The organism is Streptomyces incarnatus, from assembly GCF_001027185.1.
Classification (GTDB): domain Bacteria; phylum Actinomycetota; class Actinomycetes; order Streptomycetales; family Streptomycetaceae; genus Streptomyces; species Streptomyces puniciscabiei.
In genome coordinates this window covers 3735652-3791239 of sequence record NZ_CP011497.1, presented here as the reverse complement: position 1 = coordinate 3791239, position 55588 = coordinate 3735652, and the positions used below count along the sequence as shown (strand labels likewise).

The 55588-nt window shown below is 70.7% G+C and carries 58 protein-coding genes and 1 pseudogene (2 of these 59 running past the window's edge); 24 read left to right on the top strand and 35 right to left on the bottom strand.

Features of this window, described 5'->3' with window-relative positions; genetic code table 11:
• Positions 1-155 carry the final stretch of a porphobilinogen synthase gene (hemB, locus tag ABB07_RS16945; RefSeq protein WP_208899489.1) on the top strand. The gene continues 838 nt to the left of window position 1, outside the view, so only the last 155 of its 993 coding nucleotides appear in the window; the start codon falls outside the window, past its left edge; it ends in the stop codon at positions 153-155.
• 211 nt (positions 156-366) lie between these two features.
• Positions 367-1668 carry an aminotransferase-like domain-containing protein gene (locus ABB07_RS16940; protein WP_208899488.1) on the top strand — a complete coding sequence of 434 codons (1302 nt, stop codon included), beginning with the start codon at positions 367-369 and terminating at the stop codon, positions 1666-1668.
• A 13-nt stretch (positions 1669-1681) separates the two neighbouring features.
• Here the strand turns inward: ABB07_RS16940 and ABB07_RS16935 are convergent, their stop codons facing one another.
• Positions 1682-2500, bottom strand: coding sequence for a DUF4253 domain-containing protein (locus tag ABB07_RS16935; RefSeq protein WP_208899487.1), 819 nt, complete (start codon positions 2498-2500; stop codon positions 1682-1684).
• 142 nt (positions 2501-2642) lie between these two features.
• On the opposite strand from ABB07_RS16935, the gene ABB07_RS16930 reads away from it, so the two are divergent.
• Positions 2643-3794 (top strand): hypothetical protein, encoded by a 1152-nt coding sequence (locus tag ABB07_RS16930; protein ID WP_208899486.1) that lies wholly within the window; start codon positions 2643-2645, stop codon positions 3792-3794.
• A 190-nt stretch (positions 3795-3984) separates the two neighbouring features.
• On the opposite strand, the gene ABB07_RS16925 is transcribed toward ABB07_RS16930, so the two are convergent.
• Positions 3985-4383 (bottom strand): VOC family protein, encoded by a 399-nt coding sequence (locus tag ABB07_RS16925; protein ID WP_208899485.1) that lies wholly within the window; start codon positions 4381-4383, stop codon positions 3985-3987.
• Between the two features lie 71 nt (positions 4384-4454).
• Between ABB07_RS16925 and ABB07_RS16920 the strand changes: the two genes are divergently transcribed.
• A complete protein-coding gene (locus ABB07_RS16920; protein ID WP_208899484.1) occupies positions 4455-5462 on the top strand; it encodes a helix-turn-helix transcriptional regulator in 1008 nt (335 codons plus the stop codon).
• A gap of 40 nt (positions 5463-5502) precedes the next feature.
• Here ABB07_RS16920 and ABB07_RS16915 read toward each other — a convergent pair whose 3' ends face one another.
• The 5 genes from ABB07_RS16915 to argS all read right to left on the bottom strand — a co-directional run bounded on the left by ABB07_RS16915 (position 5503) and on the right by argS (position 12237).
• Positions 5503-6060, bottom strand: a complete 558-nt coding sequence (locus tag ABB07_RS16915) for an SUKH-4 family immunity protein (RefSeq protein WP_208899483.1) — start codon at positions 6058-6060, stop codon at positions 5503-5505.
• A 20-nt stretch (positions 6061-6080) separates the two neighbouring features.
• Positions 6081-7736: a nucleic acid/nucleotide deaminase domain-containing protein gene (locus ABB07_RS41760; protein WP_208899482.1), complete on the bottom strand. Its 1656-nt coding sequence runs from the start codon at positions 7734-7736 to the stop codon at positions 6081-6083.
• Between the two features lie 125 nt (positions 7737-7861).
• Entirely contained in the window at positions 7862-9535 is a 1674-nt protein-coding gene (locus ABB07_RS16905; RefSeq protein ID WP_208899481.1) for a WD40 repeat domain-containing protein, read from the bottom strand.
• Positions 9532-10410, bottom strand: a complete 879-nt coding sequence (locus ABB07_RS16900) for a nucleic acid/nucleotide deaminase domain-containing protein (RefSeq protein ID WP_208899480.1) — start codon at positions 10408-10410, stop codon at positions 9532-9534. The genes ABB07_RS16905 and ABB07_RS16900 overlap by 4 nt, the downstream gene beginning before the upstream one ends.
• Before the next feature lie 60 nt (positions 10411-10470).
• Complete coding sequence (gene argS / locus ABB07_RS16895; RefSeq protein ID WP_208899479.1) at positions 10471-12237, bottom strand: arginine--tRNA ligase; 1767 nt, start codon at positions 12235-12237, stop codon at positions 10471-10473.
• A gap of 150 nt (positions 12238-12387) precedes the next feature.
• Between argS and lysS the strand changes: the two genes are divergently transcribed.
• A complete protein-coding gene (gene lysS / locus ABB07_RS16890) occupies positions 12388-14127 on the top strand; it encodes a lysine--tRNA ligase (protein ID WP_208899478.1) in 1740 nt (579 codons plus the stop codon).
• A gap of 69 nt (positions 14128-14196) precedes the next feature.
• Here lysS and ABB07_RS16885 read toward each other — a convergent pair whose 3' ends face one another.
• The 3 genes from ABB07_RS16885 to ABB07_RS16875 form a co-directional block, all read right to left on the bottom strand.
• Positions 14197-15429, bottom strand: coding sequence for a DUF2637 domain-containing protein (locus ABB07_RS16885; RefSeq protein WP_244189396.1), 1233 nt, complete (start codon positions 15427-15429; stop codon positions 14197-14199).
• Positions 15430-15558: 129 nt separating this feature from the next.
• Complete coding sequence (locus ABB07_RS16880) at positions 15559-16458, bottom strand: DUF3558 family protein (RefSeq protein ID WP_244189395.1); 900 nt, start codon at positions 16456-16458, stop codon at positions 15559-15561.
• 128 nt (positions 16459-16586) lie between these two features.
• Entirely contained in the window at positions 16587-17459 is an 873-nt protein-coding gene (locus ABB07_RS16875; protein ID WP_208899475.1) for a DUF3558 domain-containing protein, read from the bottom strand.
• A gap of 223 nt (positions 17460-17682) precedes the next feature.
• Between ABB07_RS16875 and ABB07_RS16870 the strand changes: the two genes are divergently transcribed.
• The gene (locus tag ABB07_RS16870) at positions 17683-18876 is read left to right on the top strand and encodes an RtcB family protein (RefSeq protein ID WP_208899474.1); all 1194 of its coding nucleotides are present in this window, start codon (positions 17683-17685) and stop codon (positions 18874-18876) included.
• 170 nt (positions 18877-19046) lie between these two features.
• Here ABB07_RS16870 and ABB07_RS16865 read toward each other — a convergent pair whose 3' ends face one another.
• The 5 genes from ABB07_RS16865 to ABB07_RS16845 form a co-directional block, all read right to left on the bottom strand.
• Entirely contained in the window at positions 19047-19706 is a 660-nt protein-coding gene (locus tag ABB07_RS16865) for an LAGLIDADG family homing endonuclease (RefSeq protein ID WP_341845886.1), read from the bottom strand.
• Between the two features lie 188 nt (positions 19707-19894).
• Complete coding sequence (locus tag ABB07_RS16860) at positions 19895-20056, bottom strand: hypothetical protein (protein ID WP_208899473.1); 162 nt, start codon at positions 20054-20056, stop codon at positions 19895-19897.
• The gene (locus ABB07_RS16855) at positions 20056-20817 is read right to left on the bottom strand and encodes an SDR family NAD(P)-dependent oxidoreductase (RefSeq protein ID WP_208899472.1); all 762 of its coding nucleotides are present in this window, start codon (positions 20815-20817) and stop codon (positions 20056-20058) included. Before ABB07_RS16855 ends, ABB07_RS16860 begins: the two co-directional genes overlap by 1 nt.
• Before the next feature lie 54 nt (positions 20818-20871).
• Positions 20872-21210, bottom strand: a complete 339-nt coding sequence (locus tag ABB07_RS16850) for a YnfA family protein (protein WP_208899471.1) — start codon at positions 21208-21210, stop codon at positions 20872-20874.
• Positions 21211-21235: 25 nt separating this feature from the next.
• Positions 21236-21640 carry a winged helix-turn-helix transcriptional regulator gene (locus ABB07_RS16845; RefSeq protein WP_208899470.1) on the bottom strand — a complete coding sequence of 135 codons (405 nt, stop codon included), beginning with the start codon at positions 21638-21640 and terminating at the stop codon, positions 21236-21238.
• Positions 21641-21774: 134 nt separating this feature from the next.
• Between ABB07_RS16845 and ABB07_RS16840 the strand changes: the two genes are divergently transcribed.
• From ABB07_RS16840 to ABB07_RS16815, 6 genes are all read left to right on the top strand, one after another.
• Positions 21775-22665, top strand: a complete 891-nt coding sequence (locus ABB07_RS16840) for an NADP-dependent oxidoreductase (protein ID WP_208899469.1) — start codon at positions 21775-21777, stop codon at positions 22663-22665.
• A 157-nt stretch (positions 22666-22822) separates the two neighbouring features.
• Entirely contained in the window at positions 22823-23908 is a 1086-nt protein-coding gene (locus ABB07_RS16835) for an LLM class flavin-dependent oxidoreductase (protein ID WP_208899468.1), read from the top strand.
• Positions 23909-23931: 23 nt separating this feature from the next.
• On the top strand, positions 23932-24528 hold the full coding sequence (locus tag ABB07_RS16830) for a CE1759 family FMN reductase (protein ID WP_208903482.1): 597 nt from the start codon (positions 23932-23934) through the stop codon (positions 24526-24528).
• A 130-nt stretch (positions 24529-24658) separates the two neighbouring features.
• Positions 24659-25378, top strand: coding sequence for a response regulator transcription factor (locus ABB07_RS16825; protein ID WP_279617427.1), 720 nt, complete (start codon positions 24659-24661; stop codon positions 25376-25378).
• A complete protein-coding gene (locus ABB07_RS16820; protein WP_208899466.1) occupies positions 25379-26788 on the top strand; it encodes a sensor histidine kinase in 1410 nt (469 codons plus the stop codon).
• Positions 26789-26958: 170 nt separating this feature from the next.
• A complete protein-coding gene (locus ABB07_RS16815; protein ID WP_208899465.1) occupies positions 26959-27666 on the top strand; it encodes a hypothetical protein in 708 nt (235 codons plus the stop codon).
• Here ABB07_RS16815 and ABB07_RS16810 read toward each other — a convergent pair.
• The 3 genes from ABB07_RS16810 to ABB07_RS16800 all read right to left on the bottom strand — a co-directional run bounded on the left by ABB07_RS16810 (position 27663) and on the right by ABB07_RS16800 (position 30679).
• Positions 27663-29489 carry a phosphatidylglycerol lysyltransferase domain-containing protein gene (locus ABB07_RS16810; protein ID WP_208899464.1) on the bottom strand — a complete coding sequence of 609 codons (1827 nt, stop codon included), beginning with the start codon at positions 29487-29489 and terminating at the stop codon, positions 27663-27665. The two genes, ABB07_RS16815 and ABB07_RS16810, sit on opposite strands and share 4 nt — an antisense overlap.
• Before the next feature lie 152 nt (positions 29490-29641).
• A complete protein-coding gene (locus tag ABB07_RS16805) occupies positions 29642-29917 on the bottom strand; it encodes a hypothetical protein (protein ID WP_208899463.1) in 276 nt (91 codons plus the stop codon).
• A 126-nt stretch (positions 29918-30043) separates the two neighbouring features.
• A complete protein-coding gene (locus ABB07_RS16800; protein ID WP_208899462.1) occupies positions 30044-30679 on the bottom strand; it encodes a CGNR zinc finger domain-containing protein in 636 nt (211 codons plus the stop codon).
• A 79-nt stretch (positions 30680-30758) separates the two neighbouring features.
• Here ABB07_RS16800 and ABB07_RS16795 point away from each other — a divergent pair, with 79 nt between their 5' ends.
• Positions 30759-31523 carry an MBL fold metallo-hydrolase gene (locus ABB07_RS16795; protein ID WP_208899461.1) on the top strand — a complete coding sequence of 255 codons (765 nt, stop codon included), beginning with the start codon at positions 30759-30761 and terminating at the stop codon, positions 31521-31523.
• A gap of 263 nt (positions 31524-31786) precedes the next feature.
• Here ABB07_RS16795 and ABB07_RS16790 read toward each other — a convergent pair whose 3' ends face one another.
• The 5 genes from ABB07_RS16790 to ABB07_RS16770 all read right to left on the bottom strand — a co-directional run bounded on the left by ABB07_RS16790 (position 31787) and on the right by ABB07_RS16770 (position 36018).
• Positions 31787-32965 (bottom strand): SPFH domain-containing protein, encoded by a 1179-nt coding sequence (locus tag ABB07_RS16790; RefSeq protein WP_208899460.1) that lies wholly within the window; start codon positions 32963-32965, stop codon positions 31787-31789.
• Between the two features lie 11 nt (positions 32966-32976).
• The gene (locus ABB07_RS16785) at positions 32977-33228 is read right to left on the bottom strand and encodes a hypothetical protein (protein ID WP_208899459.1); all 252 of its coding nucleotides are present in this window, start codon (positions 33226-33228) and stop codon (positions 32977-32979) included.
• Between the two features lie 174 nt (positions 33229-33402).
• Entirely contained in the window at positions 33403-33642 is a 240-nt protein-coding gene (locus ABB07_RS16780; RefSeq protein ID WP_208899458.1) for a multicopper oxidase domain-containing protein, read from the bottom strand.
• Between the two features lie 160 nt (positions 33643-33802).
• Positions 33803-34633: a polysaccharide deacetylase family protein gene (locus ABB07_RS16775; protein ID WP_425264728.1), complete on the bottom strand. Its 831-nt coding sequence runs from the start codon at positions 34631-34633 to the stop codon at positions 33803-33805.
• A complete protein-coding gene (locus tag ABB07_RS16770) occupies positions 34630-36018 on the bottom strand; it encodes a glycosyltransferase (protein ID WP_208899457.1) in 1389 nt (462 codons plus the stop codon). Before ABB07_RS16770 ends, ABB07_RS16775 begins: the two co-directional genes overlap by 4 nt.
• Positions 36019-36156: 138 nt before the next feature.
• Between ABB07_RS16770 and ABB07_RS16765 the strand changes: the two genes are divergently transcribed.
• Entirely contained in the window at positions 36157-36567 is a 411-nt protein-coding gene (locus tag ABB07_RS16765; RefSeq protein ID WP_208899456.1) for a BlaI/MecI/CopY family transcriptional regulator, read from the top strand.
• 4 nt (positions 36568-36571) lie between these two features.
• Positions 36572-37606: a M56 family metallopeptidase gene (locus ABB07_RS16760; RefSeq protein ID WP_208899455.1), complete on the top strand. Its 1035-nt coding sequence runs from the start codon at positions 36572-36574 to the stop codon at positions 37604-37606.
• Positions 37607-37883: 277 nt separating this feature from the next.
• On the opposite strand, the gene ABB07_RS16755 is transcribed toward ABB07_RS16760, so the two are convergent.
• A complete protein-coding gene (locus ABB07_RS16755; protein WP_208899454.1) occupies positions 37884-38480 on the bottom strand; it encodes an ImmA/IrrE family metallo-endopeptidase in 597 nt (198 codons plus the stop codon).
• 3 nt (positions 38481-38483) lie between these two features.
• Positions 38484-38870 (bottom strand): helix-turn-helix domain-containing protein, encoded by a 387-nt coding sequence (locus ABB07_RS16750; RefSeq protein WP_208899453.1) that lies wholly within the window; start codon positions 38868-38870, stop codon positions 38484-38486.
• Positions 38871-39034: 164 nt separating this feature from the next.
• Here ABB07_RS16750 and ABB07_RS16745 point away from each other — a divergent pair, with 164 nt between their 5' ends.
• The 5 genes and pseudogenes from ABB07_RS16745 to ABB07_RS16725 all read left to right on the top strand — a co-directional run bounded on the left by ABB07_RS16745 (position 39035) and on the right by ABB07_RS16725 (position 42160).
• Positions 39035-39313, top strand: a complete 279-nt coding sequence (locus tag ABB07_RS16745) for a multiubiquitin domain-containing protein (protein ID WP_208899452.1) — start codon at positions 39035-39037, stop codon at positions 39311-39313.
• The gene (locus ABB07_RS16740) at positions 39310-39696 is read left to right on the top strand and encodes a hypothetical protein (RefSeq protein ID WP_208899451.1); all 387 of its coding nucleotides are present in this window, start codon (positions 39310-39312) and stop codon (positions 39694-39696) included. Before ABB07_RS16745 ends, ABB07_RS16740 begins: the two co-directional genes overlap by 4 nt.
• Positions 39697-39833: 137 nt before the next feature.
• Positions 39834-41081 carry a ThiF family adenylyltransferase gene (locus tag ABB07_RS16735; RefSeq protein WP_244189394.1) on the top strand — a complete coding sequence of 416 codons (1248 nt, stop codon included), beginning with the start codon at positions 39834-39836 and terminating at the stop codon, positions 41079-41081.
• Between the two features lie 67 nt (positions 41082-41148).
• Positions 41149-41286 (top strand): annotated as a pseudogene (locus ABB07_RS16730) (aquaporin family protein); the annotation flags it as partial.
• A 391-nt stretch (positions 41287-41677) separates the two neighbouring features.
• Positions 41678-42160: a DUF5994 family protein gene (locus ABB07_RS16725; RefSeq protein WP_189397165.1), complete on the top strand. Its 483-nt coding sequence runs from the start codon at positions 41678-41680 to the stop codon at positions 42158-42160.
• Positions 42161-42250: 90 nt separating this feature from the next.
• Here the strand turns inward: ABB07_RS16725 and ABB07_RS40850 are convergent, their stop codons facing one another.
• From ABB07_RS40850 to ABB07_RS16680, 8 genes are all read right to left on the bottom strand, one after another.
• A complete protein-coding gene (locus ABB07_RS40850) occupies positions 42251-42895 on the bottom strand; it encodes an STAS domain-containing protein (RefSeq protein ID WP_244189393.1) in 645 nt (214 codons plus the stop codon).
• 10 nt (positions 42896-42905) lie between these two features.
• Positions 42906-43610 carry a DUF5994 family protein gene (locus ABB07_RS16710; protein WP_208899448.1) on the bottom strand — a complete coding sequence of 235 codons (705 nt, stop codon included), beginning with the start codon at positions 43608-43610 and terminating at the stop codon, positions 42906-42908.
• 94 nt (positions 43611-43704) lie between these two features.
• On the bottom strand, positions 43705-44898 hold the full coding sequence (locus ABB07_RS16705) for a PP2C family protein-serine/threonine phosphatase (protein WP_208899447.1): 1194 nt from the start codon (positions 44896-44898) through the stop codon (positions 43705-43707).
• Positions 44899-44974: 76 nt separating this feature from the next.
• Complete coding sequence (locus ABB07_RS16700) at positions 44975-45541, bottom strand: DUF5994 family protein (RefSeq protein ID WP_244189392.1); 567 nt, start codon at positions 45539-45541, stop codon at positions 44975-44977.
• Positions 45542-45700: 159 nt separating this feature from the next.
• Positions 45701-46675, bottom strand: coding sequence for an STAS domain-containing protein (locus tag ABB07_RS16695; RefSeq protein WP_208899446.1), 975 nt, complete (start codon positions 46673-46675; stop codon positions 45701-45703).
• Positions 46676-47160: 485 nt separating this feature from the next.
• On the bottom strand, positions 47161-48204 hold the full coding sequence (locus ABB07_RS16690; protein ID WP_208899445.1) for a serine hydrolase domain-containing protein: 1044 nt from the start codon (positions 48202-48204) through the stop codon (positions 47161-47163).
• A gap of 117 nt (positions 48205-48321) precedes the next feature.
• Positions 48322-48855 carry an NUDIX domain-containing protein gene (locus ABB07_RS16685; RefSeq protein WP_208899444.1) on the bottom strand — a complete coding sequence of 178 codons (534 nt, stop codon included), beginning with the start codon at positions 48853-48855 and terminating at the stop codon, positions 48322-48324.
• Between the two features lies 1 nt (position 48856).
• Positions 48857-50212 carry a helix-turn-helix domain-containing protein gene (locus tag ABB07_RS16680; protein ID WP_208899443.1) on the bottom strand — a complete coding sequence of 452 codons (1356 nt, stop codon included), beginning with the start codon at positions 50210-50212 and terminating at the stop codon, positions 48857-48859.
• Between the two features lie 222 nt (positions 50213-50434).
• Here ABB07_RS16680 and ABB07_RS16675 point away from each other — a divergent pair, with 222 nt between their 5' ends.
• From ABB07_RS16675 to ABB07_RS16660, 4 genes are all read left to right on the top strand, one after another.
• The gene (locus tag ABB07_RS16675) at positions 50435-51184 is read left to right on the top strand and encodes a hypothetical protein (RefSeq protein WP_208899442.1); all 750 of its coding nucleotides are present in this window, start codon (positions 50435-50437) and stop codon (positions 51182-51184) included.
• A 76-nt stretch (positions 51185-51260) separates the two neighbouring features.
• The gene (locus tag ABB07_RS16670; RefSeq protein WP_208899441.1) at positions 51261-52172 is read left to right on the top strand and encodes a phosphotransferase family protein; all 912 of its coding nucleotides are present in this window, start codon (positions 51261-51263) and stop codon (positions 52170-52172) included.
• Positions 52173-52865 carry a class I SAM-dependent methyltransferase gene (locus ABB07_RS16665; RefSeq protein WP_208899440.1) on the top strand — a complete coding sequence of 231 codons (693 nt, stop codon included), beginning with the start codon at positions 52173-52175 and terminating at the stop codon, positions 52863-52865.
• Positions 52866-52894: 29 nt separating this feature from the next.
• The gene (locus ABB07_RS16660) at positions 52895-53470 is read left to right on the top strand and encodes a hypothetical protein (protein ID WP_208899439.1); all 576 of its coding nucleotides are present in this window, start codon (positions 52895-52897) and stop codon (positions 53468-53470) included.
• Positions 53471-53546: 76 nt separating this feature from the next.
• On the opposite strand, the gene ABB07_RS16655 is transcribed toward ABB07_RS16660, so the two are convergent.
• Positions 53547-55217, bottom strand: a complete 1671-nt coding sequence (locus tag ABB07_RS16655) for a relaxase/mobilization nuclease domain-containing protein (RefSeq protein WP_208899438.1) — start codon at positions 55215-55217, stop codon at positions 53547-53549.
• Positions 55217-55588, bottom strand: the 3' portion of a protein-coding gene (mobC, locus tag ABB07_RS16650) for a plasmid mobilization relaxosome protein MobC (protein ID WP_208899437.1). It continues 267 nt past the right edge of the window; only the last 372 of its 639 coding nucleotides appear in the window; the start codon falls outside the window, past its right edge; its stop codon occupies positions 55217-55219. Before mobC ends, ABB07_RS16655 begins: the two co-directional genes overlap by 1 nt.

Genomic DNA, 55588 nt, shown 5'->3' with positions numbered 1-55588 from the left:
TCTCCGGCGAGTACTCGATGATCGAGGCCGCCGCCGAGAAGGGCTGGGTCGACCGCGACCGGGCCATCTTCGAGACCCTGACCGGCATCAAGCGCGCCGGGGCCCGGAACATCCTCACCTACTGGGCGACGGAGGCAGCGCGGAAGCTGCGCTGAGGGGCGCCGGGCGGTGGAGTGCCCTCCGCCGGTGGGGCGCCGGGCGGTGGAGTGCCCTCCGCCGGTGGGGCGCCGGGCGGTGGTCGGCGCGCGTGGAAACGGGCCTTCCGGCGTGTGCGCGAACTGGCCGTCCGGATCGCGGAATTAACGGGTGTAGACGGCACGTAGTTCTCTAGCCTGACGGCTCCCAGAGCCGAAGGAGAGCCGCGCCATGACCACCGCCGAGCCCGCCGCCCCGACCGCTGCCCCGAGTCGCGCCGCCACCACCGCCGCCGGGCCCGCCCCTGCCGTCGCCGAGGCCGCCCCTGCCGTCGCCGAAGAGGCGTCGGCCGCGGCCCCCGCCCCCGTCCCGCCGTTGGCCGCCCGTGCCCATGCCGTGGGCGGTTCGCCCGTGCGGGACATCCTCGCGGTCACCGCACGCCCCGAGATGATCAACTTCGCCGGCGGGCTCCCGGCGCCGGAACTCTTCGACCGGGAGGGCATAGCGGCGGCGTTCCAGGAGGTGCTGACGCGGACCCCGGCGCAGGCGCTGCAGTACTCCACCACCGAGGGCGAGCCGACGCTCCGCACGGCCCTGGCCGCGCGCATCACCGCCCGGGGACTGCCCACCACGCCCGACGACCTGCTGATCACCACCGGCTCCCAGCAGGCCCTGTCCCTCCTCGCGACGGCCCTGCTCGAACCCGGCGACACCGTCCTGGTGGAAAACCCCTGCTATCTGGCGGCACTTCAGGTCTTCGGCCTCGCGGGAGCGCGTGTGGTGGCCGTGCCGGGCGACCGGGACGGCGTGGACCCGGGCGCCCTGGAGGAGGCTGTCCGCCGCGAGCGGCCCAAGCTGCTCTACCTCGTCCCGACCTTCCAGAACCCCACCGGCCGTACGATGCCCGCGCCACGGCGCGCGGAGATCGCCGCCGTCGCCGCCCGCCAGGGCCTGTGGATCGTCGAGGACGACCCGTACGGCGAACTCCGCTACGACGGTGCACCCGTCCCCTGGATCGCCTCCCTCCCCGGCGCCGGGGACCGGACCGTCCTGCTCGGCTCCTTCTCCAAGGTGATGGCCCCCGGCCTGCGCCTCGGCTGGCTGCGCGCACCGGACGGGCTGCGCCGCGCGTGCTCGGTGGCCAAGCAGGCGGCCGACCTGCACACCCCGACGCTCAACCAGCTCGCCGCCGCCCGCTACCTGGACGTCCTGGACACCCATGTGCAGCACGTGCGCGCCGTGTACGGCGAACGCCGGGACGCCATGCTGGCGGGCCTGCCGAGCGCGCTCCCGCCCGGCTCGCGGTGGAGCCGGCCCGAGGGCGGCATGTTCCTCTGGGTGCGCCTGCCGGAGCCGTACGACACCCTCGCCCTGCTGCCCCGCGTGGTCGAGCAGAACGTGGCCTACGTCCCCGGGGCGCCCTTCTACGCCGGCACCCCCGACCCCACCACCCTCCGCCTCTGCTTCGTCACCCAGACTCCGGAGGAGATCGCGGAGGGACTGCGGAGGCTGGGGCGGGGCCTGCAGGGCTGACGGACGCGCGGGGTCAGTCCCACCAGAAGGTCCAGACGGGCCGGCCGACCAGTCCCTTCGCGTACGCGAGGAAGGTGTCCTCCTCACCCTGGAGCACGTTGTCCGGGCAGAACGCGAAGTGCTCCGCCGCCACGGCCTCGGCGTCCTCCTGGGTGGCCGGCGGGGCCGCCACGGACACGACGAGGGTGTCGAGGCCGAGGGCCACGACCCGTATGCCGAACCTGTCCTCCCAGGAGCGCAGCACCGCGCACATCCGGGCCACGTCGCTCTCGTAGTTCACCGGGCCGGTCCAGCCGATCGCCGCCGGGATGTCGGCCGACCGGCGCGCCGGGACCAGGGCGAGGTGCGCCTCCTCGATCACCGCGCCGCGACCGCCCTCCAGCCCGTCGGCGACCTGCGCGGCGCGGGTGTCGGGGTCCGCGGCGAGGGAGCCGGCCGGCGCGAGGCCGGGCCACGCGGCGCCGAACGGCCCGATCTCCTCGGCGAGCTCACCGTCCTCCGTCTCCTCCTCCCAGTACTCCGCCAGGACATCCTCGGCCTCGTGATCGCCCGGATACGACGTCTCGCCGGGCAGCAGCACCCAGTCCTCCGGACCGCCCCGGGACGCGGCCAGGTCCACCAGCACCGGCAGCAGACCGGCCCGTGCCGCCGGCGCGCCCAGCGCCTTCCACGTGCCCGGCGCGGCCGGCTTCTCCGCGTACCACAGCAGCGGTTCGTGCCAGGGTCCGTCGTACGTCATGTCGACCAGCCTGCCGGGAGGGAGCCGCAGCCCCAGGGAACGGCCGCTGGGGTCGGTTGCCAGCTTGGGCAGCGGGTTGGGAAGAGTCGCCATACCCGTGACTGTAAGGGCCGCCACTGACAACGCCGTTGAGCCGTGCCCGCGATGAACCCACGGCCCCCGAACCCGCTCTTACCGGGGGGTGTTGTGATGGGTGGGGACACGGTGACCGTGGTGACGGGAAGGACGGAGGAACGTGCGGATCGGGCGTTACCCGGTGCGGTGGCACATCGTGCTGCTCACGCTGTGGACGGCCGTGTGGTTCGTCGTGGCCGAACGCCACGCGGCCGTGTCCTGGCACTATCTCCGCGAGGGCGAGCGACTGCTCTTCGGCCAGGCCTCCGGCGGCGGCCTGGCCCTCTACGCCAACCACCCCGATCTGCAGATCGGCCCCGTCAGCTTCGTGGTCGCCGGACTCTTCGCACCGTTCCCGCCCGACCTGGGTGAGAAACTGGCCGACGCGTTCATGTCCGGCCTCGGCCTGTACATGCTCGTCCTGGTCGGCCGCGCCGCCGCCGACCACTACCTCGGCACCGGCGTCAACCACAAACGCCTCCAGCAACGCGTCCTGATCGCCGGGGCGGCCTTCATCCCCATGTGGGTCGAGGTCTCGGTCCGCTTCGCCCACCTCGACGACGTCCTGGCCCTGTTCTTCACCACGCTCGCGGTCCGCGCGCTGGTGCGCGGCAACGCGACGGCGGTGGGCGTCTTCCTGGCCCTGGCGGTGGACTCCAAACCCTGGGCGGTCGGCTTCCTGCCGCTGCTGCTGGCCCTGCCCCGCCCAGCCCGCCTGCGCTCGGCGACCTGGACCGTCGCCCTGGTGGCGGCGGCCTGGCTCCCCTTCTACCTGACCCACCTGGAAACCCTGCACGCGGCCCGCTTCACCATCCCCAACCAACCGGCCTCCTCCCTGCGCTGGTTCGGCGTGGACGACCCCGCGACCCCCTGGTGGGACCGCCCCGCGCAGATGGCTCTGGGCATGGGCCTCGGCGCCCTGGCGGTACGACGGGGACGCTGGCCGGCGGTGGTCTTCCTGGCCGCCGACGCCCGCATCCTGCTCGACCCCAGCGTCTACACGTACTACAACGCCTCGGTCCTCCTGGGCACGCTGATCTGGGACTCCATCGGCCAACGCCGCCTGGTCCCCTGGGTCAGCTGGATCGCCCTCATCTCCCTCTACGGCAGCGCCCTGCTGATCCCCTCCGACTCCACCCGGGGCTTCATCCGCCTGGCCTTCTGCCTGGGCTCGGCGGCGTACGTGCTGCTGTGGCCCCAGAGACCACCTCGCGGCAGACGGGGCCGCCGCTCACAGGGCGAACCTGCTCAGGGAACCCTCATCAACAACTGACCGAAGCCGACCTCGGGCATGGCCCTCGTCCTCGCCCCCGGCGCCGATCGGTTGCCGTGGGGCCGCCCGGGGAAAGTGGGCGGCTTGGCGGCTGCCGGTCGATGGGTGGGCAAAGGGGCGGCGATGGGAAGATGTGGGCACCCCTCGGCCGACTCTCCACCGCCTGGCGGGGGCGGCCCACGTGGCGGAGCTAGACCAGCGTCGTGATGCAGAACGGGTGCCCGGCGGGGTCCAGCAGCACCCGCCACCGCTCCCCGCCCGGCTGGAACTCCGGCTTGCTCGCGCCCAGTTCGAGCAGTCGCTTCTCGGCGATGTCCAGGTCGTCCACGCCCAGCTCGATGTGCGCCTGCTTTTCCTGGGCCGGGTCCGGCCAGGTGGGCCGGCGGTAGTCGGCGAGGCGGTTGAAGCCGAGGCCGGTCGAGCCCTCCTTGCCGAGCAGGACGAAGTCGTCGGTGGAGAACAGGACGGACATGCCGAGCAACTCGCCGTAGAAGCGAGCCAGTTCGGCCGGATCGGCACAGTCGAAGGTGACCGCGGCGTAGCGGAATGCAGGCGCGGACGGGGATGTGGAAGTGGTCTGCGTGGTCATGGGAGGGACGCTAGAACACAACCAGGACGGTTCCGGTCCTGGTTGTGCGAACCTTGTGCCAGACTCCCGCCGTGCTCAGCTCCTCCGCCCGCCTGCTCCGCCTGCTGTCCCTGCTGTCCTCCCGTCCCTCCTGGACCTGCGCCGAGCTGGCCGAGCGCATGGAGGTCACCGACCGCACCGTGCGCCGGGACATAGCCAGGCTCCGCGACCTCGGCTACTCGGTCGACTCGGAGGCCGGCCCCTGGGGCGGTTACCGCCTGCGTGCAGGCTCCCGCGTCCCGCCGCTGATCCTGGACGACGAGGAGGCGCTTGCTGTGGCCGTCGGCCTGCGCGAGGCGGCCCTGAGCGACGCGCTCGGCGGGGATCAGGCGGCGCTGTCGGCCCTGCTGAAGCTGCGGCAGGTCCTGCCCCGGCACATCGCGGACCGCCTGGGCGACCTGGACGACGCCTTCGTACGTCTCCCGGGGACGGGTGGCGCCGACGGGCAGCAGGTCCGACCGGGCCTGCTGCTGGAGCTGGCCGACGCCTGCCGGCAAGGGCGTCGGGCCCGGCTGTCGTACACCGACGGAGAGGGACGGGCCACGGTCCGGGAGGTCGATCCCTACCGCCTGGTCCACACGGGCCGCCGCTGGTACTTCGTGGCGCGGGACGTGAACCGCGCCCAATGGCGCACTTTCCGGGCCGACCGGGTCGACCGCCTCCAGCCCACCGCCCACCCGGCGGACGTGACCGACCCACCGGACCCCGCCCAGCTGGTCTCCCGCAACATCGCGAACGGCCCCTACCCCCTGTCCGCGACCATCCGCCTCCCCCTCCCCATGAGCGAGGCGCTACGGCTGATCCCACCCACGGTCGGCACCCACCGCCCCGACGGGCCCGACGTCACCCTGGTCGACATCGGCGGCCCCGACCCGGCCGGCCTCGCCCGCTACCTCCTGAGCCTGGGCACACCCCTACGAATCCTCGAACCGGACTCGGTACGCCAGGCCCTGGTGCGCCGCGCCCTGGAGCTTGCGGGAGAGAACGCCGGGGTTGCGCATGCGCCCCGACGGGGCTGCACGTCGACCACGCGGTCGTAGTCCACCTCGGAGTTCGGCTCCCTGCCGATCCACCGGGACCTCACCACATGCCGTTCTCGAACTCCTCGAGCGACAGGTTCCACTGGGACTCCTCGTCAGCGAATGGTGTGGGATCGAAATCGCCCACCACGCGTCGGAAACGCTCGGAGAGTTCCGTTCGGTCCATGTTGTTGTCGTGATCGACTTCGAGCTTTCGGAACTCGATGAGACTGAAGAGGAGCGATTCGACATCGCGATGCAGGAAGATATATTGCGATTCGCTCTCAGGGAAGGCGTACACCTTTCCTGAGTGTGGGTCGAGGGCGATGAGCGAGGTGAAAAGGTAGCCCAGAATCCACCATGTCCTGCTTTCCTCCGGGCACGGCCAACCGTAGTGATCGAAGCGGCTGCCGATGATGAGCGGGTCGAAGCCCGGATCGTACGGGTCCTCCGGATCCTCTTTGCAGGTGAAGACTTCCGAATGCGGAAGCCCCACGGAGCTGAGGAGGGACAACGCGCGTGAGTCGACGGGTCCAGCGGCGTCGAATTGAGGATAGTAGACCACATTGGTCAAGCCGTAGGCGTCGAGCATGGCGCTGGGGGTGACAGTGAAATGCATGGATGCATCCTAGCGTGCCGCTAAAGGCCGAGGGCTTTCTTCAGGCCGTTCACGTACTTGGTGTGTTCCGCGTTGGTGGTCTTCATGTTCTGGTCGTAATAGTCCGCGGCATGAGTGACCTTGAAATCCTTTCCGAAGTGGTAGCTCAGCCAGCGGGCGCACACCGGATTCTTCTGGCAGGGTTCTCGTTCCGTGAATATTTCTTTGAGTCTGTGCCCTTGGTTCGAGTGCAGGATCGGGAATCCGATCATTCGCTCGGAATGTCCCCGCTTGTTGCTGTAACCGACGAGAATCGATTCCCTGCCGCCCGCGTCGACGTAGCGACCTGCTGCGTAGTTCGTCCCATCGAAGTCGTCCCGCGCGACACGGGCCGCCTGCGTGGCCCGGGCCAGATCGCTGGTGGATGCATCGATCTTCTTGGACTTCACCCGGTCTTTATGGGCTTGCTCGGCGTAGAATTCCGACTTCTGCTTCTGCGTCGATGGGATGTAGAAACGTCCGTCGTCGCCGACGATTCCGTCGAGACGCTTTTTGTCGTGGTCGTCGAGGCCTGTCGTACCGCCGTCGGCGTGCAGTCGCTGCACGGATCCGTCGGCGTGCATCAGGTACACACGTTGTTCGCCGTCCCTGCCTGTCCTGATCCCCTTGGCCCGCAGTCCGACCTCGTTGTCGATTTCCTTGTGGTGCCGGGAGACCGCCTTCGCCCGATTCGGAATCGTCTCGGTGAGGTGTTTGCCGATCTTGACGAGTGCCTTCTCGCAGCCGTGCAGCGCACCATGGATCATCGAGTCGAAGGCCTGGGTGAAGGGGTCCTTGCCCTGAGTGCGGCCGAACAGGCCCTTGGCGCGGCCGAGTGGGGCGGCGCTGTTCGTGTGGAGTTCGCTGCCGTGGAAGGAGAGCTTGCCGGCGCCGCTCTCGAACTCCTCGTGGTCGATGTGGAGGTCGCCGCCCGAGCCCGAGCCGCCGGAGGCGGAGGCCAGTTCCATGCCTCCGCTTCCACCTCCCGCCGAGGCCAGCTTCATGCCGCCGTGTGCGTGTCCGTGGCCGTGACCGCCGCTGTCGCCGCTGCCACCGCTCCCGCCCGTCGGTGCGGGCGGCAACGTGAACGCGTCCTCCGCCAGGTTCAGCACCGCGTCCTCGATCATCGCCTCCAGCTTGGCGTTGACCGGCTCGCTGACCTTGGCGATCAGTTCGTTCACGATCTGGTCGACGGCCTCGTCGATGATTCGTTTCACCAACTGCCGCATGGCCGTGACCTCTGCTGCGCCGAGCACGGCGGACAGGCCGCCGGTCACGAAGGACAGGCCTACCGACAGGCCCACCGAGCCCGCCATGACGGCGAGTTCGGCCTCGGCCTTGGTCTTCATGCCGAAGACGATGTCCGCGACCACGTCCAGGGCATCGGCGAACAGGCGGGCCAGCTCCGGGATCTTGTCCAGGTGGCCGGCCTTGACCTGGTTCCAGTGGGTCTGCATCGAGTGGACCGCCCAGCCGTGCGAGGAGGCCAGGATCTGTTCCACCGTCTTGTGCGCGTCCGCACCATGGCCCTCGAACTTGTCGGCGAACTCCCGCATGGCATGCGCCATCTCGCGGTAGTCGTCCTCGTCGACGTTCGGAAAGTGGATGCCGATGTAGTCCAGGACCTGGTCCAGCCAGCCCGGAATCGTGTAGCCCATCCCCCGTGACGCCCCCTTGCTCTCCCGATCATCGTATGAGCATGAAAACCTTAACGAGAAAAGGGCGTTGGAGGGCAAGGGTGCCTGCCGTGCCTATGGCATGACTGTGACACCCTGTGCCAGGGTCACGCCGGGCGCAGATGCACCAGCATCTCGTCCGTGCCGACCAGGAGCGTCCCGGCACCGGTCATCGCGAGCGCGCGCACCGGGGCCCCCGGCCAGTACCTGCGGAGCGCGCCCTCCTCGTCCAGCGTGTGGTGTTCGACCAGGCCGTCCGCCCAGCCGATGGCCAACACCGGTCCGTCGTCGGTGGTCGCCGCCGCCAGCGCCGTCACCGGGCACGCCCGCGAACGGACGGGAGACGCCAGCGGGTCCGCTCCAGGACCCCACGCCCGTACCGTGCCGTCGTAACCGCCGCTGTAGACCAGGGGAATGCCCGGCGCGTTGTCGGACACCTCAAGGCGCAGTGCTGCCACGGCCGCCACCTCGCCCTCGTGCAGCCGTGCCGTCAGCGGCCCCGGCTCACCGTCGGTCTCCGCGAACACGTGCACCAGGCCCGTCGCGTCGCCCACCGCCAGCAGCCCCTCCGCGTACGCCACCGCCACGGCTGTGCCGCCGACCTGGGACCGCGCCGCCTCCACCAGCCGCTCCAGCGGCGTCGGACCGTCCTCCAGCAGTGCCGCCAGGCCCGTCGCCCTGGGGGCCGCCGGACTGCGCCTTGCGTGCAGCCGGCCCTCCGCGTCCAGGACCACGACGTCACCCTCGGGTCCGGCAGCCACCGCGCGCACCCCCGCCACCGGCTCGGGCAGCCTGCCGACCGGCGTCGCGTCCGTCTCGTCGAGCAGGCGGACCGTGCCCTGGTGGTCGGCCACGACCAGGTTGCCCGCCAAGTGCCCGCGCCCCGACGACAGCGCGCGTGCCGGTCCCGGCCACGGCGGACGGACATCGCCGCGCACCCTGCGCCAGACCACCTGCCATGCGGCGCCCCCGGTCAGCGCGGCGAGCGCTCCCGGCAGCCTCGGGTCGGCATCGTCGCCCAGCGCCGACAGGAGGACGACGGCACGGTCCGCCGGGCTCTGCTCGCGGGTCAAGGACGCCCCCGCCCGCAGCCATGCCGCGCGCAGGCCTCCGTGGGGGTCCGCGGAGCGTTCGTAGCCGACGGACACCTGCCCGGGGTCCGCGGTACAGACCGCCGCCGGGTCGTCCAAGTCGACGCCAGCGGTGAGGATTTCGGGTATCGGCTCAGGCCGGCCGGCGGGCCGGGTCGCCGCCCACGCCGCATACCGCCCCGGATCCGTCCACTGCGGCTGATCGAGGTCCATCACGGCCGAGGGAACCGCCATGAGCGTTCCGGCGCTGTTGCTGCGGGCCTCCACCAGCAGCCGAACATGCGGCAACTCCAGTAGTGCGAGGGCGAGTTCGGTCACCGCCTCGACGTCCACCGCCGCGTGCAGCTCCGGCAGCACGAGCACCGTACGGCGCTCGTCGGCGAGCAGGGCCTCGACCAGCTCGCCCGGGGTGCGGGCCGCCACGTGCAGCTGCTCGGCGAGGGTCCAGGCGGCGGTCAGGGCGGTCTGGCCGGCCAGAGGGACGAAACCGTGGATCCGGCGTTCCGGCTGCGTCCCCTCCCGCGTACCGTGCCCGATCAGCCACGCCAGCAACGTCGACTTGCCGCACCCCGCGCTCCCGGTGACGACACACAGGCGAGGGGCGTGCGGATCGGCCAGCCAGGACAGCAGAGCGCCGGCGGCCGGTTCGCGACCCGCTGCGGGGCGGGACCACTTCGGCTCCGCGCTCACTGGGGACCTGCCTGCTGCGCCGCGTGTGTGATCAACTCCTTGAGGCCGTCCTCGCGGGAGTCCGCCGTGTCACCGTAGTCGAAGCTGTGCGTGAACTCCGCGTGGGGAAAGGTCGCTTGGAGCCAGACCGCGCAGTAGTGGCCCGGCATCATGCACGGTTCCAGTTCGCAGTACACCCGCCGGACCTGCTCCGGGGCCACCCCCTGCGCGTGCAGGCGCTGCCAGACCAGTTCCTCGGGGTGCGGGCGCCCCGCGCCGGTGGCGTCGGTGACGATCTGCTTGGCGCCCGTCGCGTCGATGTACTCGAAGGCGGAGGAGAACGGGAAGTTCAGCGTGTGCCGTACGTCGTCCAGGACCCTCGGCCACCAGCTCTCGCGGTCCTCGAACGCGGCGGCGTCGATCTGCCGCAGCTCGGCGTTGAGTTCACGGAACGCGGCCGCCGCCACCGGGAGGCTGGTCGAGGCGGCGATCACCGGCATACGGCGGTCCAGGGCCGCCAGGGAGGCGTTGAACGCCCACACGTCCGAGCTGACGAACATGTCGGGCTCGCCGAGACCCAGGAACACCGCCTGCACCGCGCCGTCCGGACGCACGCACAGGTGGGCCAGCGGGTCGCTGCCGAGCCGCAGCCAGGTCTCCCGGCCGTCGGCGGGTGCCGGCAGGCCCTGGTGGCCCGCGGTCATCCCCAGGGTCGGGTCGTCGGTGTCACCCGCCGCCGTGAAGTACGGCTGCACATGCAGCGGCACCCCTGTGTCCGCCAGCACCTCACGGGTCGCGTCGGGCAGCTGGACGCCGTAGGAGGCCGGCACCGTGAACCGGCGCATGCCGGCTGCGCCGAAGTGGGCCGTGGACGGATCGGGGACTCGCTCGGACATCGGGCTCCCTCAGAGTCTGTGGAGATAGGACACGGCTCCACAGACTCTAAAGGGTGGTCGTCAGAGCTTCTCCGGTGTCCGGATGCCCAGCAGGGCCATGCCCTGGTGCAGGGTGCGGGCCGTGATGTCGCACAGGAACAGGCGGTTCTCCACCTGCTGCGGCGTCTCGGCCTTCAGGACCGGGCACTTGTCGTAGAAGGACGTGTACAGGGACGCCAGCTGGTAGAGGTACGCCGCCAGCTTGTGCGGGGCGTACTCCGCCGCCGCCTCCGCGACCGTCTCCGCGAAGGCGTCCACGTGCAGGCCCAGGGCGCGCTCCGCCGCCGCCAGCGCCAGCTCCGGGTGCGCGGCCGGGCGGGTCTCGCCGGCCTTGCGGAGGATGGACTGGATACGGGCGTACGCGTACTGCAGGTAGACGGACGTGTCGCCGTTCAGGGACACCATCTGGTCCAGGTCGAACTTGTAGTCCCGGTTCGCCGACGTCGACAGGTCCGCGTACTTCACCGCGCCGATGCCCACCTGGGCACCCCGCTCGGCGATCTCCTCCTCGGACAGGTCCTGGGCCTTCTCCCGTACGACGGCCGAGGCGCGGTCGATCGCCTCGTCGAGGAGGTCCACCAGACGGACCGTCTCGCCCTCACGCGTCTTGAACGGCTTGCCGTCCTTGCCGAGCACCGTGCCGAACGCCAGCTGGAAGGCGGTGACGTCCTCGTTCAGCCAGCCGGCCCGGCGCGCCGTCTCGAAGACCATCTTGAAGTGCAGGGCCTGGCGCGCGTCCACCACGTACAGCAGGGTGTTCGCCTTCAGGTTGAAGACGCGGTCGCGGATCGCGGAGAGGTCGGTGGCCGCGTAGCCGTAGCCGCCGTCCGACTTCTGCACGATCAGCGGGACCGGGTTGCCGTCCGGGCCCTTGATGTCGTCGAAGAAGACGCACAGGGCGCCCTCGGAGCGGACCGCCACCCCCGACTCCTCCAGGAGCCGGCAGGTCTCGGCCAGCATGTCGTTGTAGCCGGACTCGCCGACGATGTCCGCGTCCCGGATCTCCATGTCCAGCTTCTCGAAGACGGAGAAGAAGTAGATCTTCGACTCGTCCACGAACTTCTGCCACATGGCCAGCGTGTGCGCGTCGCCCGCCTGGAGGTCGACGACCCGGCGCCGGGCCCGCGTCTTGAACTCCTCGTCGGAGTCGAAGAGCTTCCGCGCCGCCTTGTAGAGGCGGTCGAGGTTCGACATCGCCTCCTCACCCGTGACCTGGGCCTCCTTGTGGTCCAGCTCGTGCGGGTGCTCGTCCAGGTACTGGATCAGCATGCCGAACTGGGTGCCCCAGTCGCCGATGTGGTGGCGCCGGACCACGTTCTCACCCGTGAACTCCAGCAGCTGGACCACCGAGTCGCCGATCACCGCCGACCGCAGGTGACCGACGTGCATCTCCTTCGCCACGTTCGGCTGCGCGTAGTCGATCACCGTGGTGCCCGGCTGTGCGGCGGTCGGCACGCCGAGGCGGCCCGTGTCGTCCGCGTACCGCGCGGCCAGGTTCGCGGTGATCGCCCGGTCCGCGATCGTGATGTTCAGGAAGCCGGGGCCGGAGACCTCGACGTCCTTGATCAGCTCGTCGCCCGTCTCCACCCGCGAGACGACCTGCGTCGCAAGCTCCCTCGGGTTGGCCTTCGCCTTCTTGGCCAGGGCCAGGATCCCGTTGGCCTGGAAGTCGGCCCGGTCGCTTCGTCGCAGCAGCGGGTCCGCGCCGGCGGCCTCGGGCAGGGTGGCCGAGAGGGCGGACGCGAGGTGCTGCTGGACGGAATCGCTGAGGGACGTGACCGAGGCCATAGGAATGGGTGCCGTTCTCCTCGTGGGGATGGATAGACCCAGCCAGTATCCCACGGCGGGTAAAGCCGTTTTCGCCGTCGCATCCCGGTCTGTGAGAATGGGGTGTCACCCCGATCAGATGGAGTGCCATCCCCGTTCAGAAAGAAGGACGTGCCGATCGTGGCTCAGAGCACCGAGACCACCGACTGGGTCTCCCGTTTCGCGGATGAGGTCATCGAGGAGTCGGAGCGCCGGGCCCCGGGCAAACCGGTCGTCGTCGCGTCCGGACTCTCCCCGTCCGGCCCGATCCACCTGGGCAACCTCCGCGAGGTCATGACCCCGCACCTCGTCGCCGACGAGATCCGCCGCCGCGGCCACCAGGTCCGGCACCTGATCTCCTGGGACGACTACGACCGGTACCGGAAGGTCCCGGCGGGTGTCGCGGGCATCGACGAGTCCTGGGCCGAGCACATCGGCAAGCCGCTGACCTCGGTCCCGGCGCCCCGCGGATCGTCGTACCCGAACTGGGCCGAGCACTTCAAGGCCGCGATGATCGCCTCGCTCGCCGAGCTCGGCGTGGAGTTCGACGGCATCAGTCAGACCGCGCAGTACACCTCCGGTGTCTACCGCGAGCAGATCCTGCACGCCATGAAGCACCGCGGCGACATCGACGCGATCCTCGCCCAGTACCGCACGAAGAAGGCCCCGAAGAAGCAGCAGCAGAAGGCCGTCGACGAGGCCGAGCTGGAGGCCGAGGAGGGCTCCGGCGCCGCGTCCGAGGACGACGGCAGCTCCGGCTCCGCCGGGTACTTCCCGTACAAGCCGTACTGCGGCAACTGCGAGAAGGACCTGACGACCGTCACCTCCTACGACGACGACACCACCGAGCTGTCGTACACCTGCACCGCCTGCGGCTTCGCCGAGACCGTCCGGCTCTCCGAGTTCAACCGCGGCAAGCTGGTCTGGAAGGTCGACTGGCCCATGCGCTGGGCCTACGAGGGCGTGATCTTCGAGCCGAGCGGCGTCGACCACTCCTCTCCCGGCTCCAGCTTCCAGGTCGGCGGCCAGATCGTCGGGATCTTCGGCGGGAAGCAGCCCATCGGCCCCATGTACGCCTTCGTCGGCATCAGCGGCATGGCGAAGATGTCCTCCTCCCGCGGCGGCGTCCCCACCCCCGCCGACGCCCTGAAGATCATGGAGCCGCAGATCCTGCGCTGGCTCTACGCCCGCCGCAGGCCCAACCAGTCCTTCAAGATCGCCTTCGACCAGGAGATCCAGCGGCTCTACGACGAATGGGACAAGCTCGCCGCCAAGGTCGACGACGGCTCCGCCCTGCCGGCCGACGTGGCCGCGTACACCCGCGCCGTCGGCACGGCCGCCGCTGACCTGCCGAAGACCCCGCGCCCCCTGCCGTACCGCACGCTCGCGTCCGTCGCCGACATCACCGCCGGCCACGCGGACCAGGCCCTGCGGATCCTCTCCGAGCTGGACCCCGAGCAGCCCCTCGCCTCCCTGGACGAGGCCCGGCCCCGGTACGACAAGGCCGAGGCCTGGATCAACACGCACGTCCCCGCCGACCAGCGGACCATCGTGCGCGACGAACCCGACGCCGAACTGCTGAAGTCCCTCGACGAGGCCTCCCAGCAGTCCGTACGGCTGCTGCTCGACGGGCTCGCCGAGCACTGGTCCCTCGACGGACTGACCCACCTCGTGTACGGCGTGCCCAAGGTGCAGGCCGGATTCCCGGCCGACGCCACCCCGAAGGAACTGCCCCCCGAGATCAAGACGGCACAGCGCGCGTTCTTCGCCCTGCTGTACCACCTGCTCGTCGGGCGGGACACCGGACCTCGCCTGCCCACGCTGCTGCTCGCGGTGGGGCAGGACCGGGTGCGGCGCCTCCTCGGGGAGTGAACCGGCCCGCGTGAGCGGCGACGCGGAAGGGGCCCTCGACCGAGGGCCCCTTCTTTGTGCTCACGCCCTTCAGGCGATGTGGTTCTCCTCCAGCTCCGCGTTGAAGCGGTTGGTGAAGCGCTTGACCATCCGGTCGGCCTCACGGGAGGGGAGCTTCATCCCGTACGTCGCCTCCACGGCCTCCCCGAACTGGTGCGGAGTGGGGAAACTGCCGTCGATCGACTGACGGAAGACCTGGTAGTAGGCCTCCTCATCCGGCTCCGGGGCGCCACCGCCCTCGCCCAGCTCCCGGGTGCGGTTCGGACCCACCGGAATCGGGAAGCTGCCGGTCTCCTCCGGCGAGGGCTGCTGGAAGTCCTCCGGCTGCTGATCCTCGTACCACTCCTCGTACTGCTCGTCCGGGGCGTACTGAGGCTCCTGCAGCATCGGGTCGTACGTGGGGTCGTAGCCACCGTGGTACTGGATCTCCCGCTGGGCCTGGAACCACGGGCTCTCCTCGTCCACGGGCGCGCTGTCCGGCTGCCCGGGGCGCTGGCCCGGCAGCTCGAGGCGCTGCTCGCCTGGAGGTGCCGCCTGCTGCGGGACGGGCGCCGCCCCAGCGGCACGACCGCCCGCGGCCACGGCCGGTATCAGCGTCGGCTCTATCCCCGCCGCGGCCAGACCCGCCGGAGCCGTCTCCGCCAGCGGGACGCCGTACCGCGCCAGACGCAGCGGCATCAGGGACTCCACCGGAGCCTTCCGGCGCCAGGCGCGGCCGAACCGGGAACGCAGGCGCGCCTGATAGACGAGACGTTCCTGCTCCAGCTTGATGACCTGGTCGTACGAACGCAGCTCCCACAGCTTCATCCGACGCCAGAGCAGAAACGTGGGAACCGGGGAGAGCACCCAGCGGGTCAGCCGGACGCCCTCCATGTGCTTGTCCGCCGTGATGTCCGCGATCCGGCCGATCGCATGCCGGGCCGCCTCCACCGCGACCACGAACAGCACCGGGATCACCGCGTGCATACCGACACCCAGCGGATCCGGCCAGGCGGCGGCACCGTTGAACGCGATCGTCGCCGCCGTCAGCAACCACGCCGTCTGGCGCAGCAGCGGGAAGGGGATCCGGATCCAGGTCAGCAGCAGATCCAGGGACAGCAGGACACAGATACCCGCGTCGATGCCCACCGGGAAGACATAGGAGAAGTTCCCGAAGCCCTTCTTCAGAGCCAGAGCCCGGACAGCCGCGTAGGAGCCGGCGAAACCGATGCCGGCGATGATCAAGGCGCCGGTCACGACCACGCCGATGAGAACGCGGTGCATCCGAGTCAGCTGCAGTGGCGCGGCCACTCGTACTCCCCTCCCCTTGCCTGTTGTTGCGCGCAACAGGGTGGCACACGCGAACGGCGAACGTGGTATCGGTCAGGCTTCGAAACCCGACCGACCCCTGCGTCAGTTCTTCTTCGCGGCCGACTTGGACGGAGAAGCGCTGGAAGAAGCCGACTTGGACGGAGAAGCGGACGCGGACTTCGAGGACGAAGCCGACGCCGACGGAGCCGCCGACCCGGAACCCGCCGACGAGGCGCCGCCATTGGCGGACGAAACCGCCCCGACCGCTTCCTTGATCGCGCCCTGTGCCGCCTTCGTCAGGTCATCGGCGTCCGGGGTCTTCTCACCCGCGAGACCGGCGCCGTTGTAGTCCAGCGTGACGACCACGTTCGCCACCCGCGCGACCACCGTCTGCTGCTTGAACAGACCTTCCTTCTTGCTCAGGTCGTAGCGCACCACCGTCGCCTCCGAGCCCGTGCCCGACAGCGGGATCTCCCGGGTGTTCTTCGCACCGTCCACCGCCGCGGCATCCTTCACCTGCTGCGCGAAGTACGTGTGGGCCTGCGTGTCACCGGAACCGCGCGTGGCGTCCGAGTCGAACCGCAGCAGGGACACGTTCAGCCACCGGAACTGCGAGCCCTTCACACCGTTGTTGTCCAGGCTGCTCCAGGAGCACGAGGCACGCGACGACGGATCGTCCGAACCGCCCTTCTTGCCCGAAGTGTCCTTCGGGACAAGGCTCGTCAGCGTGTTCTTCGACAGCACCGCACACGCATCCGGCAGCCTCTTGTACGCCGCCGCCTGCACGCTCGGAGACGCGCTCGCCGAAGACTGCGAGCCGCCGCCCGCCGACTGCTGCGCGCTGCTGCCGGACCCCTTGCCCTTGGCATCACCCGAGCCCGACGAACAGGCGGCGGTGATCAGCACCGCCGGCACGGCTGCCGCGCAGACAAGAACACGGCTCAGGCGCTTGCCACGCACTCCTCGCTGGGCACGGTCGTCTCGCTGCACTGCTCGCTGCATGGTTCCTTCACTCATGACACTCGGTGATCGTGCGGGTTCCTGCGGGGGCCCACGGTACGCGGTGAAGGAGCTGTGCGGTCTCCGTTCGGGCGCTTTGCGCGCCGCCCGGCGAGCGGCACCCGGGGCCCTCAACCGCCCAGCGCGTCATCCAGATGAGAGGCCAGATTACGGGCCCTGTCCTGCATTTCCTTGCTGTCCGGGACCGCCCCGACGGCCGTCGGCTGCTCCTCGTACTCGATGGTCACGATGACATTGGACGTGCGGAACACCACAGTCACCGTCCGCGGTTCGGCGGTCGAACCGGACGAACCGAGCTGGTCGTCGATATACGCCTCGTCACCGAGATCGGACAGCACCCGCGGCTGCAGATCAGCGGCGGAGCCGGAGGCGGAACCGGACGGGGACCCGGAACCGGAACCCGAGGGCGACCCGGCACCCGACGGGGACGCGCTGCCGCTCGCGGAGGACGACGGCGAGGACGACGGCGAGGACGACGGCGTCCCGCTCGCGGTCGGCGCCGCACTGCCGCTCGCCCCGGAGGAACCGCTGGGCTCAGGGAGATGGGCGGCCGCCTGGTCGTCCCCGAACAGCTTCTGCGCCTGGTCGTCGTCGCTGACCGCGTTGTCGTACGACACCACACGCTCGAAGTCGACCGACAGCCGGTCGGTGGCGTCCGCGGACTCCACCTTCCAACGACAGCCGACCTTGCGATCGGTGTCGTAAGTGAGCGCCGCCTGGCCCTGGTAGGCCTTGTCCCGCTGGCCGGGATCGGCCATCTGCTTGATGCCGGGCAGCATCGCGTCCAGCGTGTCGTGACCGACCGCACCGCAGGGCTCCGGCAGCGTGCGGTACTTGCCGGGCTGCGCGGCGACCGTGGCCGTACCGGCGTCGCCGGGGTGGGCGTCGTCCGTCGAACCGTCGCTCCCCGAGCCGCTCGTACAGCCGGCCAGCAGCGCCGCGAGGAGGGCGGCGGTGCCGGTTACGTACGCCTTCCGCTGCACGGTCGGGCTCCTCTCGGGTCTGCGCTCGCGCGGTCCTCCAGTGTCCCCGCTGGTTATTCGCTTGCCGCGGCGGGGCGTCCACTGGAGACAATGTGTATCGCACGCGCTGCCGTGACCGCCGGTCCCTTGTCCGTTTCCACCGGCATCAGCGCTGATTTTCCGCTTTGTTGCTAATAAGCCTTGAGTAAACCTTTATTGTCTGTTCCAGGGGGATGAGAACCGTATGTCGTACGTGGAGATGCCGGGCGCGAAGGTCCCGATCCGGATGTGGACCGACCCCGCGACGGTCGAGGACGTGGCCCTGCGCCAGCTCCAGAACGTGGCGACCCTGCCCTGGATCAAGGGCCTCGCGGTCATGCCGGACGTCCACTACGGCAAGGGCGCGACGGTCGGCTCCGTCATCGCCATGCAGGGCGCGGTGTGCCCGGCGGCGGTGGGGGTGGACATCGGCTGCGGGATGTCGGCGGTGAAGACGTCCCTGACGGCCAACGACCTGCCGGGCGACCTGTCGCGGCTGCGGTCGAAGATCGAGCAGGCGATTCCGGTGGGGCGGGGCATGCATGACGATCCCGTGGAGCCGGGGGACTTCCATGGGCTGGCCACCGCCGGGTGGGCCGACTTCTGGGGGCGGTTCGACGGGGTCGCGGAGGCGGTGAAGTTCCGGCGGGAGCGGGCGCATAAGCAGATGGGTACGCTCGGAAGCGGCAACCACCTGATCGAGTTGTGTCTGGATCAGTCAAATTCGGTCTGGCTGATGTTGCACTCCGGTTCCCGCAACATCGGCAAGGAACTCGCCGAGCACCACATCGGTGTCGCGCAGAAGCTCCCGCACAACCAGGGGCTGGTCGACCGTGACCTGGCGGTGTTCGTCTCGGACACCCCGCAGATGGCGGCGTACAGGAACGATCTCTACTGGGCGCAGGAGTACGCCAAGTACAACCGCGCGCTCATGATGGCGATCCTGAAGGACGTGGTCCGCAAGGAGTTCAAGAAGGCCAAGCCGACTTTCGAGCCGGAGATCTCGTGCCACCACAATTACGTTGCTGAGGAGCGGTACGAGGGCATGGATCTGCTCGTGACCCGCAAGGGAGCGATCCGAGCCCGCTCCGGGGAGTTCGGGATCATTCCGGGCTCGATGGGTACCAGCTCGTACATCGTGAAGGGCCTCGGGAACGAGAAGGCTTTCAACTCGGCGTCCCACGGGGCAGGTCGGCGTATGAGCCGCAACGCGGCGAAGCGGCATTTCACCGTCAAGGACCTTGAGGAACAGACGCGGGGTGTGGAGTGCCGCAAGGACGCGGGGGTGCTGGATGAGATTCCGGGCGCCTACAAGAACATCGACCAGGTGATGGCGCAGCAGCGTGATCTCGTGGAGGTCGTGGCGAAGTTGAAGCAGTTCATCTGCGTGAAGGGCTGATGAGCGAGGCCCCCTGCACCGGCAGAGGGCCTCGCTCATCGGGTCACTGGTCGCTGGGCTTGTGCGCAGGCGCCAGAGGCGGAGATTGCAGCTTTGGGTGGTCCTGCCGAGTACATCAGCGGCAGCCTGCGGGCTGTTGAGCTTGAGCAGGATCCGGTCTTCGTGCTCAGTCAGCGGCGCCTTGTGTGCGCGGCCCTCATGCCTGCGGGGCGTGACCAAGCCGAGAGGGAGTCGGCGGCAGTGTGCTTGCGGTCCAGGGACAGGCAGCCGGGGTAGTACAGGTCGGCCGCCAGACGCTGGGCCACCTCCATCAGGTAGAGGATGTTGTAGATGTCGTCGCGAGTGTTGCGCTTGAGGATGCGCTCGGCTCCCGTGATGTCCCTGGCGTAGTCGCGCAAGCAGGACGCGATGGCGGAGCTGGCCGTGGTGAGGGAGACGAACGGGAATCCCTTGCTGGTGAAGCCGACCGAGCCGTCTGCGTCGATCAGGCCTCGCAGGTAGTCGCGGCGAGAGAACTCGGCGTCAGGCGGAGCGATCGTCTTGGACTTACGGCCGTAAGGCAGGCCGAGTTCGTTGATCCTGGTCCTGGCCTCAAGGGAATACAGGCTCCAGATCGCGGCGGTGTGGGTTTCGGAGAAGTTGGTCGACCGGGTGCGTTCGGTGATGCTGCTGTTGTAGGGCGTCAGTTTCTGGAACTTGCGCAGCAAGTCGACGTCACAGGCGCTGAGCTCGACTGTCAGTCGCCCGCGTTGCCGTGATTGCTGGGACGGATGCCCATCCGCCTGCAAGAACCCGAACATGTACGCGTACTCGGGCACCGTGAGGTCCATGAACCGGTGGGCGCTAGGCTCGCATTCAGCCACAGGGAAGCCTCCACTTCCGTGCTGGTGAGGCCCTCGGCAGGGACCGGCATCCCTGCCGAGGGCCGTTGAAGTGATCGTGTGGCGCGAGCCTAGGTCGCCGGTTCGTACGGCGATCGGGTGATCGAGGAGGTTCGCCCGTTTGGGCTAAACGTTGGTCACTTCGCGTGACGGACCGCATAGATCATGACGAACGCCACGATGTGGATGCCGAAGAGGAAGTAGCCGAGGAAGTACCAGACCTTGCGTTCGTCCTTGGTCTCCTGGGCCAGGCGGGCCTTTTCCAGGGACTCGGCGGCGTTCGTGTTCTCTTCGGGCATCACGGCTCCCGGTGGACCTTGGTGTTGGAGGCCTGGGCGCGGGGGCGGAGGACGAGGAGGTCGACGTTGACGTGGCTGGGGCGGGTGACGGCCCAGGTGATGGTTTCGGCCACGTCGTCCGCGGTGAGGGGTTCGGCCACGCCCTCGTAGACCTTGGCCGCCCTCGCCTCGTCGCCGCCGAAGCGGGTGAGGGCGAATTCGTCGGTCTTGACCATGCCGGGGGCGATCTCGATGACGCGGACCGGCTGGCCGACGATCTCCAGGCGGAGGGTCTCGGCGAGGACGTGGGCGCCGTGCTTGGCGGCGACGTAGCCACCGCCGCCCTCGTAGGTGCCGTGGCCGGCGGTGGAGGAGACGACGACGATCGCGCCGTCGCCGCTCGCGACCAGCTTGGGCAGCAGGGCCTGGGTGAGGTTCAGGGTGCCGATGACGTTGGTCTCGTACATCGTGCGCCAGTCGGCGGGGTCGCCGGTGGCCACCGGGTCCGCGCCGAGGGCGCCGCCCGCGTTGTTGACCAGGACGCCGATGGTCTGGAAGGCCGTGGCGAACTCGTCGACGGCCGCGCGGTCGGTCACGTCCAGCTGGTAGGCGACCGCCGAGTGGCCCGCCTTGGTCAGCTCCTCCGCCAGTGCCTCGATACGGTCCTTGCGGCGGGCGGTGAGGACGACGCGGTAGCCCGCCTCGGCGAGCTGCCGGGCCGTGGCGGCGCCGATGCCGCTGCTCGCACCGGTGACGACGGCGATGCGGGAGGCGGGGGCCATGGGCAGCTCCTGGAGTCTGGCGGCTTTCGAGGTCCCGTCCAGCGTAAGTGAGGCTCAGGCGCCGTTTCTCGGGGCCCACATGATCACGGCCATCCCGGCGAGGCAGATCAGTGCCCCGGTCACGTCCCAGCGGTCGGGGCGGTAGCCGTCGGCGATCGCGCCCCACAGCAGTGAGCCGGCGACGAAGATGCCGCCGTACGCGGCCAGGACGCGGCCGAAGTGGGCGTCCGGCTGGAAGGTGGCGACGAAGCCGTAGGCGCCGAGGGCCAGGACGCCGCCGGTCATCCACAGCCAGCCCCGGTGTTCGCGCACGCCCTGCCAGATCAGCCAGGCGCCGCCGATCTCGAGCACGGCGGCGACGACGAACAGGGCGGCGGAGCGGAGGATCGGCATGGGCAGCAGCTTGGCACGGTCCCGGTCAGGTGGGGTTCTCGGTGTCGTAGCGCTCGCGGGCGGCTCGTACCTCCTCGAAGTGGGTTTCGGCCCAGTCCTTCACGGCGGTCAGCAGGGTGGCGAGGCTGGTGCCGAGCGGGGTGAGGTCGTAGTCGACGCGGACCGGGACGGAGGGGGTGACGGTGCGGCTGATGATGCCGTCCCGTTCGAGGGTGCGCAGGGTCTGGGTGAGCATCTTGGGGCTGACGCCGGCGATCTGGCGGCCGAGGTCGCTGTAGCGCTTGGTGCCGCCGGACAGGGCGGCGATGACCAGGCCGACCCACTTGTCGCTGAGCCGGCCGAGCAGCTGGTGGGAGGGGCATGCGCGCAGGAAGGCGTCGTAGTCGGCGCGGGCCTGCTCGCGGCGCTGGGCGGCGGTCGTGGTCGCCATGGGCTCTTCCCTTCAGGGCAGCTACGCACTCTCAGGTAACTACTTACCGATGGATAGTAGCTCTCCTACGGTTGGTGCTGCGGCCGGAAAGGCGCCGTGGGACTTCAACTGCCTTGAGATTGGGGAGAGTTGGCATGCGTGCTGCTGTGGTGAGGGCGTTCGGCGGTCCGGAGAGCGTGGAGATCGCGGAGGTCGCGGTGCCGGAGCCGGGGGCGCGTCAGGTGCGGATCAAGGTGGCCGCGGGTGCGCTGAACCCGGTGGACGCGGCCGTGCGTGCCGGTGTCTTCGGCGGGGCCCGGAAGGCCCTGGGGCTCGGCTGGGACGTGGCCGGCACGGTGGACGCGGTGGGTGCGCCCGCCTCCTGGGAGGTCGGTGATCCGGTGGTGGCGCTGGTGGCCGGCGTGGCCGAGCCGTTGGGGTCGCATGCCGAGTACGTGGTGGTGGACGCGGACGCGGTGGCCGCGGCGCCCGCCTCGGTGGACGCGGCGCACGCGGGCACCCTGCCGCTGAACGGGCTGACCGCGCTGCGGGCCCTGGACCTGCTGGACCTCGCGCCGGGTGACCGGCTGCTGGTGACGGGGGCCGCGGGTGCGGTGGGCGGGTTCGCGGTGCAGCTGGCCGCGCACCGGGGGGTCGAGGTGACCGGACACGCCAGGGCGGGCGACGAGGAGCTGGTGCGCTCCCTGGGTGCCGCGCGTTTCACCGCCGGCGAGGTCGAGCCGGGGAGTGTGGACGCGGTGCTGGACGCCGCCGTGCTCGGGGCGCCCGCGCTGGCGTGGGTGCGGGACGGGGGCGCGTTCGTCGCGGTCCGTGACGGGGCGCTGCCGGAGGCGGAGCGGGGTGTGCGGCTTGCGACCGTGGGGGTGCGGGCGGACGGGGCGCGGCTCGCGGAGCTGGTCCTGCTGGTGGACGAGGGGGTGCTGACCCTGCGGGTGGCCGAGACGTACGCCCTGGAGGAGGCGGCCAAGGCGCATGCGCGGCTCGCGGAGGGCGGGGTGCGCGGGCGGCTGGTGCTCGTGCCCTGAGTGCCCTGACGTAGCGGGCCGTCCCGGGGTGGCGGGTCGTCCCGAGGTGGCGGGTCGTCCCGAGGTGGCGGACTCGCGGGCGGACCGGAATAACCCGGCCGGGGTGGGGGTTCAGCGGATATAGTTGAACCATAAACAACCTGGAGGGTGAGCGAGCATGCAGTTCGGGATCTTCACGGTCGGCGACGTCACGCCGGACCCCACCACGGGGCGCGCGCCGACCGAGCGCGAGCGGATCAAGGCCATGGTCGCCGTCGCGCTCAAGGCCGAGGAGGTCGGCCTGGACGTCTTCGCCACCGGCGAGCACCACAACCCGCCGTTCGTGCCGTCGTCCCCGACGACCATGCTCGGCTACATCGCGGCGCGCACGGAGAAGCTGATCCTCTCCACCTCCACCACCCTGATCACCACCAACGACCCGGTGAAGATCGCGGAGGACTTCGCGATGCTCCAGCACCTGGCCGACGGGCGCGTGGACCTGATGCTGGGCCGCGGCAACACCGGGCCGGTCTACCCCTGGTTCGGCCAGGACATCCGGCAGGGCATCAACCTCGCCATCGAGAACTACGCCCTGCTGCGCCGGCTGTGGCGCGAGGACGTCGTGGACTGGGAGGGGAAGTTCCGCACCCCGCTGCAGGGCTTCACCTCCACCCCGCGCCCGCTGGACGGCGTACCGCCCTTCGTCTGGCACGGTTCCATCCGCTCGCCCGAGATCGCCGAGCAGGCGGCCTACTACGGGGACGGCTTCTTCCACAACAACATCTTCTGGCCGGCCGACCACACCAGGCGGATGGTCGAGCTGTACCGGACGCGGTTCGCCCACTACGGGCACGGCGCGCCCGAGCAGGCGATCGTCGGCCTCGGCGGCCAGGTGTTCATGCGGAAGAACTCGCAGGACGCGGTGCGCGAGTTCCGGCCGTACTTCGACAACGCGCCGGTCTACGGCCACGGGCCCTCCCTGGAGGACTTCACCGACCAGACCCCGCTGACCGTCGGCACCCCGGAGCAGGTCATCGAGAAGACGCTGTCCTTCCGCGGTTACGCCGGTGACTACCAGCGCCAGCTGTTCCTGGTGGACCACGCCGGGCTGCCGCTGAAGACCGTGCTGGAGCAGATCGACATGCTCGGCGAGGAGGTCGTGCCCGTGCTGCGCGAGGAGTTCGCGAACGGCCGTCCGGCGGACGTGCCCGAGGCGCCGACCCACGCTTCCCTGAAGGCGTCCGAGGAGGTGGCCGCGGCATGAAGCTCGTCGGAGGTGGCCGCGGCATGAGGGTCGTCGTCGTGTCCGCGGGACTGGGCGTCCCGTCCTCCACCCGGCTGCTGGGCGACCGGCTCGCCGCCGCGGTGGCGCGGCGGACGGAGGCGGCCGTGGAGGTGGTCGAGCTGCGGGACCTCGCCGTCGAGATCGCGCACAACTTCACCAACGGGTTTCCCGGGAAGGGCCTCGCCGCCGCGCAGGACGCGGTGGCGGGGGCCGACGGCCTGATCGTCGTCACACCGGTGTTCTCGGCGTCGTACAGCGGGCTGTTCAAGTCGTTCTTCGACGTGCTGGACAAGGAGGCCCTGGTGGGCAAGCCGGTGCTGATCGCGGCCACCGGGGGCACCGCCCGGCACTCGCTGGTGCTGGAGCACGCCCTGCGCCCGCTGTTCGCCCACCTTCGGGCCGTCGTCGCCCCCACGGGTGTGTACGCGGCGTCGGAGGACTGGGGCGAGGAAGGGCTCGCCGGTCGGATCGAGCGGGCGGCGCAGGAGCTGGCCGGCCTGATGGCGGGGTCGCGGGCGGCCGCGCCGGAGCGGGCGGCCGAGCCGCTGGTCGTACCGTTCGAGGAGCAGCTCGCCAGGCTCGGCGCTCGGGCAAGGTGAGAAGACGGTAGGGCGGCGGGGCCGGGTTGCCCGTGTGACGGTGAGAGAGGGGTAAAAAGGGTGATCGTAGGTCCACCCGCCCCGACCGAACCGCCCCAGGCCTTGGCAAACTGGGTGCGTGCCCCAGACTGTGCTGCTCGCTGAAGACGACCGTGCCATCCGTCATGCCCTGGAGCGTGCCCTGACCCTGGAAGGGTACGAGGTGACGGCGGTCGCCGACGGCGTCGAGGCGCTGGCACAGGCCCACAAGACGCCGCCGGACGTCCTCGTGCTCGACGTGATGATGCCGGGGATCGACGGCCTGCAGGTCTGCCGGGTGCTGCGCGCCGAGGGCGACCGCACCCCGATCCTCATGCTCACCGCCCTCGTGGAGACCGCCGACCGCATCGCGGGCCTGGACGCCGGCGCCGACGACTACGTGGTCAAGCCGTTCGACGTCGAGGAGGTCTTCGCCCGGCTGCGCGCCCTGCTGCGCCGCACCAGCCCGGTGCCGGCCGGCAGCGGCGCCGGTGGCGGCGAGACCGCCGGCCGGGAACCCCAGCTCTCCGACCGGCAGATCGAGGCCGCCGGCATCCGCATGGACCTGCAGGCCCGCCGGGCCTGGCGCGGCAAGCGCGAGCTGGAGCTGACGCGCACCGAGTTCGAGCTGCTGGAACTGCTCGTGCGCAACGCGGGCATCGTGCTCGACCACTCCACGATCTACGACCGGATCTGGGGCTACGACTTCGGGCCCGGCTCGAAGAACCTCGCCGTGTACGTCGGCTACCTGCGCCGCAAGCTCGACGAGCCCGGCGCCCCGCAGCTGATCCACACCGTGCGGGGCGTGGGTTACGTGCTCCGGGAGGACTAGGTGGGCCGCCTGCGGCGGCTGCTGGCCCCCGGCCGGCCCAAGCTGGTCTCCCTGCGCACCACCTTCGCCGTCTCCTTCGCGGCGGTCACCGCCGCCGTCACGATCCTCGTCGGCATCCTGTCGTACGGCAGCGCGGCGCGGCTCGTGCGGGTCGACCAGCAGTCGGTGTTCAGCCAGGTCGTGCAGGACGTGCGGGACGAGGTACGGCAGCACGAGATGGTCCCCGAGGACTTCTCCTCCTCCCGCCCCGGGCACGACCTGGTCCGGCCCGCCCGCACCGATGTGCAGGTGCTCGGCGCGCAGGGCCAGATCGTGGACCACGGCAACCCCAGCCTGCCCGTCACCTCCCGTGACAAGGCCATGGCGCTGGCGACGACGGCCGGGAAGGTCGTCCAGCACAAGGACGTGCCGGTGGACGGGGATGTGTACCGCATCGCGACCGTCTCGCTCGGCGACGGGCGGGGCGCGGTGCAGGTCGCGCAGGAGTTCAGCGACACCGAGGACCTGCTGCGGACGCTGCAGCAGCGCACGCTGATCCTGATGGCGGCGGTCGTGGTGGCGGCCGGTCTGTTCGGGTGGTGGCTGGCCCGCCGGATCACCCGGCGCCTGGTGGTGCTCACCTCCGCCGCGGAGGACGTGGCCCGCACCCGGCAGCTGGGCATCGAGGTGCCGGTGGCCGGGCTGGACGAGGTGGGCCGGCTGGGCCGCGCCTTCGACCGGATGCTGGGCCGCCTGGCGCAGTCGGAGGAGGACCAGCGGCGCCTGGTGCAGGACGCCGGGCACGAGCTGCGCACCCCGCTGACGTCCCTGCGCACGAACATCTCCCTGCTGCGCCGCATCGACGAGCTCTCCCCCGCCATGCGGGAGGAACTGGTCGCCGACCTCGCCCAGGAGGCGCGGGAGCTGACCGACCTCGTCAACGAGCTGGTCGACCTCGCGGCGGGGCAGTCCGACACCGAGCCGCCGCAGCGGGTGGACCTCGCCGACATCGCCGAGGAGGTCGTGGGTCTCGCCAAGCGCCGTACCGGCCGCGAGATCGTCCTGCGCACGAGCGGCGACACGACCACCGACGGGCGGCCCGGGATGCTGCAGCGGGCCATGTCGAACCTGGTGGAGAACGCGGCCAAGTTCGACCGGGACGGGAAGGCGCCGATCGAGGTCGACATCACCGGTCCCGCGCGGTCCGGGACCGTGCGGGTGGAGGTCCTGGACCGGGGGCCCGGGATCGCCGAGGGCGACCTCATCCGCATCTTCGACCGCTTCTACCGCGCCGCCGACGCGCGCTCCCTGCCGGGTTCGGGCCTGGGTCTGTCCATCGTCCGCGAGGTCGCCATGGCCCACGGCGGAGCACCGTTCGCCTTCCGGCGCGAGGGCGGCGGCGCGGTGATCGGCTTCACGGTGGGCGGCTGAGCGCCGCGGGGAGCTTTGCGGGTGCTGGTGCTGGTGCTGGTGCTGGTGCTGGTGCTGGTGCGGGTGCTGGTGCCGGTGCGGTGCGGCAAGGCCGGCTGAGTACGGGTACCTAGCCCCATCGGGTAGGCGCGCGCATCCGTGGGGCCGTTCCGGCGCCTTAGCGTCCTCGTATGTCCGAGGAGACCACCACGCCGAGCCCTGACCCCGACCCCGCCGGTTCCGGGGGCCGTTCCCTCGCTCTCGGCTGCCTCGGGTGCGGCGGCCTCGCGCTCGCCGTCGTGCTCGTCATCGTCGGCCTGCTTGTCCACAACTCCTGGGGCTCGACCGACTACCCCAGGGTCGGGTCCCAGGAGATGGCCGGCCGGGCCTTCCGGTACTCCCAGGAGGCGTACGACGTCATGGGGTTCACCCGGCCCGTGCGGCCGGGAGCCGAACCCGATGGTGCCGGCACGGAGGACACCTTCAGCGCCGACTACTGCTACGACGGAGGCCCGCTGGGGCTGGAGGACAAGACCGTCGACGGCGCCTACCGCCTGTATCACTCGTGGGCGCTGGACCATGTGCCCGCGAGCCAGGCCCTGCCCGGTCTGCGCCGGCTGCACCAGCGGCTGACGGACGAGGGCTGGCAGATCTCGTCGTACCGGGCGGGCGGGAAGGGCGAGGACGCGGAGCTCCACGCCCAGCGGGACGGCGGGGACGAGTGGATGTCCTTCGACTGGTACGCGGACCGGCAGTACTTCTCGGGCGGCGCCGGAGTGCCCTGCGCGTACGACCCCGCGTGGACCGGAAGCGACGCCGGGCCCTACGACCCCGGCTCCGCCGCCGGCTCCGTCACCCCGCCCGTCCTCCGGGCCGGCAATGGTTCCGGCAGGGGCTAAGCCTTGCGACCGCCCGTCCCCGGCAGCTCCAGGAAGCCCTCCGCACGGGCGCTCGCCAGGCCGATCCTCGGGATGTCACTGCTCTTGGCGAACAGCAGGAAGCGCGGTTCCCACACCGGACGGTACTTGGCGTTGGCGCGGTAGAGGGACTCGATCTGCCACCAGCGTGAGAAGAAGGTGAGGGTGGAGCGCCACAGGCGCAGGACGGGGCCCGCGCCGAGCCGTGCGCCGCGTTCGAAGACCGAGCGGAACATCGCGAAGTTCAGTGACACCCGCTGGATGTCCAGCTCCTTGGCGCGCAGCAGGAGTTCCACGACCATGTACTCCATCAGGCCGTTCTCGCAGTCGCGGTCGCGCCGCATCAGGTCCAGCGAGAGGCCGTGCTCGCCCCAGGGCACGAAGCTGAGCAGGGCGCGCGGCTCGTCGTTCGCGTCGCGGCACTCCAGCATCACGCAGCGGCCGTCCGCCGGGTCGCCGAGGCGGCCGAGGGCCATGGAGAAGCCGCGCTCGGTGGCGCCGTCGCGCCAGCGGTCGGCGCGGTCGACGAGCAGGGCCATCTCGTCGGCGGGGATGTCCTCGTGGCGGCGGATGCGGACGGTGTAGCCGGCCCGCTTGACCCGGTTGTGGGCCTGGCGGACCACGCGCATGGCGCGGCCCTCCAGGGTGAAGTCGGCGATGTCGACGATCGCCTCGTCGCCGAGTTCGAGGGCGTCCAGGCCGTGCCGGGCGTAGATCGTGCCGGCCTCCTCGCTCGCGCCCATGACGGCCGGGGTCCAGGCGTGCCGGCGGGCCTCGGTAAGCCAGGCGTCGATGGCGCCGGGCCAGGCCTCGGGGTCGCCGATGGGGTCACCGGAGGCGAGGGAGACGGCGCCGACGACGCGGTAGGTGACGGCCGCCTTGCCGGTGGGGGAGAAGATCGCGGCCTTGTCGCGGCGCAGCGCGAAGTAGCCGAGGGAGTCCCGGGCGCCGTGCTTGTCCAGCAGGGCCCGCAGGCGGGTCTCGTCGTCCTCGGTGAGCCGTCGGCGGCCGCGCGGGGAGCGGAAGCAGGCGTACAGGACCAGGAGGAAGGCCGCGGCGAGCAGGATGTTGACGATGATGTCGGCCCAGCGGGGCGCGTGCACGGAGTCGACCCGGTCGGCGAGCGGGCCGACGCTGATGCCGCGCAGCAGGGTGTAGGCGAGCTCGTCGTACCAGGTGGCGCCGGTCAGCTTGTTGGTGGCGTGCACGAGCAGCGTGCCGAGACCGCCGGTCACCAGGATGCCGCCGGCGCCGACGGCCAGCGCGAGCTTGGGGTTGGAGGGGTCGCCGATGGCGTTGAACTCGCGGCGGCCGACCAGCAGCGCGGCCACGAAGAGGCCGGTGAGGGCGGTGGAGACCCAGTTGAAGGCGTGGTCGCGGAACGGGTGCTGGGTGAGCGCGAGGACGTACAGCACGAACAGGGGGCCCGCGCACAGCAGGTTGACCACCCATGCGGCCCGCTTCCCGCGCCGCATCACCAGTGCCAGGAAGATCGCCGCCGCGGCCGAGGCCAGGCCCGCGGTGGCCAGGTACGGGGTGAAGAACTGGCCGGCGTGGTGGGTGTGCGCGTGCACGTGGCGGGCGGTGAAGAGCTTGCCGTCGTTGTGTTCCTGCACCTCTTTGCGGAACGGCAGCGACATGACCGCGATGATGTTGAACACGGCGATCAGCCGCAGGTACCACACGGTGGCCGAGGCCGCCCGCGCGCGCAGGCGGGGGCCGGGCACGGGCAGCTGCGGCACGCGACGCGTGCCACGCTGTGCGGGGACCTGTGAGGAGAGCAGGGTCTGCTGCTGAGCGGGCATGGTGACTGGTCACCTTGAGGGGAGGGGGACGGGTCGACCCCGGTCGGGGCCACCCTGACCCTACAGCTTGTAGGGTAGTCCGGTCGGTCGGTCTTCCGGGACAGGAGCGTACCGACAACCGCTCTTACCCGGCCCCGGTCGTGCCGAGCCTCTTACCCGGCCCTTCCCCTGCCGCGCCGGGCCGCCATCAGATGCCAGCCGAGGTTGCCCACCGCCGCGCCGGCCGCGACCGCGGCGACGATCACCCCGCCGGTCGCGAGCCCGTCACTGAACAGATGCGGCCGCCGGTCGAGGCTGTGCAGCCCGAACCCGCACAGCTCGTACACGCCGACGGCGGCGACGAGAAGGCTGACGGCCAGCAGGGTCAGCGTCGGCGCCAGACTGCGCACACAGACCTCACCGGCGGCCTCCACTTCCGTGTCCTGCATGGATCCCCCGATGAACAGACGAATGAACGGCTCCGCGATGGTCTGCGGTTGGGAACCTACAATACGTAGGGTCGGCCGGGGGTGCGGTACGGCGGCGCGGGGCGCGGGTCTCCGGCCGGTTTCCGCTCAGTTCTCCTCGGCGTCCCCCCGGGTGTTCTCCTCGGCGCGCCCCGTCCGGCGGGCGTAGGCGCGGGCCGCGCGGGCGCGGTCGCCGCAGCGGGTGGAGCACCAGTGGCGGCGGCCGTGGCGGAGCAGGTAGCGGTTGCAGGGGGGCGAGCCGCAGGCGGTGAGGCGGTCGGCGTCGGCGCCGGTGAGCAGGTCGGCGGCGTCCGCGGCGAGCGCGGCCAGGGCGTGCTCGAGGATCTGGGTGGTGGGGTGGGTCGCCGCACGGTACGGGCCCCGCTCCGGGGACCAGTGCAGCAGCGCCGCCGCGGGGGCGCGGGTCAGCGCGTCGTTGACGGCGTTCAGGGCCCCGGCCGGAGGTGTGTGCCCCTCGACCCGGGCGGCGATCAGCGACCGGAGATGCTCGCGCAGGGAGCGCAGCTGGGCCGCGCAGGTCTCGCGCAGCCCGGCGTCGGCGGGCGCGAGCCCGTGCGCGGTGAGCCACAGGTTCGCGGCCCCGGGAGTGGCGAGCAGGTCGCTGTACTGGCCGCCGGGCAGGGTGACCGCGCTGTTGGCGAGGTCGAGCGCGGCGTGCTGCTCCGCACCCGGCGCGGGGGGCAGACCCAGGTCGTCGGTCAGGGTTCCCTTCACATGACTCATGGTACGGCTTGCCTTCATCCGTGAGATCACGCTAGCTTCTTCTCACGGACAGAACTCGAACCAACCGTGAGGATCCGCCATGACCGCTCCTGCCGAGCCGATTCCCGTGCGCGTACTCGGTGGCCCGACCGTCCTCATCGAGTACGGCGGCCTCCGCCTCCTGACCGACCCCACCTTCGACACCCCGGGCGACTACCCGCGCGGCGGCGGCCGGTTCCTCACCAAGACCGCCCCGCCCCGCCTGCCCCGGGCCGACCTCGGGCCCGTCGACGTCGTCCTGCTTTCCCACGACGAGCACCCCGACAACCTCGACCACTCCGGCCGGGCCCTGCTCGCCGACGTACCGCGCACCCTCACCACGGGCGGCGGCGCCACCCGCCTCGGCGGCACCGCGCAGGGCCTCGCCCCCTGGCAGTCGGTCGAGCTCGCGCGGCCCGACGGCGGCACCCTCACCGTCACCGCCGCGCCCGCCCTGCACGGCCCCGACGGCGCCGACGCGGTCATCGGCGAGGTCATCGGATTCGTCCTCACCTCCGCCGACCTGCCCACCGTCTACGTCAGCGGCGACAACGCCTCCCTGGAGCTGGTGAAGGAGGTCGCCGACCGGTTCGGCCCGGTGGACACCGCGGTGCTGTTCGCCGGGGCGCCCCGCATCCCGGGCATCCTCGACGGCGCCCTCCTCGTCCTCGACGGCGAGGGGGCGGCCGCCGCCGCCCGGCTGCTCTCCGCCCGCCGGGTGGTCCCGGCCCACTGCGACAGCTGGGCGCACTTCACCGAGGGCCGCGAGGACGTGCGGAAGGCGTTCGAGGCCGCGGGCCTCGCGGACCGGCTCCAGCCGGCCTGACCGCGCCGCCCCGCGGACGGCCGCCGCCGACGACGATCGCCGGCATGTTGCCCACGCCCCCGGCGAAGGCGAGGGCCCCGGCGGCAGCCCGAGCGAGGAACGGCCGGTGCCGAGGCCGGGCAGAGCCGCCGTGAACACGCTCCCGATCTCGGCGCCGAGGCCCGGCGGTGGCGGTCCTGGACGAACTCGAACGCCCCAGCCCCGACCGCCACTTCACGGTCGCGGAGCCGGACAGCTGGTCCAGGTCCGCTGGTCCGGGTCCACTAGTCCATGTCCACCGGCCCGTCGTCCGACTTCCGGTCCTTGCCGGAGTGCAGCTGGAGCAGGCCGTTGACGTCACCCCTCGGGCCCTGGCCGTCCTTGTCCTGGCCCAGGCCCTGCCGGACCGAGTCGAGGATCGTCAGACCCTGGGACACCAGCCCGGCCGCGATCTCGCCGAGGCCGTCCGCGCCGTTCAGGACGTTGACGTTGGCGCCGGACAGGCCGCCGGCGGCCTCCTTCACGATCTGCGGGAGCTGGTCGATGAGCATCCGGTCCAGCGCGACCCGGTCGTAGGAGGCCGCGGCCTCCGCCTGGATCTTCATGCGCTGGGCCTCGGCGGCGGCGAGGATCCTGACCCGCTCGGCCTCGGCCTCGGCGGGCTTGACGACCTCGGCGACCAGCTGCTGCTGACGCAACTTCGCCTGCCGCTCGGCCAGTTCGGTCTGCGCGGCGAGCACCTCCTGCTGGGCGTGTGCCTGGGCGAGCGGTCCGGCCTGCGCGGCCTGCGCCTGGGCGCGGTCCACCTCGGCCGAGTACTCGGCCTTGACGATGGCGGTCTGCCGGGCGTACTCGGCCTGCTTGCGGGCCGCCTCCTGCTCCGCCTCGACCGCGGCCTGGGTGGCCTGGGCCTGGGCGATCTGGGCCTGCCGCTGGATGGCCGCCTTGTGCGGGGCGGACATGGCGTCGATGTAGCCGGTGTCGCCGTCGTCGATCGACTGGATCTGCAGCGAGTCGACGATCAGGCCGATCTTCGCCATCTCCGTCTTGGACGTGTCCAGGACCTCGGCGGCGAGCTTCTGCCGCTCGGTGACGATCTCCTCGACCGTCATCGAGCCGATGATCGCCCGCAGGTGGCCGGCGAAGATCCGGCCGGTGAGCACCGACATCTGCTCCTGGTCGGACAGGAAGCGCTGGCCGGCGTTGATGATGCTCTCGTGGTCGTTGCCGACCTTGAAGGCGATGACGGCGCGGACGTGCAGCGAGATGCCCTGCTTGGTCACACAGGTCTCGGTGACCTCGGCCTCACACATGGAGAGGGTGAGGAAGCGGACCTTGCGGAAGACGGGGAGGACGAACTTTCCGTGGCCCGTCACCACTCGGAACGGCGCGCCCCCCAGTCCCCGCCGGCCCCCCGAGATCAACATCGCCTCGTCGGGAGCGGGAACGCGGTATCCGAACATGCTTGTACTCCTCAGCCTGCGCCGGCGGCCTCTCCGCCGAGCGCGTCCAATGGATCCACCCACTCGATGACACCGACCTCGCGGCATCCCCGCGATTCGATCACGAGCACCGTGGCGCCCGCGGGCAGGGGATCCTCGGACCACGCCAGGAAGGTCTCGGAGCCACCTCGAACCCGCACCAGGACCTCACCGGGGCCCGCGGAACCCCGCGTCCCGATGAGCACCTTGCCCATGCAGCCGACCACGGCCTCGTCCTGCGGCATCACCGGCCGTCCTCCTCGTCCTGGCCTGAGAATTCCGACGATAGACCTGCCGCGGCCGGTTCCCAACGGCTGGGTCGCACGGGAGGGATCGCGGGCCGGGTGCGGCCCGAGCCGGGCCTGTGCTGCGCCGGGCTTGTACGGCGCCGGTCCCGTACGGCGCCGGACGGCGGGACGTCAGGAGCAGCGCAGCAGGATCATGAACCCGTAGTCCATGTGGAGCTGCTGGTGGCAGTGGAACAGGGACAGCCCCGGCTGGTCGGCGGTGAAGTCGAAGGCGAGGGTCTGGTATCCGCCGAGCATGACGACGTCCTTGCGCAGGCCGCGGGTGGGGGTGCCGGCGATGTGCGTGAGCTCGAAGGTGTGCCGGTGCAGGTGGAGCGGGTGGATGTCGTCGGAGGCGTTGCGCAGCCGCATCCGGTACCGCCGGGGTGCCGGTGTCGCTGTGCACGTCGACCACGCGGGCGGCCTTCGGTGAACCATGCGGATCAACGACGCCGAAGCCGGTAGATCGGGCGCGGTAACGGGGTGAATCACCGGGTGGCGGGGGCGCAGCCGGCGGGCCCGTGCCGGGATGCTACGGCGCCGAAGGCCATCCGTGGTCACCCAGCCGGCCCACCTCCAGGCCCCGTTCCGCGCAGGTGTCGAGGATGCGGGGCAGGGCGCCGAGGGCCGAGTGCCAGGCGCCCGGGGCGGAGGTGCAGTCGGAGTCGTGGAGCAGGATGGTTCCGCCGCCGTCGAGGTCGCGGGTGACGGTGCGGTGGACGGACTCGGGTGTGGCCCGGGCCGTCCAGTCCTCGCCCCAGCAGGTCCACAGCACCGGCGTGAGGCCGAGTCGGCGGGCCGCCAGATGCGCGGCGGTCGACATGACGCCGTACGGCGGCCGGAACAGCGTGGGCCGTCGCCCGGTGATCGCGGCGACCGTGTCACGGGCGCGGGCGAAGTCGTCGTGGGTGGCCCGCGGGCCGCGCAGCAGCAGCGGGCGGTGCAGCCAGCCGTGGACGCCGATCTCGTGGCCGGCGTCGGCGATCTCGCGGACCAGACCGGGGGAGCGGTGGGCCTGCGTACCGAGCAGGAAGAAGGTGGCGTGCACCCCGCGCTCGGCCAGCAGCCTCAGGAAGTGCGGGGTGGCGGCGGGGTCGGGGCCGTCGTCGAAGGTCAGGGCGATGTGGTCCGGGCGGCCTCGGCCGGACAGGCGGGGCAGGGCGCGGTTGCGCAGCGGCCCGAACGTCGAGACGACGGGGGCGGCGTGGGCGGCGGCCAGCACCGGCAGGGCGGTCAGGGCGGCGGTGCGCAGGGCGCGGGCGGCGGCCGGCCCGGGCAGGGCGGTCAGGGCCGCTGTGCGCAGGGTGCGGGCGGTGGTCGGCCCGGGCAGGGCGGTGGTGCGCAGGGTGCGGGCGGTGGTCACGAGTGGTGGCCTTCCGGGCGGGGCCCGTGATGCGGGGCGAGGTCGTCCAGGTCGAGGCCGTGGCCGATGGTGCGGGCGAGGCGCGGACCGTCGTACGCCGTCGCGGCTCCCGTGCCGACGGCGCACGCCCACACCGCGCACGCGACGGCGACGGTCGTGGCGAGCCGCCGCGGGGCGGGGCGCCGCCGGGCGGCGGGACGGTGGCCCGGCTGCGGCGGCCCGGCCCGGTGCACGCGCGCAATCTCGGCCGCCGGGCCCTCGTCCGGAGCCCCGGCGAACAGGGCGAGGCCCGTCTCGCGCTGGAGCGTGCCGCGCGGGCCGTCGATCAGGTCGCGCAGGACGGCCTTGAGGTCGGCCGGCTCGCGGATCCAGACGGCCGCGCCCGCTTCGTCCAGGGCGGCGGCGTTGGTCAGGCCGTGGCCGGGTATGCAGCGGTAACTGGCGACGGGCAGGCCCGCGGCGAAGGCCTCCAGGGAGGTGAGCCCGCCGGCGTTCTGCACCAGGACGTCGGCGGCGTGCATGAGGCCGGGCATGTCGTCCACCCAGCCGTGGACGTGCTCGATGCCGTCGGCGCGCAGCTGCTCGGCCAGGGCCTCGTTGCGTCCGCACACGACGACCGGTACGGCGGCGCCGCAGTCGCGCACCTCCCGGGCCACCTTCCGGACCGGGCCGACGCCCCAGGACCCGGCGACCAGCAGCGCGAGCGGGGCGTGCGGCGGCAGCCCGAACCGGGCCCGGGCGCGGTCGCGTTCCGCTCGGCCGCAGGGCCGGAACCGCGGGTCGGTGACCGGCCCGCACACCCGTACGTCCGCCGCTCCGGCGGCCCGTGCCTGGGCGGCGGGCACGGCGTGGGCCGCGAGGTGGACGTCGACCCCGTCCGCCACCCACAGCGGATGCACCGAGAAGTCGGTCAGGTAGGTGAGGACCGGTGCGGTCAGCCGCCCGGACCGGCGCAGGTTGCCCAGCACCCGGCTGGCCCCGGGATAGGTGGAGACGACCGCGCCGGTCCCCGGGGCCAGGGCGCGCAGCACCCGGTCCTCGGCGGAGCGCAGCAGCGCCCGTGCCGCCGGGCCGCCGCCACCGGCGCGCTCGGTGCCGGCGTAGATCCGCTGGTAGGCCCAGGGCGCCCGGACGAGCATCCGGTGGTAGCCCTCCTGGACGGCGCGGCCGAGCCGGGCGGGCAGCAGGTCCAGCAGGTCGTGCCGGTCGACGGTGAAGCCGTCCGCGTCGAGGCGGCGGGCGAGTTCGGCGGCGGCGCCGTCGTGCCCCGCGCCGACGCTCGCGGAGATGATCGCGATCCGGCCGGCGGGCGTCGCCCCGCCCCGTGGGCGCGGTACGGCGCCCACGGGTGCGGGCACGGGAAGAGTGCGTCCGGCGTAGGGCATGGGCTGGTCCTCCGGCCGTGGGAGAGCTGGGACTCTACAAGATGTAGTAGTTCGCGCGTCGAAGTCGGAGCATACCTCCTACAACTAGTAGGAGGTGACCGGGTAGCCTGTCCTGGCCAAGGCGAGGAAGGACGGACGGTGAACGACCCGAAGAACCGGGACACTTCTGGCCGGCGTGCGCGCGGCGAGCTGGAGAGCGATGTGCTGGCCGCGCTGTGGGCCGCCGACGGCCCGCTGACCGCCCGCCAGGTCCTGCAGCGGCTGCCCGGCGACCTGGCGTACACCACCGTCCTGACGATCCTGTCCCGCCTCCACGACAAGGGCATGCTCGTCCGGCACCGGGAGGGCCGCGGATTCGCCTACGCGCCGGTGCGGGACGAGGCCTCGGACACGGCCCGGCGCATGCGGTCACTGCTGGAGAAGGGCTCCGACCGCGAGGCGGTGCTGACCCGTTTCGTGTCCGAACTCTCCGCGGCCGACGAGCAGTTGCTGCACCAGCTGCTGTCCGGGCCCGAGGCTCGGGGCGAGGGCTCCGACGGGAGGCGGTGAGCCGGTGCTGATCAGCGTCTACGTCCCGTTCGCCGTCACGGCGGTCCTCACGCTGCTCGCGCCCCGGCTCGCACGACGGCTCACCCCGCGCCCCGCCGCCTGGGCCCTGGCCTGCGCCGCGCTCGTCACCGCGATCGGCTGGACCGGCTCCCTCGCCCTGCTGGCCTTCACCGGCATCGCGCAGATCCCCGAGGTCGCGGCCGAGGGCCACTGGTCGGTGACCGCGCTGCGCGCCGAGGACCCGGTGTATCTCGTCGTCGCGGCCGTCAGCGCGTGCGTCCTGGCCGCGAGCGTCGTCTCGCTGGGCGTGGCCGCCCTCCGCCAGGTGCGCCAGGTGGTGCGGACGCGCCGGGAGTGCGCCGGGCTGCGCGGTGGCACGGAGCTGGCCGTGCTCGACGACGACGCCCCGCTGGCCTTCGCCCTGCCCGGCAGGCCCGGACGGATCGTGGTCTCCCGGGGCATGCTGCGCTGTCTCGGCGACGCCGAGCGCGAGGCCCTGCTGGCGCACGAGCGGGCCCATCTGCGCGGCAGGCACCATCTGTTCCTGAGCCTGTGGCGGCTCACGGCCGCCGTGAACCCGCTGCTGCGCCCGCTGGCCGGCACGGGCGCCTTCGTCCTGGAGCGCTGGGCCGACGAGGAGGCAGCCGCGAAGGTCGGGGACCGGTCGGTCGTCGCCCGCGCGGTCGGCCACGCCGCCCTCGCGTCCGCCGGCGCGCCCAGCCCCGCCCTCGCCGTGACCGGCGGGGAGGTGCCCCAGCGGGTACGGGCCCTGCTGGCGCCCCCTCCCGCCCGCCGCAGCCTGCCCTTCCTGGCCGGCGCCCTCCTGCTGCTGACCGTCTGCTGCGCGAGCCTGGCCAACGCCGCCTCCGACAGCGACCGCATGGTCGACAGCGCGAAACGAGCCCAGTGCGTGGCGCTCATGGTCACCGCGAGCACCTCACCGACGACCGGCCACCGGCACACCCCCGGCGTCTGCTGCCCTCACCACCACGGCGAGCACGGCGAACACGGCGAACCCCGCCGGGACAGCACCGGCTGACCGAGGTACGACGCGAGCGGGGACGGGACCCGAAGACTCCGCCGGAACCCCGGGAAACCTCAGCTCACGGCCACACCAGGCAATACGGCTGATGCCCCGCCTCATGCAGGCGATGCGAGAAGTCCTGCCACTCGTGCAGCAATTGGGGGTGGCGGGGCGCTGGCCTGGGGGTTCGCACGGAAAAGGCAGCTGAGCTGGGGAGACTCCTCTCCGTAGTTCTCACAGGTCAACACCGTTTCCCAGGCTCATGTGCCCTCGATGTGCCCTGGCGACTTTCCTACCGGCGGGTTCCCGCAGCCCGCTTCTGTAGCGTCCGCTGGGCGATCTTCCGAGCGCCGGAGGCGTTCATGCGCCACGCGGCGAAGCGCAGGCTCACGTCGAATTGCTTTGCGACTTCTTCGTCAGACCTTCTCGACAGAGCTGCGGACACGGCGGCCTTGGTTGGAATCAGGAGTTCTCCGGAGAGGTAGGCGGCTTCCTGTTCCCGCGCGGCCATCTCGGGGCCGAGGGCACGGCAGCCGCCGTCAGCGAAGAGGATGCCGTCGAATTCGTGCTCCAGCAGGAGGTGCGACATCTCGTGCGCCACGTTGGACCTGCGGCGCTGGAGGGTGTGCGCACTGTTTTCCACGATGAACCGCGCTGTCCCCACTGGCACCAGTGCCGCCGACCACGCCTCGGGACGGCGGAGCGAGAAGTGCTCCAGCGCCTCGTCGGAGCAGCCGTCGCCGGCGAGCTGATCCGAGGGATAAACGGGGATCGAGTATTCGTCCGTCAGTTCCTGGAGGTCGAGCCGGTCGTGTAGTCCGACGCCTATCTCCTCGCGGACGTCAAGTGCAAGCTGCTGAAGAGCCTTCTTAGTCCACCCCTGATCCACGCGTCACCTCGAACGGGCTTCCCGATCGGAGGCGAAGCGGCGCACGGCGGCTCCGATCACCTCTTCCAAGTACTTCACGTCCTCTGCCCCCAGGTCGCTGCGTGCTCTGAGAAGAGGTGCCAATTGGGCCATCAGCTCGGGCTCGGCTGGCTGAGTCGATTCCTCCGCACCGTCAGGATCAACCATGAAGGTTTCGGCTGGCATGCCGAGCCATCGCACGAGGGCCGCGAAGGCATCCACGTCCGGTCGGTTGCCGTTGGCCATGCGCGTCATGGTCGAGGGGCTAACGCCTACCTCGGCGGCGAGCTGTCGCCATGACAGCTGCCTCTCGTTCTTCGCGGCGTCGAGAGCCGCGTACAGGGCGGACACGTTTACGCGAGTCCGGGCCATCGCCTTCCTCCTCGGTATCGGGTGGTCAGTCTACTTTCCAACGGTGTTCGACATCCAGAACAAGAAGGTGCTACTCTGGCCGCGGTGTTCGACTTTCGAAACACTGCGACGCTCTCGTTACATTGTGAGCGTTGGCTCCAACCCGCGTGAAACGAGGTACGGCTATGACCGCCCACGATGAGGTGACCGCGCAGACGTCTCCGCCTCGGCCTCACCCGATCACTGTGACCGTCAACGGTCAGCCGGTCGAGCTGCCGGATCGCGAGGTCACCGGTCTCGAGATCAAGCAGGCCGCAGGTGCTCAGGGCCTGCCCGTCGACGACCGCTTCCAGCTCTCCGTCCGTCGAGGTAACGGTCGCTACGAAGTCGTGGACGACAGTGATCAGATCCGCGTGCATGCGCACCAGGAATTCCTGGCCGTCCCTCCGGATGACAACTCGTGATCAACGTCGCTCCGGCCATCGCCGAAGCCGTCGAAGCCGTCCGTGCCCACTTTGCCGGTCACTCGGTCGTGGTGGAGACGGACGGCGCCGGCGGAGTGATCGTGACCATCGATGAGGTCATCATCGGCCCCGCCTACACCTCACAGTCGACATGGCTCGGTTTTCAGATCAGCGCCGCCTATCCAGACGCGGACATCTATCCCCACTACTGCGGTGTCCTGAGCCGCACCGACGGACAGGCGCACGGGCCAGCCATTCAGCATGTGCAGTGGCGAGACCGTCCCGCGTTGCAGATCTCACGCCGTTCCAACCACCGCGATCCACGTGTGGACAGCGCGGCTCTTAAGGCCGAGAGGATCCGACGATGGCTGGCCGACCAGTAAACCCACCCAGCGATGGCTGGAGCCTTACTATCCCGCCCCGGCTCTGGAGTGCGCTGTCCAGCCACCTGTTCTCCGACGGTGAGGAACATGGTGCCGTCCTCCTTGCTGATCAAGCAGAAGGCCCCCGCGGACCGCGTTTGCTGGCCCGCGAGCTGTTTATCGCCCGGGACGGTGAGGACTACGTGCCAGGTGAGGTCGGCTACCGTGCGCTGTCCCCGACCTTCGTGCGCAACGCGATCGTCCGAGCTCGGGAGGAACGGCTCGCCTATCTTGCCGTCCACTGCCATCCCGGCGGGGACAGCGTCCGCTTCTCTCGTATTGACCTGGCTAGCCATGAACGCGGCTACCCCGCTCTGCGACAGATCAGTGGGCACATCGTCGGAGGTGTCGTCTTCACCCCCCATGCAGCAGCTGGCGACCTGTGGCTCCCTGATGGCGGTCGAGCTGCGTTGAGCGAGACTGTCATCCCGTCGGGAAATTTGGTTCGCCTGAGACAGAGCCCTTCTGGGTCTGCGGTCTGCGATCCTCTGTGGGACCGGCAGGCGAGACTTCTTGGTGACCGCGGCCAGGAAGCGCTCAGTCGGATGCGCGTTGCGGTTGTCGGCCTGGGCGGCGTCGGGAGCCTCCTCGTCGAAGAACTCGCTCGACTCGGGGTTGGCGGACTGGTTCTCGTCGACGATGAAACCGTCGATGCGACAAACCTTCCGCGCCTGGTCGCTGCGGAGCGCGGCGATGTCGGCGAACTCAAAACCAACGTCGCGGCCCGCAATGCTATACGGGCCAATCCAAGCGTTCGACTGGCTCCCATTCCGCGGCGGGTGGAGCACCACGAATCTCTCCGTGAGCTGTCCCGGACAGATTGGATCTTCCTTGCCGCGGACAGTCATGCTGCTCGGCATTGGGTCAACGCGGTTGTGCAGGAGTACCTGATCCCCGCTACGCAGGTGGGGGTGAAGATCCCCGTCGTTGGCGGCGGAGAAATCGGCCAGATCCACACGGCCACTCGTCTGATCGCTCCTGGCGTCGGGTGCTTCTGGTGCAACAGGCTCATCGACCGTACGGAGCTGGCTATCGAGATGCACCCAGCTGATGAGCGCGAAAGAGCCCGCTATGTGCCTGGAGTGCCGGCGCCCAGCGTGATGCCCCTGAACACGCTCGCAGCTGGCGAGGCGCTTACCCACTTCCTATTGGCTACTGCCTTGCTGCACGGGGATGATGGCGACCTCGGCTCCGTAATCCATCGGCCGCGTAGCCGTGAACGGGGCCTCCAGGACTCGCGCCAGGACGCCGATTGCCGCTGGTGTACGGCTGCGGGCAATCTTGCTCGCGGCGACCGGGGCGAAGTCGCGATGCGAGTCGCTTCGGCCGAGCTGCAGCGCACCTGAGGCGCCCCGGGCTCGCCACACCGGAATGGCCGTCTCTCGGCTCCGGCGGCGGTGTAAGCAGGGGCGCCGCGCCTTCACCGACACCTTCGCCGGCATCGCCCCCGCGTCGATCGCGGGGTTCATCGGCATGCAGCTCGTCGGAGCCGTGGCCGGACTGGCACTGGTGGCCCTCGTCTCCCTGCCCGGCCGGGAAGCCGCGGAGTGACGCGGGCAGCTCCGGTCGTGGTGATCGGTGGTGGCCAGTCCGGGCTTGCCACCGGCTGTCACCTTCGCCGGCTGGGCGTCGACTTCGTCATCGGTGTTTCTCTGTGCCCCCGGCAGGATTCGAACCTGCGACACCCGCTTTAGGGGTTTTCCCTGGGCAGGGCTGTGACCTGCGGAAACGTCGGTCGGAGTGCGTCTGGCCTGGGAAAATACCACTCCGTAGTTCTCCAGTGTTCACGGGGCTTCCCGGCCTCATGTGTGCTGGTTCCGTTCCGTCGGGGGCGAGAGGGCGGGCGATCTTGCAGACGTCGGTGAGTGTGGCGCCAGGAGTAGCGTGGGAGCTGCGGAACGGAGTCCCGTCGTCGCACCGGCCCTACAGACGGGTGGTCATCATGACCAGCTCGGACACACCACCTGTTCCCCGGCGTCTGCCCAGTGGCGTCCACGAGGCGGTGCGGCCAGGGTGCGCGCTTCTCCGGCTGGAGACGACCGAATCACGCGAAGGCGTCCTTGACGGCGCGTGGTGGCCGCGCTCGCGCGACATCGGGGCCGAGCTGCCCGCCCTGTTGAGTGCCCTCGTCGCCCACCTCGGCCCCGTGTCCCGCGTGGGGCTGGATGCCTCCGCCTGGGAGGGTCTCCCGACGCGTATCGTCGTGGACGACCACGTGGTGCACATCGACTCCTTCCCGGTCGGTGACGACACGGTCCTGATCACCCGGGGCGACCGGGACATCTTCTCGCTGCTGGTCGTCCCGCCCGACGCGGCACTGGATGCCGCCCGTGCCGCGATGGCCCAAGCGGTCCGGGTGGACAACGTCAGCGACGCGGAACAGATCCTCATCGACACCGGGAGCGGGCGTGGTCCTGTGGGCTGACGGGGCGGCGCGGGGCGCGACCGTACGGCTTGACCGGCGCACCAACGCTCTCCGTCCGGTGGCCCGTTCCCTGGGGTGCTTCTGTCGACGTCAGGCCCGCTGAGGGCGCGCCCCTTTCGGCCTCATCGGGTAGAGCAGACCGTCGGAGCCCGTGTCCATGAGCAGTCGTTCGGTCTGCGGGGAGGGGTGGTGCAGCAGGAGGAACGCCTGGGCCTCGGCGGCATGCTCCGACACGTCGAGGAAGACGCGCAGGCCGCTGTCGTCACAGCGGTCGACGGTGGTCAGATCGACGTCGATGAGGGTGATCCCGTCCCGCAGACACTGCTCCAGAGCGGCGCGCACCCGGGGCGCGGTGACGGGGTCGATCACACCGGCCAGGGTGACCAGGGCCCGCGCGCCCCGGTCGTGCCGGTAGACGTTCAGCCGTGGAAGAGTCATGACGCCTCGGTTCGGATGCTCGGAACCTCGGGTGCTCCAGAGCCTGCGTCCACGCCCCGGGCTCGCGTCGCCGCGGGCCGGGTGGGCGGTGGGGCCGGGCGGCCGGTCGGACGCCCGGATGCCGACCCATGGTGCGGGGTGCGGCTGGGGCGCGCCACGGTCACGGCGACCGGGCCGGGGAGTGCTGTACCGGTACGCCGCGATCCTGTCGGCGTGCTGGAGCCCGAGCCGGTGGATCACGTACGCCGCCACTGCGACGAGGACCAGGAAAGCGACGGCCGTCAGGAAGGCGTTCATGGCGGCCACCTCACATACCGATGATCAGCCGGCTGGCCGGCCCTGGCGGACCGGTCTGTCCGGTGACGGCCGCGGACACCGCCGAGGCGCCGCCCTCGTACTCCCATGCCTCGTCCGGGCCCAAGGTCTGGTCGGTGGGGGAGACGGCATGCCGGGCCGCTTCCGCGGCGATGAGCGCGCTCGCGGTCAGGAGCGGGTCGTCGTGGTCGGATACGGCTGCCATCAGACGGGCCGCCGACTGCGCCCCGGTCTCGGGCGGAACGACGAGGAGATCCAAGCGGCTGGTGCCGTAGGAGAGCAGCAGCAGCTTGTGCGGGTCGATCTCCGACGTGAACCAGCCGACCTTGACGATGTGCCCGCTCACGGGGATCTTGCGGGGGATGGCCGGCCAGTGTTCCGGGTTGACGGCGATACGGGTGATGCGGCCCCACAGTGGGTCCAACAGGTCGGTGAGCGCCGGCAGTTCACTCAGCAGGTCCCGGGACCGTGGCCACCAGGCTCCGTCCAGCAGCCCGCGGGATGCGCCGTCGGTCTTCAGCGCGAGACGCGCGGCCGGGGCTGCGACGGGCTCGCGGTGCGGCAGGGTGGGGTACAAGGTCGCCGACATGGTGCGGACCTGTCTCCGGGCCACCTGTGCCGCGGCCCGGGTGTCATCCTTCGCCGGGGACGACCCGGCGTGGAAGCCGGTGTGCGAAATGCCCTCGGTACTGCCCACACTACTCCGCGTTCATTGGCGGCGAGGGGCGGTGGTCGTACGGATGTGCGGTACCTGCCGCCGTGCAACGGTGACGGACGGCGGGGACGAGAGGTCAGCCGCGCCACTCCACCATGAGCAGCGTCGCGTCGTCGCTGGTCTGTCCGCCGCGCGCCTGCTTGAGCGTGTGGGACAGGGAGCGCGTCACCGCCCTGATGCCGCGGCCGGTCCTCTCCAGCTGGTTCACACAGTCGATCAGCTGGTCCTCGCCGAACTCCTCCCCGCCGCTCTTGTGTTCCTCGACCACTCCGTCGGTGAAGCAGAGGACTCGGTCCCCGGGCACCAGCCCCAGTTCGCTCACCCGCGGCTCCATACCGCCCAGGCCGACGGGAAGGGTCGTCGGGGCGACCAGACGCTGTGCGACGCGGTGGTCGCGGACGAGGATCGGCGGCGGGTGCCCGGCGTTGACCCACTGCACCCGCCCCGTGGTGGTGTCCAGCTGCAGCATCTGCGCGGTGACGAAGTGCTCGGGACCGAACTGCTCGGCCACGGCGCGGTCCATGAACGCGTAGATCTCCGACAGTCCGATGCCGGAGCGGCGGGCGTGGCGGTAGGCGCCGATGGCCACGGTGGCCATCGTGGCCGCGTCCAGTCCGTGGCCCATCGCGTCGATCATGACCACGTGGAGGACATCACCGTTCAGCGCGTAGTCGAAGCTGTCGCCGGCCACGTGGTAGGCGGGTTCCAGGATTCCGGCCACGGCGACCCGGGGCATGATCATGGCCAGCGGTGGCAGCAGGGACCACTGGATCTCCGCGGCGACGCTCATGGCCTCATCGCGTCGGACGTCGAAGAACAGGTCGGAGTAGCCGTGCTTGGTCACCAGAAGGTCGGCCACCAGGCCGGAGATTCTGAGCAGCAGGCGGCGGTCGTCGTCATCGACGCTGTCCAGCGTCACCGCCATGACTCCCACCTGGTCACCGCCGTCCAGCAGGGGTAGATGGACCCGGACGCCGTCTTCCTGAGGCACCTCCACGGGGACGGCGTCGAGAAAGCAGCGGCCCGCGTCGGAGTCGTCGATCACCTGCGGCTCCCCACCGGTGAGTCCCTCACCGGGCAGAGGCACGAGCACCAACTGGCCGTAGTCCTGCAACAGCACCTGCGGACGGCGGCCACCGAGCCGCTCCATCACGTCGGCGACCAGGGGCCCGATGAGATGGGGTGGGAGTTCGTGCGCGCTGTCCAGGATCTTTCCGAGGAGCGCTTCCCCGAAGCTTTCGGACCGGCCCGGGCGCCGTCCTGCCGCCATTCCCTCACCTTCCGCGGCCACGCCTCGGGCGGGGGTGAGCCGGGATGACAACGGATCTGTCGGTGCCATGGCTCCATCATGCGGTCGTGGATGCCCGGTCCGCCGGTCGGGTGCAGCCGGTTGGGCTGCTTACCTGGGGTCCGGCTCCTCCTTCCGGCTCCCCGGTGTCCTGTCCGTCGAGGCCGCTCTCGGCGAGTGCCAGCAGGCGCGGAGCCGACAGCGGGTTGGCGGGGTCGGCGGCGGCGGTCAGCAGCCGGGTGGCCACTCGGGCCGACTCGTCCGGGGGGATCACCAGCAGTTCCCAGCGCCCCACGGTGTCGCAGTCCACGGTGATGGCATGCGCCTCGGCGGCGGAATCGGTCAGCATCACCTCGATCACGTGCCCGGGTGCCATCACCTCCTGCGGGGCATCGGGCCAGGCGGCCGTCCCCACGGTCACGCGGGTGATGGTGCCGATGCTCGGGTCCAGGGAGCCGACCAGCACGGGCAACTCCAGTTCCAGTGCGTCGCAGCGCGGCCACCATGCGCCGTCCAGCGGGCCATGGCTGACGTCCGGGGTGAGACGGAGCCGGGGCAAGGGCATGCGGTAGGAGTGTCCGTCACCTGGCGCCGTACCCTCGGCGGGCTGTGTGATGGCGTTCATCGTGCGATCCCGTTCCGGGCGGTGCGGTTTCCGGCTGCCCGTCTCGTGTTACTCGCCGGGAACGGCGCCGCCGTCATCGTGCGCCCGGAAGTTCTCGGTATGTCTCAGATTACTCCCGGCGTGGCGGACGGCGTGGCGCGCAGCCCTCGCACTGCCGCATCACCGGCGGGCAAGAGCTGTTGCCTGGGCGGACAAGGTCAGCACGCAGGGGGCGACGGCGCCGTGCAGCCCCACGACCTCACCCATGTTCTGCCAGCCCCAGGACGAGAAGGCGGCTTGTCCTGTCTGGTCGGCAGGATGCAGCAGGGTGATGCCGAGGGAGGAGTGTAGGTCTGTGAGGAGACGCTGTTGCAAGCGGTGGGCGATGTCGCGGTGTTGAACGTGCGGACGGGCCACGACCTGGGTGAGGACGACGAACCGCGCACGGGAGGTGAGCCGCTGGATGATCTCCTGGAGCGGTCCGCCGTCCTTACGGCCGTCGGAGCCGTCAGAGCCCACCGGAAAACCGAAGGCGCAACCGACCAGCACCGTCGTCTCGGCGACCAGCAGGGCGAAGCCGGGGCGGTGGGCGGTGACCGCCAAGCGGTGCAGGAAGTCTCCGCGATCGTGGTACGCCTCTCCGACGGTGCCCGCGACGGACTGCGCAGCCAGGTCGGCAATGTCCTCGCGCATGTCTTCCGCCTGCCAGCGGGTCAGCCGGCGAAGGCGGATACCGTCCCTGAGGACCGGCTGATCCGCCCGACGAGCGGGGTCCTCGGGCGCCCGCGCCGCGGTGCTCATGAGGTCGCTGGATGCGGTGGGCGGCACGGGAATCACGGGGGCCGCAAGGAGCAGCGACGACGATCCGGTGGCATCGAGGAGCCGGGCGATCTGAGCACACGGATGGTGCAGCCGCAGGCGGGCGTGGACCCGGCCGGCGCGACGTGCTGCCGACAGGAGGACGTCCAAGCCCCGGGCGTCGCAGGAGCCGACCGTGGTCAGGTCGATGTCGATCTCGGTGACGCCGTCCAGCAGACACTGCTCCACTGCGGCCCGCAGCAGCGGCGTCGTGGCCGGCCCGATGTCGCCGGCAAGCGTGACGAGCGTCCGCTCTCCTCGGTTCCGCCGATAGATGTCCAGCCGGGAAAGGGCCATCACGTCTCTCCTCGGCGGGATTGCGGACCTGCGCGGGCGCTCGGCGCGGTTCCTGCCCGTGATGAGCTTGCGCTGAGTTGCTTCGACCGCGGCGGACATGGTGCCGACCCGTCTCCGCGCCGACCACGGGGGCGGCCCGGATTCACTCGTCTCTCGCCGAGGACGACCCGGCGTGGGGCCGGAGTGCGTGATGCCCTCGGTACTTCAACCGTACGTCGGCCGCAACCGGAAGCGGCTGCGTCGAAGGACGCGCACCTCACAGCCGAGGGCCGGCGGGGTAAGGGCGGGGCGCCACCCCGTCCCTGCCCTGTCGCGGCAGGTTTGCAGGATGCGCCCCGGCTCTGGTGGACCAGCACCGGGCGCCGCGCAGCCCCCTGAACACAGCACAGCGCTGCCGCCCGTGAAACCCGCACGCGACGCGATCTCCGCCCACCGGGTCTCCGAACCAATCCGAGCGAAACGTCCCACGCCAGGGGGACCGGTTCCTAGGTGAAAGCCAGCTTTCGGAAGGCGTTGCGGACACCGTTCAGCAGTTCGCGGTCGCGGGAGTAGTACAGCTTGTTGGTCAAAAGCACCGCCCACCGGCCGTCGATGGGGGAGATCCACATGCCTGTGCCGGTGAAGCCGTAGTGGACCCAGACCTCCTCCTCGGCAGTGGTGCCGGGAGCCGGATGCCAGAACAGGCCGCGAGCCGGCTGGAGATCACCCGTCTGCTTGGTCAGGGAGCAGGTGGCCCACTTGCTACCGAAACCGGCCCGCCAAGAGGACGTGGCAGGGGCGAGCATGTAGCGGAGGAAGGCGGCGAGGTCATCGACGACGGTGAAGACCCCGGCGATGCCGCACACGCCGCCGAGGAGGCGGGCCGAGAAGTCGTGGGCGACTCCCTTGAGGTGGGTGTCGGTGTCCTGGTCGAGTTCGGTCGGTGCGCAGCGGGCGGCGAGGTCGGCGGGCAGGGGGCCGAAGCGGGTGGAGGCCATGCCCAGTGGGTGCCAGGCGCGGGTGGTGGCCAGTTGGTCCAGGGGCTGGCCGGAGAGGTGTTCGGCGAGGTAGCCCAGGATGAGGGCGGCCCGGTCGGTGTACTCGACAGCTTCTCCGGGTGCCCGATGGAGTTGTTCTCGGAGGACGCCTCGGCGGATTTCCTCGGGCTTGGTGCCATAGAGGTTCTTCAGCTGTGCCCGCAGGGGAACGCCGGCGGTGTGCGTCAGCAACTGCTGGGCGGTTACGGCGGCGAGTGGATGGCCGGCGACCTCGGACCAGAACGCGCCGAGCGGCTGGTCGAGGTCGAGGGTTCCGTCTTCCCACAGGGCGCCGATGGAGGACCAGACGGCGAGGATCTTTGTGAGGCTCGCGGCGTCGAAGACGGTGTCGGTGCGCATCGGCACGTCCGGCTCGTCGGGGTCGAGGACGCCGGTGGCGCCCTGGGCGAGGACGCCCGTGGCATCGCCGACGGCCCAGACGGCGCCCGGGTACACCTTGTCGCGGACTCCCTCGTCGAGTAGGGCTTCGATGCGGTCGCGGTCGTACGTCATGGTCTCCCTCTTCGCCGACGTGTCCTGCCGGGCGTTCACCGAGGAAACTTGGGAACGCTGGACGCGGTCACTCATCACGCCGTGGGGCGAGACTTCTTCCCCAGAAGAGGCGCTCAGTTATTTCCAGCCGTCCAGCGACACCTGGGGCCCGCCGCTGAGGTAGCGGTGGAGGGCACTGGCGGTGGTCTCGACGAATTCGTCGGGGATGGCGTTGGCGTCGACCCAGCGGACTTGGGCGTGCTTGCTAGGTTCGCGGTTTTCGGGCTCGCCGGACCATTCGTGGGCGACGAAGACGACGGTGAGGAAGCCGTTGGGGGCTTCCACGCCCCAGGCGCCGTGGATGATGTGGGCGACCTTGAGCGCTTCTGGCCTGACGGTCAGACCGGTCTCCTCGTACAGCTCGCGGACGGCCGTCTCGGTGATCGGCTCGCCGGGCTCGCTCTTGCCGACCGGGAGGTCCCACATGCCCTTGGCGAATTTGGCCTGGTCGCTGCGCTGGAGGAGGACCACGCGGTTGGTGGCCTTGTCGTGGACGATGACGGCGGCGACCAGCAGGGTCATGGATTCCACGGCGGGCTTGAGCGCTTGGGGCTGGTCATCGGTTGTCGGCTGAGCCACGGGGGTCCCTTCGTCGGCCGGGTTGGTGGGCATGTTAGGCGAGCGCCTCTCGGGCGCGACGGGCGAGTTCGGCGGCGCCGGGGACTTTGCGCCGCTGGTAGACCGCCAGCGTCGAGCGAATGGAGGTGATCGCCTTGCGGGTGCGGTCGGAGGTCATGCCGTCCATCAGCGTGAGGGCCTGGTTCCAGGCGGCGACTGCCTCATCGGCGCGGGCCTGGGCGGCGAGGCTGTCGCCGAGGTCCGCGTAGGTGAGGGCGTGGACGCGCTTGTACTTCTCAGGATCCCAGCGGACGAGCGCGTCGCGGTGCTGTTGCTCGGTTCCGACATGATCGGCGAGATCGGTGAGGGTGCGGGCCGTGTGGCTGGCGACGGTGCCGGCGGCGGGGCCGCTGACGAGGGAGAAGCTGGCCTGGGGGCCGTCGTCGCGGAGCAGAGCGTCTTCGGCGGCGAGCAGGGCGCGGGCCGCTGCGGGTTTTTCGTGGACTGCGGCGAAGGCGCGGGCGTGGGTGATGTGGAGTAGTGCCTCGGTCTGGCCGTCCACGTAGCCAAGTCCACGGCTGAGGGCGCCTTCGACGAGGTCGACGCAATGGTGGGGCTGTTTGAGGCTGAGGGCCTGGTGGGCGAGGGCGCGCATCATCCATGCGGCGTGACCGTGCGGGTCGGCTTCGCAGGCGAGCTGGTAGCCGACTTGGTAGTAGCGCTGGGCGGCGCCCTCCTGACCGAGGTCGTGGTGTTTCCAGCCCGCGAGGTAGGCCAGCTCGGCGACGGCGCCGAAGGCGGCCCGGCGCAAGGCTTCTGATGCGAAGCGGGCGCGGAGCATCGGGGCGGCGGTATCGGCAAGGTAGGCGGTGACGGTGGTCAGCCCGTGACCGCCGCCCAGGCGTTCGTCGGCTGCGCTGAACGCGGCAGTGATCTGGCGGATCACGTCGACGTCCTCGGCTCCTACCAGGGTCCGGCCCGTGCGTGCGCGGAGCATGCGGGACGCAGCCTCATGGTCGTAGGCCAGGGGCATGACCACGCCTGCGGTGGTGAAGGCGGCCACAGCCAGGAAGCGGCGTCGTTCGACGTCGGCGCGGCCCAGGTCGGTGGCCGTGACGACGGGATCGGGGTCGTCAGGAAGGGGCGCCTCGGGGTCGCGCAGGCCGATCTCGGTCAGGGTGACGGTGCGACCGGCCCTGCGGGAGAGAGCTTCCGCGAGGTAGTGGCCGGTCTGCCCTGTCGGTTGCCGAGTGCCGTTGACCCAGTGGGAGATCGCCGACTTGTTGGTGCCGATGATCTCGCCGTTCTCCGCGGCGATCCGGCGCACGTCCCTGGCCAGCGCGTCGTACGTGCAGCCGATCGCGTCGATGGCCTCGCGTAAACGGATGTTGGGCCTGTTGGGTGCCGCCATGACCTCCTCCGTCCTGGGGCTGTAAACCGCGTATACCGCTTGGCCTCGCCCACTCCGTACCCACTGTGCGTGACCGACTGTTCACTTAATCACAGCCGCCCGGAACTGCCCGACCGCAGTCCCGGCTCCCCCCTTCGGCCGGGCGGCCCTCGAAGTTCCGTACACCCTCTCCGGGTTCGGGCACTCCTGTGCCCGAACCCGCCGATCAGAGACGGAGACACGGTGACCACCATCGACACCAAGGCCATCACGGTCGAACTGCCGCAGGCGTTCGACGAGCGCTGGAGCCGCCTGCCGGGCATCCAGGTCGACGGCCGGCGCATCACGATCGACCCGGCCGAGTACTTCTTCCGCTTCGAGTCCAACACCTGGCTCGTCGCCGACTGGGAGCTGGTCAAGTCCCAGCTCTTGGACGTGCAGGAGACCACTGAGAGCGCGGTGGAGCAGCTCGCGCTGGACTTCATCAAGGCCCATGGCGAGTCCACCTCGGACGCCGCCCGGGTGCTGTCCACCGCCTACGAGGTGTACGCCTACCTGTTCCGCGACGACCACCTCGACGGGCTCGGCCTGCCGCAGATCACCGCCGACCACCTGCGGATGCTGCGCGAGGCGGCCACGCTCATGGCACTCAACAAGGTTGAGCTCGACGGGCACATCTCCAACGTCGGCCCGTGCTGGTTCTTCCCCGCCGCCACCTCGGTCGTCTTCGACCTGGACGACGAGATGGGCGGGATGCTCGACGAGGTCTACCACGGCGGCTGGTTCAACGAGCACCGCCGCATCGAGTCCATCAAGGCCCACGCCGCCCTCGGCGGACGTCTGGTGCACGGCTGCCAGTCCGTGCCGGACCAGTCCGGCGGCGTCGTCGCGCCCTACGGTGCCTCGATGGCCAACTTCCGCGATGACCTGGCCGCCTTCAAGGCCGGCTGGATCGAGCAGGTCTACGCCCACCGCGTGAGCCCCGCCGCGTAAGACCAGCAGCAAGGCTTCGGGGCGGGCAGGTCCGCTCGCCCGCCCCGGATGCCGTCACGACCGTAATGGAGTCCCCGTGAACGACAACCTCACCACCGATCTCCTCGCCAACCTGTGCATCGTCGCGAACCAGACCGCCGCCAAGCGCGAGGAGGTGAGGGTGTGGTCGATGTCCGGCGTCGAACGCGTGACCTTCCCCGACGGCAGCACGCGGATCTTCAAGTACGCCAAGAGGCCCTTCGACAGCGAGGACCAGGCCCTACGGCTGGCCGACACCCTCGGCACCCCCGTCCCGAAGGTCTACCACTCGGTCCGGATCGAGGGCTGGCTCGGCATGCTCCTGGAGGACCTCGGCACCCCCATCCGAGAAGCGGATGACCTCGACGGTGCCGCCGCGGCCGTGGTTCTCCACCGCACGCGCACGGCCGGCGCGCTGCCCGTAATGCACGAGGAAGGGCTACGGGCCCTGCCCAGCCACGCCCTGGACCACCTCGACCAGCTCCGCAAGGCCGACCGGTGGCAGGACACCGGCGACATCGAGCAGGCCCTCAACCAGATCGCCCAGGCCGCCGACGCCCGCGCGCAGGGAACCACCCTGGCCCCGTTCGGCTGGGTGCACTCCGAGTTCCACCCCACCAGCCTCCACATCGGCCGACGCGGCTGGCGCCTGCTCGACTTCGCTCGCGCCTTCACCGGACCCGGACTGCTCGACCTCGCCAGCTGGCACGGCACCCTCGACGACCCCGACCCCATGCGCCTCCGCGTCTTCCTGGAGTCCTACGTCACCGAAGGCGGCACCCCGGACGTACTCGCGGAGCGGGGCGGCCTGCCCGCGGAGAAGTGGGCGCTGGGCTGGCACCGCATGTGGGCCGTCGAGTGGTTCATGGAGCAGTCCATCCGCTGGATCAACGACCCCGCCACCGACCCCACCTACATCAAGGTCGTCTGCAGGCACCTCACCGACGTCCTCCAGCTCCTGGAGGTGTAGGTGCTCGCCCAAGCCTCCCCCTGGTACGCCCACGCCCTCCAGCGCACGGCCGCCGGCCCGGCCGAACCACTCGCCCCACCCGCCCGGATGGAGTGGACCACACGGCCGGGCATCGGACCCGGCGCCGAGATCCTCGGCCCTGACCTGCGCCGCAAGCGCGTGGTCGAACTTGGCTGCGGACCCGGCCACAACGCAGCATGCCTCGCCACCCGGCACGCGGCCCACGTCACTGGCGTCGACCTGGTCGGCCTGCAAGTCCGCAGGGCCCGCTCACATTACGGACGGCTGAACAACCTCACCTTCGTCGCCGGACACGCCCTGCACTACCTGCAGGCCACCGACGAGCAGTTCGACGCGATCTACTCCGTCTTCGGCGCCATCGGCCTCGTCGCCCCCGAACTCCTGCTCCCCGCCATCGCCAACCGCCTCAAGCCCGGCTGCAGCCTGGCCTTCTCCGTCCCCCACCCACAGCGCGGCGGTCGGGCCCCCGCTGCCGACGACCGACCCCGCCGCGACTACGTCACGCTGCCGGACCGCACCCGCCTGCCCGTCGCTCGCTGGGACTTCGATGCCAGCCGCTGGGAGAAACACCTCGACCGCGCGGGCCTGTGGCTCGCCTCCGCCCAGGACTTCCACGACCCCCGACAGGGCCGCTGGCCCACCACCCTGCTGATCACGGCACGCAAGCTCTGACACCTGCCCCGGCTTCCGTGGAGGAACCGATGCGTCCCTACCTGCTCATCGACATCGACGGCGTCCTCATACCCTTCCCCGACGCGGATGGCACCACCCCCGCCACCCATGCCCGTCACGAGGTCGTACCCACAGGCCGCAGTGCCGACGACCCGGTCACCATCTGGCTCAACCCCGCCCACGGTCCCGCGCTCATGGACTTGATGCGTACCGGCCTCCTCACACCCGTCTGGTGCACCAGTTGGCGCCAGGACGCGACGACCCTGATCGGCCCCCTTCTCGGCCTCCCGCCACTACCGCACGTCGACTTGCCACGCCCCGACATCACCACCAGCCACCCCAACGGCTACCTGTGGAAGCGCGACCACGTCGACGCCTGGCTGGGCGACGCGCCCGCTGTGTGGATCGACGACGACTTCACCAGCCTCGACCACGAATGGTCAGCGGAGCGTGTCGCCCGCGGGTTGCCGACTCTCCTGATCCAGCCCAATCCCCGAGAGGGTGTCCAACCGGAGCACTTTGCGGAGGTCTCGGTATGGGCTACGGAGGTGTCCACGCTCCGGGGAAGCGAGTCCTCGCCTCTGCGTGAGGCTGAAGCTGCATAGGCAGAGGCCGCTGCAGCGGATCTACGCGTCCGGCTGGTAACGCCATGAGGGATTGTGTCGTGGGCCAGCGCCGGAATCACCGGTGGCGAGCGGATGCCGTCAGACCAGGCCGGGCTGCAACGCTCGTGCTGGTTTGGGCGGCTCGTGCTTGGTCGCTGGGGACCTGCCGGGCGGCGAGGCGTTGGATTCGCCAGGTGAGGGTCCTGGCGGTGGAGCGGGCTTCGTCCAGGGTGCGCAGCCGTGCGGCGTGCTGGAGAAGCTGCTCGGGGTCGTGACCCGCGTTCTCCGCTTCGGTCAGGGCGGCGGCCAGTGCCGGCCAGGCTGGGTCGTCGAGGACCTGCTGGACGTGGTCGGGCAGGATCACGAGGATCCGCTGGGCGTGCCGTTCCATGGTGCGGACCGGTGGCTGACGCTGGGCCAGGGCGGTAAGCGGTCCGGCGGCGGCTTGATGGTAGGCGGCCTGCAGGTGGACCAGAGCTTGGTGAGCGGCGGCGACTTGCTGGTCGTGCCGGTGGACCTGGTGCCAGCGGGCCGCGGCGAGGACGACGAGGACAGCGATGTCGAGGAACATCGCCAGCCCGGACCCGTCACCGGTGACCGGGGCGGTGCGCAGGGCGCGTACGGCGCCCCGGAGGGCGCGGGCATGGTCCTGCTGGGCGCGAATGCGGGAGCGGGTGGCACGTTCGAACGCTGTGGCGGCCTTCTGCAGCTGTGGCCTCAGGTGGCTGGGGGCGAGCAGCGGAAGGACGTCGATGGCCTCACCGAGAGCCGCGATGTGGGCCTGGGCGACTTCGTCGTCGCCGTGGTCGAGGTGGTGGGGGATGCGCTCGGCCGCGGCGGTGGCCTGGTGCCAGGGGTTGGGTCTGCGTCGGCTGCCCGGCTCGGTGGCCGGCGCGGTGTCGATGGCAGTGAGGCGCTCCGCGATCTTGGGAAGGGACAGGTCGGGGGCGAGTTTGGCGCCGGAGAACCAGATCGGCTCGCCGGCGGCGTTGGTGTCGCCTTCCAGGGCGACCTTGTAGCCGCGCACGTCGCCGGAGGGGAAGTGCTGGACGTCGATGAGCACGCCCTCAACGCCCTCGAGTAGATGAAGGAAGTCCTCGGGGCTGGTGGCGATGGACACCAGCTGCCGGATGGTGGTGCGCAGGTGCTCGCGGGAGGTCTTGGCCTTGCCGGCGCGGCGGGCCTTCTCCTGCTCGGCGCGAGTGGGGCGCTTGGCGGCGGTGCGGTCTCCGCGCACGACCTGGTGAAGACCGTACTCCTTCTCGATCTTGGCGAGTTCGCGGTCGGCGGTGAGGTAGTCGTTCCAGTGGCGCGCGGTACTCAGGTCGCCTCGGACCTTGGTGGCGGCGATGTGGATGTGGTCGAGTGCATGGCGGACGGCGACCCAGCGGCAGCCGTCCGGGTCGTCTTGTGGCGCGATGCCGGTGGCCGCCACAACACGGCGGGCGATGTGGGCCCATTCCTCGTCACTGAGGTGGCGGTCGGTTGTGGCGGCTCGGACGGAGCAGTGCCAGACATGCCGCTCTGGTGCACGTCCCAGTCGGCGGGCTTGCTTGACGCGCAGGTCGAGGTCAGCCACCAGGAGCTTCTTTGTGGCGGCGAAGTCGTCGCTTCGGCCGGGGTCGGGGGCAAAACCGTCCCAGGAGGCGACGAGGTGAGGGTCGGTGTGGTCCGTGGCCCTCTTGGTGTCGAAGAGGTAGCGGATCAGGCCGGCTGTGTCCTTGCCGCTGCTGATCTTGGCGATCATCAGGCCGCCTTCTTGGTGACGGCCTGGTTAGCGGCTGCAGCGATCTCGCCGACGGCAGCACGGACCGCCGTAAGGGTGCGCTCGGCATGGGTCAGAGCAGCGTTGTCCCCAGGGCGTGGATGGCCGCCCGCGTTGAGCTTCCGGGCGATCTGGTTGACGTTGTTGCCGATCTTGGCGACCTGCTCGCGCAGGGCGGTCAGCTCGTCGATGTAGTCATCGAGCGGGGTGCGCTGGCCGGGCAGGGCAAGGTCGCCATGGATGTGCGCCATGACAACAGCGCCGACGTAGTGGGCGCCGGCGATGTTCAGCGACCGGGCTTTGCGGAGGATCGCGGCCTTCTCCTCGATGCTGTAGCGCACGTCGACGCGTTC

Bases quoted from the DNA above. Each gene is read 5' to 3' on its own strand.
- ABB07_RS16940 (WP_208899488.1), top strand. From the start codon at position 367: ATGACCACCGCCGAGCCCGCCGCCCCGACCGCTGCCCCGAGTCGCGCC.
- ABB07_RS16935 (WP_208899487.1), bottom strand. From the start codon at position 2,500: ATGGCGACTCTTCCCAACCCGCTGCCCAAGCTGGCAACCGACCCCAGC.
- ABB07_RS16925 (WP_208899485.1), bottom strand. From the start codon at position 4,383: ATGACCACGCAGACCACTTCCACATCCCCGTCCGCGCCTGCATTCCGC.
- ABB07_RS16915 (WP_208899483.1), bottom strand. From the start codon at position 6,060: ATGCATTTCACTGTCACCCCCAGCGCCATGCTCGACGCCTACGGCTTG.
- ABB07_RS41760 (WP_208899482.1), bottom strand. From the start codon at position 7,736: ATGGGCTACACGATTCCGGGCTGGCTGGACCAGGTCCTGGACTACATC.
- ABB07_RS16900 (WP_208899480.1), bottom strand. From the start codon at position 10,410: ATGTCCGAGCGAGTCCCCGATCCGTCCACGGCCCACTTCGGCGCAGCC.
- argS (WP_208899479.1), bottom strand. From the start codon at position 12,237: ATGGCCTCGGTCACGTCCCTCAGCGATTCCGTCCAGCAGCACCTCGCG.
- ABB07_RS16885 (WP_244189396.1), bottom strand. From the start codon at position 15,429: ATGCACCGCGTTCTCATCGGCGTGGTCGTGACCGGCGCCTTGATCATC.
- ABB07_RS16880 (WP_244189395.1), bottom strand. From the start codon at position 16,458: ATGCAGCGAGCAGTGCAGCGAGACGACCGTGCCCAGCGAGGAGTGCGT.
- ABB07_RS16870 (WP_208899474.1), top strand. From the start codon at position 17,683: ATGTCGTACGTGGAGATGCCGGGCGCGAAGGTCCCGATCCGGATGTGG.
- ABB07_RS16865 (WP_341845886.1), bottom strand. From the start codon at position 19,706: ATGGACCTCACGGTGCCCGAGTACGCGTACATGTTCGGGTTCTTGCAG.
- ABB07_RS16860 (WP_208899473.1), bottom strand. From the start codon at position 20,056: ATGCCCGAAGAGAACACGAACGCCGCCGAGTCCCTGGAAAAGGCCCGC.
- ABB07_RS16855 (WP_208899472.1), bottom strand. From the start codon at position 20,817: ATGGCCCCCGCCTCCCGCATCGCCGTCGTCACCGGTGCGAGCAGCGGC.
- ABB07_RS16850 (WP_208899471.1), bottom strand. From the start codon at position 21,210: ATGCCGATCCTCCGCTCCGCCGCCCTGTTCGTCGTCGCCGCCGTGCTC.
- ABB07_RS16845 (WP_208899470.1), bottom strand. From the start codon at position 21,640: ATGGCGACCACGACCGCCGCCCAGCGCCGCGAGCAGGCCCGCGCCGAC.
- ABB07_RS16840 (WP_208899469.1), top strand. From the start codon at position 21,775: ATGCGTGCTGCTGTGGTGAGGGCGTTCGGCGGTCCGGAGAGCGTGGAG.
- ABB07_RS16835 (WP_208899468.1), top strand. From the start codon at position 22,823: ATGCAGTTCGGGATCTTCACGGTCGGCGACGTCACGCCGGACCCCACC.
- ABB07_RS16830 (WP_208903482.1), top strand. From the start codon at position 23,932: ATGAGGGTCGTCGTCGTGTCCGCGGGACTGGGCGTCCCGTCCTCCACC.
- ABB07_RS16815 (WP_208899465.1), top strand. From the start codon at position 26,959: ATGTCCGAGGAGACCACCACGCCGAGCCCTGACCCCGACCCCGCCGGT.
- ABB07_RS16810 (WP_208899464.1), bottom strand. From the start codon at position 29,489: ATGCCCGCTCAGCAGCAGACCCTGCTCTCCTCACAGGTCCCCGCACAG.
- ABB07_RS16805 (WP_208899463.1), bottom strand. From the start codon at position 29,917: ATGCAGGACACGGAAGTGGAGGCCGCCGGTGAGGTCTGTGTGCGCAGT.
- ABB07_RS16800 (WP_208899462.1), bottom strand. From the start codon at position 30,679: ATGAGTCATGTGAAGGGAACCCTGACCGACGACCTGGGTCTGCCCCCC.
- ABB07_RS16795 (WP_208899461.1), top strand. From the start codon at position 30,759: ATGACCGCTCCTGCCGAGCCGATTCCCGTGCGCGTACTCGGTGGCCCG.
- ABB07_RS16790 (WP_208899460.1), bottom strand. From the start codon at position 32,965: ATGTTCGGATACCGCGTTCCCGCTCCCGACGAGGCGATGTTGATCTCG.
- ABB07_RS16785 (WP_208899459.1), bottom strand. From the start codon at position 33,228: ATGCCGCAGGACGAGGCCGTGGTCGGCTGCATGGGCAAGGTGCTCATC.
- ABB07_RS16780 (WP_208899458.1), bottom strand. From the start codon at position 33,642: ATGCGGCTGCGCAACGCCTCCGACGACATCCACCCGCTCCACCTGCAC.
- ABB07_RS16770 (WP_208899457.1), bottom strand. From the start codon at position 36,018: ATGCCCTACGCCGGACGCACTCTTCCCGTGCCCGCACCCGTGGGCGCC.
- ABB07_RS16750 (WP_208899453.1), bottom strand. From the start codon at position 38,870: ATGGCCCGGACTCGCGTAAACGTGTCCGCCCTGTACGCGGCTCTCGAC.
- ABB07_RS16745 (WP_208899452.1), top strand. From the start codon at position 39,035: ATGACCGCCCACGATGAGGTGACCGCGCAGACGTCTCCGCCTCGGCCT.
- ABB07_RS16725 (WP_189397165.1), top strand. From the start codon at position 41,678: ATGACCAGCTCGGACACACCACCTGTTCCCCGGCGTCTGCCCAGTGGC.
- ABB07_RS40850 (WP_244189393.1), bottom strand. From the start codon at position 42,895: ATGAACGCCTTCCTGACGGCCGTCGCTTTCCTGGTCCTCGTCGCAGTG.
- ABB07_RS16705 (WP_208899447.1), bottom strand. From the start codon at position 44,898: ATGGCGGCAGGACGGCGCCCGGGCCGGTCCGAAAGCTTCGGGGAAGCG.
- ABB07_RS16700 (WP_244189392.1), bottom strand. From the start codon at position 45,541: ATGAACGCCATCACACAGCCCGCCGAGGGTACGGCGCCAGGTGACGGA.
- ABB07_RS16695 (WP_208899446.1), bottom strand. From the start codon at position 46,675: ATGGCCCTTTCCCGGCTGGACATCTATCGGCGGAACCGAGGAGAGCGG.
- ABB07_RS16690 (WP_208899445.1), bottom strand. From the start codon at position 48,204: ATGACGTACGACCGCGACCGCATCGAAGCCCTACTCGACGAGGGAGTC.
- ABB07_RS16685 (WP_208899444.1), bottom strand. From the start codon at position 48,855: ATGCCCACCAACCCGGCCGACGAAGGGACCCCCGTGGCTCAGCCGACA.
- ABB07_RS16680 (WP_208899443.1), bottom strand. From the start codon at position 50,212: ATGGCGGCACCCAACAGGCCCAACATCCGTTTACGCGAGGCCATCGAC.
- ABB07_RS16660 (WP_208899439.1), top strand. From the start codon at position 52,895: ATGCGTCCCTACCTGCTCATCGACATCGACGGCGTCCTCATACCCTTC.
- ABB07_RS16655 (WP_208899438.1), bottom strand. From the start codon at position 55,217: ATGATCGCCAAGATCAGCAGCGGCAAGGACACAGCCGGCCTGATCCGC.